Below are 40,797 nucleotides of genomic sequence, written 5' to 3'. Positions count from 1 at the left end.
CTGAACCTGAACCTGAACCTGAACCTGAACCTGAACCTGAACTTGAACCTGAACCTGAATCTGAATCTGAATCTGCTGCGCAAAATCTAAATAGTAATATGATGGTTTTTGATGTAAGTGCGGGGCAATTGGTTGAGTTAGACACTTCAGTAGAAGTAAGCAACGTTCAAGTTGAATTTATACACTTAGAAGAAGTTTTGATTTTTCCTGTTGAAGATAATATTCGGGAACACGTTGATATTCAGCAAAATGAACAGCGCGTTGATTTACTGTTAGATGTAGTTGAGGAGACACCTTTTTCAGTAGAATCTGTAGATATTAAACAACAGCAGTCAGTTACAAGTTTAGAAGAACAGCATAAAGCTGAATCGACTGATTTAATGCCACAAGATATTTTAAAATTGCGTGAACAAGTTTTAGAGGGGGAGTGGAATTTAGAGAAGTGGGAATATTGGTTTAGAACCAGTCAACTTTCGCCAGCAGTGCAAGAGTTAGCACAGCACGGTGTTATGCAAGGGCAAATTAATGGTTCTTCGATTTTTCAAATCCCACGGGAATATGAGGGCATGCTCTCTCAATTGCAGCATGGGTTAGAAGATGCCTTAAAAGTACAGTGGCCAAATACACAATTTAACGTTGAGTATGCTGAAGTAGACTCAAATACACCTTTGATGATGCAAAATGCGCGCAAGCAAAAAGCGTTTAATCGTGCGGTTGAGTTGTTACATAAAGAACCGACTATTAAAAGTCTAGTTGATACATTTGATGCTGAACTTCAAAATATTCAATTAAAATTATAGAAGGTATACAAGTCAGTATCTTTTTATATATTTCTTAATGATTTTTATAGAAAAATACTGACGATTATGCTAAAAATGATACGTTGATATGAGCAGAGAAATTTTAGAACTCTTGCTCTATAGGAACGTATTAATTGAGTTTATTCTAATCAAATTAATATTGTAGATACCCTAAAAATATCAAGTGAAATAATAAAACTGCATAAATTTTAATTGAACAATGGGGTATATCACTAATTTTAGTAGCAAAGTTAAAAGTGTTGATTTAAAAAACTGAAAACAATTTTCTTTCTATAAATAAAATTGCATCTGTTTTGGATAGAATGTTAGAAAATTGAAGTCATTAATTTATATATTCATGGAATAACAAACGTAATCATTTTTTTCTTTGCAAAGTCCAATTGTCATCGCGTTTATTTAATTTTAAAACTTTAGCTTTACATGTTTGAGTAATCTAATTATGCGTCGTTTGCCTGTTTATATTTTGTTGGATACGTCTGGGTCTATGCGAGGTGAGCCGATTCACTCAGTGAATGTCGGATTGCAGTCCATGTTGAGTGCACTGCGTCAAGATCCTTATGCATTAGAAAGTGTTTATTTAAGTATTATTACCTTTGATTTAGAACCAAAAATTTATTTACCTTTAACTCCTTTAGATCAAGTTCAATTCGCAGAAATTCAAGCACCCAGTGCAGGAGCAACCTTTATGGGTGCTGCCTTGGAGCTTCTTGCTGAATGCGTCAATCAACAGGTGCAAACAAATACAACGGATGAGAAAGGTGATTGGCGACCTTTATTATTCATTATGACTGACGGTTCACCCTCAGATATTTATGCTTATCAACAGGTTATTCCTGTGATTCAACAATTTAATTTTGCCAGTATTGTGGCTTGTGCTGCTGGACCAAAAGCGAAACAAGAGCACTTATTGCAACTCACGGATAAGGTCGTGGTATTGGATACCATGGATGCGGCTTCATTTGCTGGATTTTTTAAATGGGTCTCAGCCAGTGTGGTTGCTGGAAGTAGTAGTGCGGGTATTTCAGGTTCAATTTCATTGCCGCCACCGCCACCTGAAGTACAGTTAGTTTTGTAATTCGATCATCAATCATTAAGGACAAAAGATGCGCCGTTTACCTGTTTTTTTTGTACTGGATTGTTCTGAGTCTATGGCTGGGCAGAATATCCAACAGATGCAGCAAGGCATACAATTGATCATGCAACAATTGCGCAAAGATCCTTATGCTTTGGAAACGGTTTATGTTTCGGTGATTGCCTTTGCTGGTTTAGTTCGAACACTAGTTCCATTGGTTGAAGTCTTTGCCTATTATCCTGTGAAACTACCTTTAGGTGGTGGTACACATTTAGGCAAAGCATTAGAACATTTAATGAATGAATTTGATCGCCATTTAATTAAAACCACTGAGGACACTAAAGGTGATTGGAAACCTGTGGTGTATTTATTTACAGATGGTCGTCCAACAGATGAATGTAAAGATGCGATTTATCGTTGGCAGAAAAAATATGCTCGACGCTGCACTTTAATTGCTTTAGGTATGGGCAAAAATGTGGATTATCAAACCCTAAAGCAATTAACTGAGCATTGTATTGCCTTTGATGAATTGAATGAACATGATTTTAAAAAGTTTTTCCAATGGATCAGTGCTTCTGTATTAGCACAAAGTAAGAGTATTGGTGATGGACAGGAACATAATCATTTACCAAGCTTAGATGAAAGCTATATGCGATTGGTGAAAGATCTTCCAGCTAAAAATACATTGGTGGATGAAAATTGTGTCACCTTTGTTGGGCGTTGCGCGAAACTCAATCGTCCTTATCTGATGAAATATGAGCGAGAAATTCAGTACAAAGCGCCACAGGATTTAAATATCGAACTTAATTTGTATCATTTTCAATTAACTGAATGCTGCAAAATAGATGAAGACTATTTTACGTGGTCTGATCAGAGTCAGCATCAGCAACAAGTCAATACAACCTTGCTACAAGGTGCACCCGAATGTCCACATTGTTTGGCTGATACTGCATTTGCAATGTGTGGTTGTGGTCAATTGATGTGTTATGACGGATTTAGTGAAGAAGCAACATGTCCGTGGTGTCGCCGCCAAGTTCGCTTTGGTTATGGTGGAATTGATGGTTTCGATGTACAACGAGGGCGTGGCTAAAATAGCCATAAGGAATAAGCATGTCTCAAGTTTTACATCCAGAGATACAAAGCGCTTTCACTGATTTATTAACGCAATTATTACAAGATAAAACCCAATCACCTGACTTGAGCGAAAATGCAGAATGGATCAGTCAGTTGCTCAAAAACAAACGTATTTATAATGCTTATTATGATTTGGCTGAAGAGATTTATGATGCGAGTGCTTTTCAATGTGAGCAACTTCCATATTTTCACCAAACTCAGCTATACCATATTTTGCAACAAGGGCGACAAGCCATTTATTTACCTTGTCCAAATAACCTAAGTGAGTTTGAGCAACCAGTTGATTCTGAAATAGAAATTGAAAAAAATACAGTTCATACAGACGTAGAAACTAGGCAATCTGATTTCAATCAAAAGACTGAGTTGCTGAGCTTGGTGCTAGATTACCAATTAGAAAGTGCAGTATCTCATGAACAAAGTCTTGATCCCCAAATGCTGGCTACAAATCTTCAAGTCGTATTGAACTCAGCACCAAATAAGGATGCGCCAAATGTCTCCACTGATATTATAGAAACGGTGAAAAAAATGCCTTATTTTCAGATTCCAAATGCACGTGTTGGGCAGATTTATCAAGCCAAGATTCAAATGCAACATCCTATGCAACAACCAGTCTATATCTGTGCCGATCGTATTGAAATCTCAGATGACTTAGGTCTGTATTTTAATCAGGACATGCAGCAGTTACAAGGAACTCCGTTGCAGGCAGGTGAGTTCAAATTAAATTTCCAATATAAAATCAATCAAGAACAAGTCGATTGGCAGCAAGGTGAAGTCACGTTCATTGTAACGCCTGATCCACGAAGCTTATGGCAAATCAATGAGCCAGACGCGAATGAACCCTATCAGAAAAGTCACAGTGATTCCGAGTATATTCAAGCAGAGAATTTTAAGATTGCTGCTTCGAGTCAACGAGGGCGTTCACATGAACATGCAGGAAGCTTTCGTGATGATGATTTTCTGATTAGGCAAATAGACAACAGTGATTGGGCAATTTTAATCGTGGCGGATGGTGCGGGTAGCGCTGATTTTTCTAGGCGTGGTTCGCAACTGGCAGTGCAGTCTATGGGACAGATATTGCTTGACGATTTAAAGCAGCGACAAGCGCACTTAGATCAACTGATAGCAGGCTGGCAAGTTGCAGAAGTGGATCAACAATTGCAAGCTTTAGGTCAGCAGTTGCAGGATTTATTTTATCAAGCAGCATTGACTGCTGTTGAGGCGATTGAACATGAAGCACATGAGCAGCAAGTGGATGTAAAAAAATTCTCTACCACATTACTAGCTGCAATCGTGAAACAACAACCTGAACGAACACTGATCAGTAGTTTTTGGATTGGGGATGGTGCAATCGCCGTTTATAGCCCTGATAAAATACGATTGATGGGCAAACCTGATGGTGGAGAGTTTGCAGGTCAAACTCGATTTTTATCTCGGCAAGTAGTCAATCAATTTAGCGCACACGTGAATATTGGTTATTTTCAAGACTGCCAAGCGATATTGCTGATGACCGATGGTATTTCAGACCCACGTTTTGAAACAGATGCAGGTTTGAATAATCTGCAAAAATGGCAACAGCTATGGCAAGAGATCCAGCCAAAATTACAGCATGAAAAACCAGATCAAGCTTTATTGGAATGGTCAAAATTCTTTAGTGCAGGGCATCATGATGATCGTACTTTGGCGGTTTTATGGCAAGATTCATTGCAAAAAAAGGTTGATGAGAACGATGATCAAAAAAGTTCAGAACTGAATGTACATGATAAGCCGCTTAGAGGTTAAAGATGAATAAAATCATTCAATGTCAAACTCTAGATGGTCGGTCGATTGCATTTGTGGATGAAGTGGTTGGCTCAGGTGCGATGAAGGATGTGTATTTTTCACCTGATAAATCTTATGTCGTCTGTTTTTTTACGAAAGAGAAAAACAGTTTTTATCAATCACAAGCAGAATTAGAGCGTCAAAAAGATCGTTTAAAAGAAATTGTCAGCAATAAATGGCAAGGAATTTTTAATAGTGCAGGTGGTGACTATTGGAAGAATGTGTTTTGTTGGCCTGATGGTTTGGTGGAATATAATGGTTTGCTTGGAATCACAGCTCCTACCTATCAACAGCCATTCTTCTTTGAATTTGGTTCAAAGAATGATGATTTTTTGGGAATTAAAGGCAAAGAAAAAGAAGGCAAGTGGTTTGCAAGTGCCAATAACCAAAATCGCTTCCTTGACGAACGAGAAAAAGGTACATGGCTGAATTATTTAAAAATTTGTATTCTGATTGCCCGTGCAGTACGGCGTATGCATGCAGCAGGCTTAGCACATTCTGATTTATCGTATAAGAATATTCTAATCGATCCTGTGACGGGTCGTGCTTGTGTGATTGATGTAGATGGTTTGGTTGTCCCAGGTAAATATCCGCCTGATGTTGTGGGAACACCTGATTTTATTGCACCTGAAGTCATACAGACCAATCATTTGACAAAGGATGATCCAGCACGGCATTTGCCAAACATCATGACAGATCGGCATGCTTTAGCGGTGTTGATTTATATGTATCTGCTCTATCGACATCCACTACGTGGCGGTTTGGTGCATGATCTCAATGATCCTCAACGAGATGAAAATCTCGCAATGGGTGAACAAGCTTTATTTATTGAGCATCCAACGGATCATCGTAATCGAGTTAAAGTAAGTCAGGTGCGTCCGAGTGCCTTACCGTGGGCTGATCCAGAAAAAATTCCTTATGATGTGACAGGCCCTTATCTTAAAGATTTATTTTTAAAAAGTTTTGTGACAGGTTTACATCAACCACAACAGCGTCCCTCAGCAAATGACTGGGAAACTGCTTTGGTTAAAACTGTTGATTTAATTCAACCTTGTTTTAATACGGATTGCAGCCAAAAATGGTATGTTTTTGATAATACCACACAACCCATATGTCCTTTCTGCGGTACTAAATTTAAAGGACAATTACCTATTTTAAATTTATACTCAGCGCGTCAAGAAGGGAGTTTTAGACCAGACAATCATCGGCTAATGGTATGGACAGGGCAGTCAATTTATCAGTGGCATGCAAATAGTCTGATCGCCCCTAATGAGCGTCTGACTGCTGAGCAAACTAAACGTGTGGGTTATTTTATTTTTCATCAAGAGCAATGGTGGTTGGTCAATGAAAATTTACCTGATCTGATGGATGTGGCGACCAAGACAGTCGTGCCGATTGGTTCAAAAATTGAATTAACAGATGGCAAGCAAATTTTATTATCCCGTCAGGATGGCGGGCGTTTAGTGGTGGTTCAGATGGTAGTGTGTTCTTCATGATAAAGTTAAATTTAAATGTTCCACAAATTGATGAAACAAAGGTTATTTCTCCGCATTCAATTGGAATTTGGTTTACTCAAGCGCATTCTTGTCAACGAGATTTAGTTTTAGCTGCAAAGCAGTTGCGCTCAGATTTTCCGATTCACGTTATTGCATCACATCAAGATTTGCGCCCTGAAATTACATCTGTAGCCGATATTGCCTTACAAGAACCTGTTTTGTCAGAACGAGTAGAATGGGTGTTGGAGCAAGCACAGCGTTTACAGGTTAAATTGATTGTTGCTGGACGATTTGGACGTATTTACTTAGAGCAAAAGCATCGTTTTGATGCACTTGGTATTCGTTTAATGGCGGGTTGTGACACTGCTGAAAACGTAGGACAGCTACATGATAAATCAGCATTTACTCAAATTTGTACTGAACATGGTATTCCTGTAGTTCCTGCAACAACGGTTGAAACAGCGGATCAATTACAAGCTGCTTATGATAAATGGTCAGCCGAAGGTGCGGTATGTGTGAAGCCTGTGACAGGAGTGTTTGCTTCAGGATTCTGGCGTTTAGACCCAAACGCTACGCCGTTTGATATGTTTCACAACAGCCAAAATTTTAAAGCCCATCCGCAGACTTTTATAGAAAGTTATCGCCAGCTCCCACAAACGCCTGCCTATTTGGTGATGCCATTTTTATCTGGGCATGAATGTTCTGTCGATATGTTCTGCGTTCATGGTGAAGTGCGTTATGCCGTGGCTCGTTATAAACATCGTGGTGATTATCAAACCTTAACTTTAGATGATCCTGCGATTGATCTTGGGCGACGTGTAGCACGTTTATTTCATTGTGATGGTTTAGTGAATATGCAAGCGCGCTATAACCATGTCGGTGAAATCTATATTTTAGAAGTCAATCCACGACCTTCAGGTGGAATTAGTCACACCTTTCATAGTGGTGTTAATTTAGTTGTTGCTCTTATTTCAGAGTTTCTTGAGCATGAGTACCAAGCGGAAGTTATGCCTGGCAATATAACAGTTCGAAATATTAGTCAAAGCCTGCAAGTTTAACTTCCAGATTTGATCGCTAAATATACCTTTTTACTGATTTGAATGAAAAAGCTTTATGATTAAGATTGAATTGCAGCGCGGTACATTAACCTTACAACCTAGCAAAGATAATGTATGGCAATGGCAAGATTTATTAGGTTTTGCCGAACGTATTAACCCAAAACGTGCTTTTTTATTTGTATCAAAAGTATTGGGTCGGCATATTCCCGTGAGCCCTGTGATTATTCGCCAAGCCTTTACTGATTTAGCGCAACAAGTTCCTGCGAATTTACCTGAACCTGTTTTGGTGATTGGGATGGCAGAAACCGCCGTTGGTTTGGGAGCTGGTGTTCATCAGGTGTTACAACGACAATATCCTGATGCTTTGTATGTCACAACCACACGACATCCTGTGGCAGACGCGCCATTACTCGTTCGGTTTTTAGAAGAGCACAGTCATGCGCAAGATCAACTGTTATATAGCTCTGCTGATCCAGAAATTCATGCTCAGATATTAGCGAGTAAGAGTATTGTTCTCGTTGATGATGAAGCTTCGACAGGGAAAACCTTTATTAATCTCATCTCAGCTTTGCAGAATGCAGGTTTAAATGAGATTTCGCATGTGGTGACTGCAACTTTAGCGGATTGGTCATCAGGGATTCATATTTCAGGTCTAGAGTGTGAATCTGTGGCGTTGATGACTGGCACATGGCAATGGCAAGATGCTGAAAATCCAAAAAAAATTGAGATGCCAAAAGTCGATACGATTGCATTTGGTGAATTTGAAGCTTTAGCGCAACCGACATGGGGACGCTTACCAGTGAAGGATACGACTGCACATATTCGACTCTCTGCTCAAGCACAAGAACGAATCTTGGTTTTAGGCAGTGGTGAATATGTTTGGTCTTCTTTTTTATTGGCAGAACATTTACACCAACAAGGTGCTGATGTGAAATTCAGCGCAATTACACGTTCGCCAATCGCAGAAGGACATGCGATTCAATCGGCGTTGGCATTTTCGGATAACTATGGCCTCGGTATTCAAAACTTTGTCTACAATATCAAACCATTAGATTATGATCGTATCCTTATTACGGTTGAAACGACAAAAGACTCAGTGGCGACCGAATTATTAGCTGCATTGCCAAATGCTGAAGTGATTAGTGCTGTAGATTACCCTCACCATATTTCTTAATTGTATGTTTTTATGACTGATTTTTTATTAAGTTCAACTCCCGTTTTAGCTCCCATTATGTTGGTTGATTTGGATGATACTTTGTTCCAAACACATCGACGGATTACACCTCAACCTGACTTTAAAATGGCAACGACTGATAAAAATGGGCAGGCTTTGGCGTATATGAATCCTGTGCAACAACATTTTGTGCAGTGGTTATTACAAAGTACACATGTGATCCCTGTGACGGCGCGTAGTGCAGAAGCACTATCTCGCGTCCATTTGCCATTTCAGTACGGTGCTGTATGTTCTCATGGTGGAACTGTTTTAAATGCCGATCTGTCAATTAACCGAGATTGGCATTCACAAATGCAGCAGGTTCTACTGCCTTACAAAGCACGATTGCAAGCTTTGATGCAAGTTATCCAACAAGCAGTTGACTTTGGCTCAATTCGGACATGGATCGTTGAAGAACAAGGTTTGGGGCTGTATCTTGTTGCCAAGCAAAATACTGAAAATGACAATCCGTATGCGCCGAATTTTTTACCAGAACTATTGAATAGTTTGAGTGATGAATTATTAGATGGGTTTTATTTTCATTTGAATGGTAATAATTTGGCGTTTATCCCAAAACCTGTCAGTAAAGCTAATGCTGCAAAATTCTTATTACAGCAACTAGATGTGCCACAACGTAGTATTTTAGGTTTTGGTGATAGTTTATCTGATGTTGAATTTTTAAATTTATGCGATTGGTGGGGCATGCCGAATCATAGCCAATTGAATCGTTGGGTCAAACATAACTTGGCTCAACAATATGCACAAGAAGGGTATTATGGCGATTATCAATAAGCAACAAGCCAGTGAATTGATTTCAAAGCAAGGGTTTAGTGGTAGTTATTTACCTGAGCAAGTAATCTTCTTATTGCGTCGTACCCATATTCAAGCAACGGATACTGTAGAGAAAGAACATTTAATTCAGTCTGGGCAAAAACACTATTCTCAAATGATTAGTCAGGAAAATGCTCCTTCTGAACGTCATTTAGTACTGTATGAAAATGCTTTGCAACAAGGGCAGCAACGTTTGGCGGAGAATGTACAACAGTTGGCTCAAACTTTAGCAACGCAATTTGTTGAGCCAATTGTATTAGTCAGTTTTGTTCGTGCGGGCGTACCTTTAGGGGTGTTGCTTTATCATGCTTTACAAGATTTGGGTCGTCCTTGTATCCATTATGGGGTAAGTATTCTTCGTGATCGTGGGATTGATTTTGCAGCATTAGAAACCATTGTTGCCAAGCATGGGCATCAATCCATTGTGTTTGTAGATGGTTGGACAGGTAAAGGTGCAATTCGACAAGAATTACAGCGTAGCTTAGGAGATGATCCTCGTTTTGCCAATCGGCCACTGCCATTAGTTGTATTAGCTGATATTGGCGGCTGTGCATGGTTGGCTGCCAGTGGTGATGATTGGTTGATTCCATCTGGGGTGTTGGGTTCAACGATTTCAGGGCTAATTTCACGAACGATTTGTGAAGGTGAACCACTCAAAGCTGAAGAGATTAATGCGCAAAATATTGACCAATGGCATAGTTGTATTGAATATACTCAGCTAGAAAAGTTTGATCAATCACAACAATTTATTAAAAAAATTAATCAAATTCGCCGTCAATGTGCAGTTCAACCGAATGCCGTTTGGACAGAAACACAACGGCAAAAACAACAGCAACAAAGCCAGCAAGTGATTCAAGACTTGGCACAGCAATATCAGATCACTAATTTAAATCGAATTAAGCCGAGTATTGCAGAAGCAACACGTGCAATTTTACGCCGTGTGCCTGATCTGGTGCTATTGCGAGATGCCGATGATGCTGACACTGCTTTATTACGCCATCTTACGGATATTACCCAGACACCAACCAAAGTCGTTGGTGATCAAATTGCACCCTATCGTGCCATTACATTAATTCAAAAATTAGGGAAAAATTAATATGTTATCTGCATTGTCATTGGGGGCAACATTATACATGCCAGCCACGCGACCAGATTTATGGCAGGTGGTGAATGGTGAAAAATATCCTGAATTACGTTCAGTTGTATTATGTTTAGAAGATGCCGTTGTCGAGCATGATGTTGAATTTGCAAAAGAGAATTTAAAAAAATTATTGCAACATTTACAACAGAATCAAAGAAACTTACAGCATCCACAGTTATTTATTCGTCCTCGTCATTTAGAAATGGCAGAAGAATTGATGCAGTGGGCAGAGATTCAGTTATTAGATGGTATGGTCTTGCCTAAATTTGGCTTATCTAATTTGAATCAATGGCATGCTATTTTATCATCTGATTTAAAACTGATGCCGACCTTAGAAACGCCTGATACATTTGATATGGGAGCGATGAAGGAATTAAGGCAAGCTTTACAACAACAGTTTCATCCTGTATTGGTCTTGCGGATAGGCGGTAATGATTTATTAAATTGTTTGGCATTACGTCGCCCAAATGACATGACTTTATATCAAACACCAATTGGGACTTTAATTTCAAATTTAGCTGGTCAGTTTTTGCCACATGGATTTTCTTTAAGTGCGCCTGTATGTGAACACTTTAGCCAAGTTAAATTATTGCAAGATGAATTGTACTTAGATATTCAACATGGTTTATCTGGTAAAACCATTATTCATCCAGCACAGATTCCGATTGTGCATCAAGCTTTTCAAGTCAATGAAATTGAATTGAAACAAGCACAAGATATTTTAAATCAAGATGCACAGGCCGTTTTTGCATGTCATGGTTCTATGCTTGAACCTGCGACACATAAACATTGGGCAGAACGAATTTTGGAGCGAGCTAAAGTTTTTGGTTTAAAAATCTAGTATTCGTTGTGATATGAAAATAATTAAATTTCATTTAAAAGTAATTCAAATAAGATAAACGAGGGTATCGCAATGCAACAATTAATTACTGGGGCGAATTTAGCTTTAACACAGCCCGAGATTCAAATAAAAATAAAGACGGCGATGCCCGAACAAATAAGTTTGGATATGAGTGCATATATTCTTAATGCTCAAGCTAAGGTGCGCGGTGATGCGGATATGATTTTTTATGGACAAAAGCAAACGCCAAATCGTAGTGTGGAATTGCTAGAATCCACGCATAAGACGCCTTACTTAGCCCAATTTAATGTCAATACCCACTCATTAGAAGCTGAAATCAGCAAAGTTTCGTTTTGTGCTGCAATTGACGGTAACCTAACCATCAATGCAGTTCAGGATATTCAGATTGAGCTGTGGGAAAATGGTCAATTGTCTGCCACAGCAGATATTAAAAGTGCAGAAAAAACTGAAAAAGCCTTAATTTTGGCAGAAGTTTATCGCTATAAAGAATCTTGGAAATTCCGTTTTGTGAATCAGGGTTTTAATGGTGGATTAAAACCATTGTCAGAATACTTTGGTGTGGAGATTAGTGATGCACCACCTGCTGTACAAACTGCTCCAGTACCGCCAAAACCTGAGAAATTAAGTTTAAGTAAGATTAGTTTAGATAAACAAAACAATAGGATTAACTTAACAAAAAAAGATCAAACTTTCGGTGAAATTAAAATTAATCTAAATTGGAACCAAAAAACTGCTACAAAACAAAAAAGTTTCTTTGACAAAATGCTGAATCAAGGCAAAAACATTGATCTTGATTTAGGGTGTCTGTTTGAAATGCAAGATGGAACAAAATCTGTGGTTCAGGCACTCGGTGATTGTTTTGGGAAATTCCAAACATTTCCATATATTCAGTTATCTGATGATGATCGTACTGGAGCATTGCAAACAGGGGAATGGCTGCGAATAAATGGGAGAAATTGGGATCAAATTCATCGTGTTGTGATTTTCGCTTTTATATATCAAGGTGTTCCAAACTGGGCTGAAACGGATGCTGTTGTGACCATATATGTTCCAGAACAACCGCCTATTGAAATTCGTTTGACTGAAGGGCAACCATTAGGTATGTGTGGAATCGTTGAATTGATGAATCAAAAGGGAAATATAGAAGTACGAAGACATGTTCAATATGTGAAAGGTCATAAAGAGTTAGATCAAGCCTTTAATTTTGGATTACGTTGGGTTGCAGGTAGCAAATAAAATTAAAATTTAGCTTAATTTTATATTGAAAAATCCTTTAAAAATTAAGCTTATATTTTTTGTAGTGTAGAAACTAATTATAAACTTCAATCGAGGAGAATAGACAAAATGGCAATTAGTTTAAATAAAGGTGGAAATCTTTCCTTAAGTAAGACAGATCCAAACTTAGTTCGTATTTTAATTGGATTAGGCTGGGATGAGCGTGCCACTGACGGTGCCGCATTTGACTTGGATGCGAGTGCGTTTTTATTAACTGCAACTGGTAAAGTTCGCGGTGATCATGATTTTATTTTTTATAATCAACTTAAATCACAAGATCATTCAGTTGAACATACAGGTGATAACCGCTCTGGGCAAGGTGATGGTGATGATGAAACCTTATTGGTTGATTTATCTAAAGTGTCTCCTGAGATTGAAAAAGTTGCGATTACAGTCACTATTCATGATGCTCAAACACGTGGACAAAACTTCGGTCAAATTGCCAATGCATTTATTCGTGTCGTAAATAAAGATACAAATGTGGAAGTTGTCCGATTTGATCTTGCAGAAGATTATTCAACAGAAACAGCAATGGTTTTCGGTGAAGTTTATCGTCATAACGGTGAATGGAAATTTAAAGCGGTTGGACAAGGTTATTCTGGTGGACTTGCTGCAATGTGCCAGCAATATGGAATCCAAGTCGGTTAATTTTAAAAATCATGATGATAAGATTCTTATCTAAAGAGGCACAATGAAACATTTTCGTTTCTCAATTATTTTCACTGTAATCTGCTTGGCTTTATCTGCTTGGTGGGGTTTTAGCCATGGACCGCAAGCAGGGATTCAATCCATGCTTCGGGTGTTGTTGATTACTGCAATCTTAGCAGTGATGGAGGTTTCTCTATCTTTTGATAATGCCGTGGTAAATGCATCGATTTTACGCCATTGGGACGAGTTCTGGAAAAAGATATTTTTAACTGTTGGTATTCTTATCGCTGTTTTTGGGATGCGTTTAATTTTCCCAATTGTGATTGTTGCAATCACTGCTGATATTGGAATGGTCGAAGTTGTAAAAATGGCTTTGAATGATCCAGTTCTGTATTCAGAAAAACTTCTAGCTCATCATGCTGAAATTGCTGCATTTGGTGGGATGTTTTTATTACTCGTATTTTTAAATTTCTTGTTCGATGATGGTAAAGACACCCATTGGTTCCATTGGTTAGAATCTAGACTAGCGAATCTCGCTAATGTTCCTGCAATGTCTGTATTTGTTGCCATGATTGCACTGCTGATTATGGTGAGTTTAGTTAATGTAGAAACGAAACTCGTGGTGACTTTAGCTGGAATCTGGGGCATTGTTGTCTATGTAGGTGTTCAGGCGTTGGGGCATATACTTGAAAGCAGTCAAGCAGAAGAAACTGTAGACAATGAATCGAAAGCAACAGGCGCTTCAAGTACGATTGTAAAAGCTGGTATTGGTGGTTTTTTATATTTAGAAGTACTTGATGCTTCTTTCAGCTTTGATGGTGTAATTGGCGCATTTGCGATTACTACCGATGTTGTCATCATTATGCTTGGTTTGGCAATTGGAGCTATGTTTGTCCGTTCAATGACCATTTATTTAGTGGAAAAGGGTACCTTAGAAGCATTCATATATTTAGAACATGGTGCAATGTATGCTATTGGTATGCTTGCTGCAATCATGCTGTATACAGGTACAGGCGGTCACGTTCCTGAAGTTGTGACAGGATTAATTGGTGTTGCATTTATCATTTGGGCAGTTTTTTCATCGATTGCTTATGAAAAGCGACAATCAAAATCTTCATAAAATATATAGATATAGTAGATAAAATCTGTTATATCAAATAGCAAGTAATCATTTAATTCAATAGTAGAATAGGGAGTATATTTCATGGCAATTAGTCTAACCAAAGGTGGAAATGTTAGCTTAACTAAAGAAGCACCTGGAATCACCAAAACAACAGTTGGTTTGGGTTGGAATCCACGTGTAACTGATGGCCAAGCATTTGATTTGGATGCGATTGCATTTCTTGTCACTGAAAGCGGTAAAGTACGTGCTGACAATGATTTTATTTTCTTTAACAACTTAAAATCATCAGATGGTTCAGTTGTACATAACGGTGACAACCGTACTGGTGAAGGCGCTGGCGATGATGAGACACTAAGTGTTGATTTAACTAAAGTACCTGCTGATGTAGCAAAAATTATTTTTGCTGTAACGATTTATGATGGTCAAGGTCGTAATCAAAACTTTGGTCAAGTTGGCGATGCTTATATCCGCGTATTAAATGATGCAGGCGGTAGTGAAATTGCTCGTTATGATTTATCAGAAGACAGCAGTACAGAAACAGCGATGATCTTTGGTGAATTATATAAACATGGTAGCGAATGGAAATTCCGTGCTATTGGTCAAGGTTTTGCTGGTGGTTTAGGTCCTTTAGCAGCATCTTTTGGTGTGGCTGTATAATCATTAAATGATTTAGTGATAGATGATGGTACTCAAGTATCATCATCTTAAAATTTATATAAATATAAATGAAAAAATAGGCAATTTTAGAATATGCTGAGCTTAATTCGTGGGCAAAAAATTAAATTAGATGATCTTCTACAAGGACAAAATTCTTTTTATATTCACATTCAATATCAAGCCAATTTCACCTTAGATATCGCTAGTTTTGGCTTAGATCCACAATATAAATTAAGCGATGAGCGTTATATGACGTTCTATAATCAACCTAAAACACCATGCCAAGCGGTGCAACTGACAGACAATCAAGTCCAGTCTAGTCATTTTATGATTGATTTGGAAAAATTACCGCAAGTCATTCAACATTTGGTTATGACCGCAGCGATTGATGGTCAGGCAATAATGTCGCAAACACAACAGATCACAGTTCAAATCCTGAATTTACAGCAGCAGGTCGTGGCTGAGTTTAGGCTTGATGGTCATACGTTCGATCAGGAACGTGCAGCAATGCTGATCGAAATTTATCGCAAAGATAATATTTGGCGATTAGCTGCAAATGGACAGGGTTTTAGTGCGGGTTTAGACGCATTGATTCAATATTTTGGTGGTGAGGTAGCCGAAGAAGCTGCTCCACAAATATCATCAACACCACAGTCAAACATTAATTTAAAGAAAAAATTGTCTTTAGAAAAAGCAGAAAAAACAGGCAATGCTTCGATTATTGACCTGACCAAAAAATCAATGGTTCAGTTAGAAAAGAAAAATTTACTTGGCATAACAGCTCGTGTTGCTTTGGTTTTAGACGCATCTGGTTCAATGGATGGACAGTATCGCCGAGGTGATGTTCAGAAAGTGGTTAATCGCTTAATGCCTTTAGCGATTCACTTTGATGACGACGGCAGTTTCGAATCTTGGGCTTTCGCTGCAAAAACAACACAGCTAGATGAAGTCACAATAAGTAACGTGAACGATTTTATCAACACGACCCAACGAGGTTGGAAAAATTGGCAAGTTGGAGCTCGTTTTAATCAAGAGATTCCTGCGATTGAAGCGGTGATAGATTATTATCAAAAATTCAAAGATAAAATACCTACCTTTGTGCTCTTTATTTCGGATGGTGGCGTAGGTAGTCGAAGAGAGATGCAAAAAATATTAACCCAAGCTGCAAAGTTACCTATCTTTTGGCAGTTTGTGGGGATTGGTGGGCGAGATTATGGGGCTTTAGAAAAATTAGATGATTTAAAAGGTCGAATAGTTGATAACTGTAATTTTTTTAGTTTAGATCGAATTGATAGTGTTTCAGATGATCGTTTATATGAATTGCTTTTAGATGAATTTCCTGACTGGTTAAACGCTGCAAAGCAGCAACAAATTATTGAAAATTAAGGAGCAAATTATATGGCTCAATTTACTTTAGTTGGTTCACCTGAACCTTTTTTACATGTTTCAATGCGACGTGGCGATAAAATTTTTTGCGAAAGTAATGCAATGGTTATGCTTGAAGATTCTTTAGAGCTTAAAGGTCGTCTACAAGGGGGCTTGATGCAATCTTTATTACGTCGTTTTGCTAATGAAGAGTCCTTATTTCAACAGCATATTGAGGCTGTACGTGGAGATGGTGATTGCCTGCTTTCAGCTACGCTTGATGGTGATATGCAAATCTTAGATGTTGGTGCAACACAGTATTTGCTGAGTGATGGGGCATTTGTTGCGGCACATGATTCAGTTGAAGTTAAGGCGAGATTGAATAGTAGCTTAGGTGGGGCTTTTTTTGGAAATACAGGTGGTTTTCTCGTCATGGAAACCAGTGGACAGGGTCAAGTTGTTGTTTCAGGTTGTGGAACTCTATTTGAGTTGGAAGTTGAACCGAATAAAGATGTGATTATTGATAATGGTCATGTTGTATGTTGGGATTCACGTCTAAATTATAATTTATCTCTTTCGACATCTCAAAATAGTGGATTCTTAGGAAATATTGTTAATAGTGTCACCAGCGGAGAAGGGATGGTATTACGTTTCTCTGGTAAAGGAAAAGTCATTATTTGCTCTCGCAATCGAAATAATTTCCTTCAATGGCTAATGTCAAAGTTGGGTCGTAATAATACAAATTAATTAATCACTTTTATCATGTGTTATGGAGTATAAACAAAATGGCTATTAATTTAGAAAAAGGGCAAAAAATCAATTTGCAAAAAGCTGATGGTACTAGCTTACAGCAAATTTTCCTTGGTGTAGGTTGGGATGTTGCTAAAAGCAAAGGCTTTTTAGGTTTCGGTGGCGGTAGTGCAGATATTGATCTTGATGCCTCAGTTATAATGTTTGATGAGAATAAACAAGTTTTAGATGTTGTTTATTTTGGACAATTGCGTAGTAAGGATGGCAGTATTAACCATTCCGGCGATAATCTCACAGGAGCTGGTGATGGGGATGATGAAGTGATTCGCGTAAACCTAAATCAAGTGCCAAGCCAAGTGAAATCGTTAGTTTTTACAGTTAGCAGCTTTCGCGGTCAAACTTTCGAAAAAGTTGAAAATGCTTTCTGTCGTTTGGTTGATCAATCAACTAATCAACAAATTGCGAGTTATAAATTGTCTTCGCAAGGTGGGCATACAGGTCTAATTATTGCAAAGATCTATCGTCATAATGATGCTTGGAAAATGCATGCGATTGGTGAAAATGTTCACGGACGTACTTTCCAAGATATCGTACCTTATGTTTTACCTCATATTTAAATATTTAAATAATAAGACTCATGTTAATGCCTACAATTGTTAAAATATTGTAGGCATTTTTTTAATAACATTGAAATTGATATTGTTCTAAAATTTTCCTCATCTCATTAGGAATTGTAGTACTTTTTCGATTTTCACGATCTACAAAAACATGAACAAAATGTCCTTGTGCAGCGGCAGTTGCTTGCCCTTGCTTAAAAATAGCCAACTCATATTTCAGTGAAGAGTTTCCGATTTTACCAATCGCGACTCCAACCTCAATGACTTCAGGAAATGAAAGTTCTTGCAGAAAGCTACAAGCGGAATCGACGACTAAACCAATAATTTCACTTTGGTGAATATCAAAATTTGTCTTTTGGATCAGTAATGAATTTGCCGCTGTATCGAAATAACTATAATAAGTCACGTTGTTTACATGACCATAAATATCATTGTCAGCCCAACGAGTTTGAATTGGTAAAAAGAACTTAAATTGGTTACGGGTTTTTAAGGTTGGCTTACTCATGAATAAATCGCCTGATAAATCTGTAAAGCATCTTGTTCGGTTATTTCCCTTGGATTATTTTGCAACAAACGAGTTTGCAACATAGCATCACGGGCTAATTGAGGAAGTTTAGACTCAGCAATATCCAAATCCTTGAGTTTCAAAGTTAAACCACTTTGATCCAAATGATTTTGCATATGATCTATAAATAAATCACAGAGACCATCCGTACAGCCTGTACTTCTTGGATCTAATAACTGCATTAATTCTGCATAATATCGTTTTGCTTGAGGGGCGTTAAACTTTAATACTTCCACAAGAACCAAAGCGTTGGTATGTCCATGAGACAGATGGAAGTGACCACCTAATGGATAAGCTAAGGCATGCACAGCACCAACTGGAGCATTAGCAAAGGCTTGTCCTGCAAGCATGGAACCAACCAACATATTTTGCCGAGCTTCAAGATCAGAACCATTTTTCAAAACTTTTGATAAATTATTGTTCAATAATTTCAGAGCATTTTTAGCTAACATATCTGCATAAAAGTTCTTTTTTAAATTTGAGGTATAGGCTTCAATTGCATGTACCATTGCATCAATGCCTGTTGCAGCAGTAATATGTGCTGGTAATCCTTGAGTAAATGTTGCATCTAAAATGGCGACATCAGCATATAAAATTGGAGAAACAACTCCCATTTTAGTGGTAGCGCCAGTGGTTACAATCGAAATTGGCGTCACTTCTGATCCTGTACCTGAAGTGGTGGGAATAAGAATTAAAGCTAATCGAGGAGCTTTTGCCTGGTTTACACCATATATTTCACTTAAATTTTGTTGTTGTTTAGGATGTGCGAGCAAAGCAATAATTTTTGCAACATCCATCGAACTACCACCACCAAAACCGATAATCACATCAATCTTTTCTTGTTTGGCGAAATCGACCGCTTCTAAAACAATATGTTCAGGAGGGTCGGCTTGTATATCTGAATAAATAATAGATTCAAGACCAATTTGTTGAAAAATATCTAAGATGGGTTGATGTAATTGATGCTGAATCATCCCTGCATCAGTCACCAGTAGCGCTTTATGGTAGTTTTTTTCTGATAAAACGTTTTTAAGTTCTTGTATAGAACCTAACCCAGCAATAATGTTGGGAACGGTTTGAAATTGAAACGAGTTCATACATACTTCCTTATACTTTGTTTTGTGAGTGTATTACTTAGATAGATTACTAAATTTCTCAAACTCATTCTTTGTATTATCTAAAAATATTCTTTGTATTATTTGCAGATAAATGTAAACAAAACCTTATAAATACAACATTTTTATATCATGATGCTATAGGCTTGATGGCTTAAATAAATTAACATAAGGCGTTCTAAAATGTAGTTTTTGGGGTGTTTATGCCATCCAAGACGCCGTATAAGGTCTTGTGTGTATGTTTAGGAAATATTTGCCGTTCGCCAACGGCAGAGGCAATTCTGAGACATTATTGTGATGCGCATAACTTAAATGTGTTCGTAGATTCAGCTGGTACAAGTAACTATCATCCAAATAAAGCTCCAGATCCACGCAGCCAAAAACATGCAAGTAAACGTGGTTATGATTTATCTGAATTAAGAGCAAGACAAATCACCTTAGATGATTTTGTTCAGTTTGATTTGATTTTAGCGATGGATCATGAAAATTTTGATGATATTCAAGTGCTTTTATCCAAAGCAGCACAGCAATTTGGAGCGAGTCAAATTCGTGCAAAAATAGCTTTGATGAGTGAGCATGATTCTCGATTTAAGCAACAAGGCGTTCCAGATCCATATTATGGCGGAGCTGATGGTTTTGATCGTGTACTTGATCAATGCGAGTCGAGTAGCGAAGCTTGGGTTGAGATTTTAACAAAGCAAATAAAAGCAGATTTGTAGGATTTAATTTAATATGCACGTACAAACGCAGGTTCAACTGAAAAATTTAAATACGTTGAATCTTAGCGCCATTGCTTCACACTATGTCAAAATCAATCAACCGAGTGATGCCATTGAAGCTTTAGCTTTTGCTAAAAAAAATGATCTGAATGTTCTGATTCTATCGGGTGGTAGTAATTTATTATTACCCGAACATATTCATGCCTTAGTTATTCATTTAAATATTCAAGGTATTGATCGAATCGATGAAGATGAAAACACGGTTACCGTTAAAGTAGGCGCTGGTCAAGTTTGGCATGATTTTGTCTTATATAGCACGCAACAACATTGGTATGGTTTACAGAATCTTGCTCTTATCCCTGGTTTAGTGGGTGCTTCACCAGTACAAAATATTGGTGCTTATGGTGTTGAAGTAGGAGAGTTCATCGAATCAGTCCAAGTTTATGATCGTGAGCTTCAACAATTTAGTTCTATCCTGAGTCAAGATTGTAATTTTGCATACAGACACAGTCGTTTTAAAGAAGAACCAAACCGTTACATTATCTTAAGTGTTACATTCAAATTGCTTAAAAAAGCTGCTTTAAAGTTGAGTTATGGTGATCTCCAGCAGGCTATGGCAGATGAACTCACTGCTGAAAACCTGCAAAACAAAGTTATTCAGATTCGTCAAAGTAAACTGCCAAATCCAAAAGATTTTCCAAATGTTGGCAGCTTTTTCAAAAATCCAATTTTAACCCAAGCTGCATTTGACAAAATTTCTCAACAATTTCCTAACACTCCTCATTATCCTCAAGCAAATAGCGATGTTAAAGTGGCAGCAGGTTGGTTGATTGATCAAGCGGGTTGGAAAGGCAAGCAACTAGGCACGGTTGGAATGTTCCACAAACAAGCCTTAGTGTTAGTCAATTATGCTGATGCAACTTTGGCAGATGTCAAAAAGACATATCAAGCAGTACAATTTGATGTAAAACAAAAGTTTAGTATTCAGTTGGAACCTGAACCTGTGCTATACAGTGAACAGGGTTTAATTCAAGCTCATGGTGATTGAGGAGACTTATGGCTAAAGTGCATTGGATGGTCAGTTTAGTACGGGTAATAACGATATTATTCGTGCTGTTAGGCTGTTTTGTACTTTTTTTATATTCACCTTTTTATTCGCAAATGATTGTAAAAAGTTTAAACCATTTTGTTCCTGTCGATGTCAATGAGGTCGCGGCACAAAGTCAAAAACCTGCTGCGTTAAGTGAGCATGAAACTTTAGAACCTGGTTCAAATTTATGGATTGCTCGGCAAGCCTATCTGAAATTAATGGAAAAAACCTTTCAGTCTGAAAAGCCTGAAGATTTAAATTTGATCCAAGCACGATATAAATTACTGCAAGAGTTGATCGTTCAAGAGCAAGACCAAGAAAACGAAGATCAAGAAAAACAGCCAAGCATTCCTTTGAGGGTTGAAAATTCTGAACAAGAGCAAGAAAGTTCGGCTGTCGCTGTAAGTGAACCGATTGAGTTTCTCAAATGGAATACTGCTGATAATCAGGCATTAATAGATAAGTATGTGGTTTTTTTGGAAACATATCCTATCGATTTATCTATAAACCAAGACGAAAAAGATGAGACCAATAAAGATTTAGCGGAACTCAAAAAAAATAAAGATCAGCTCAGCGAGCTACAAAACTTTTCTCAGCCGAATGCCATTGTAGTGCTTGGTGGCGGATTGAAGTTAGGGGAAAATGGCAAAGATATTGTGGTAAATAACTACACCCGATTGCGTCTAGAGAAAACCCTTCAGGTTGAGAAAAAATATGATTTACCGATTGTATTAAGTGGTGTAGAAGCTCCATATATGCAAGCTTGGTTAAAAGAACGGGGGATTGAAGCAAAATTGCTTGAAAATAGAAGCATGAATACCTGTGAGAATTCCCGATTTAGTTCTTTGCTACTGCAAAAGAAAGGTGGCGCGCCTACGGTTATCTTGATTACAGATGAGTATCATATGCCTCGGACTCGCCGTTTATTTGCATTGAATGGGATAGAAACAGTACCCGTTGTTGCACCTATGCCAACGACTTTAACGACTTGGCGACCAAGTGAACAAAATTATGATCATAGTCGTCGTGCAAACTATGAAATGCTTGCTACTATTCGTGATATGTTGTTTGGCTCAAGTGATTGTCGAGAGATACCATAATGTCCAATATTCCATTTTTAAATCCGACAATTTTAAAACAATTAGATTTACCTATTCCTAATCGAGAAACGACACCACAAGTTTTAGAACCACTTGATTTATCTAAATTAATAACTGAACCATCGAAACCACTTCAGGCATATCGAAAACTGTATGGTTTGCATCTGCTAGAGTGCGAGCATTGGCAGGGATATGTGGAAATGGCTTTATTCCGTTTACATGTACAAGTTTTTCAGCCAAAACAAGAAAAAATTCAAGGAACTGTTTGTTTATTACATGGCTATTTAGAGCATAGTGGTATTTATCAGCCCATTATTAAAGAAATTCTAGATCAAGGCTTTAGCGTCATTACTTATGATCTTCCTGGGCATGGATTAAGTAATGGCTCTCCAGCAAGTATCCAAAATTTTGACCATTATCAACAAGTGTTGCATGCAGTTTATGATGCTGTTCATGAAGCGATACAATTACCAAAACCTTGGTTAGGTATAGGGCAAAGTACGGGTGGTGCGATTTGGATGCATCATTTGTTAGCGTTTGCCGAACGAAGAGAAGATCCAATTGTGGATCGAGTACTTCTTTTGTCTCCTTTAATACGCCCAGCAAAAACGGCTTGGTGGCATAACTCAGTTGGACTTGGCATTATCCGCAGAATTAAAAGTCAAGTACCGAGACATTTCCGTCGTAATAACCATAATCCAGAATTTCTAAGATTTATTCGTTTAACTGATCCGCTACAGCCTCGTATGATGGGAATGGACTGGATACTAGCGATGTCGAAATGGATGTTAGAGATGGAGCAACGACCAGCTTGTCGTATCCCTGTATGGCTAGCACAAGGTGCGCTCGATCAAACTGTTGATTGGCGCTATAACATTGAATATATTCGTCGTAAGTTTAGATTACAGACCTTGTTAATGTTAGAAGAGGGTTCTCACCAGCTCATTAATGAGCGTGCAGATATTCGCGCAGCATTAACAGGTTTAATTCCAGCTTTCTTACATGCAAAACCAAATCACCACTATTACTAGTGGTGATTTGGTATTTAATCATCAGAATTAGAACGTTTTAGCGTCTGCCAGTTTCCACATTCTGTAATAGAAGTTTTCTTCATCGTTTAATTCATTACTTAATAACTCATTTTCTTTTAAGAAAAAGTGAATTTGAGCATAGTTTTTGATTTCACGGTCATTCATACGTTGAGCTAAATGATGTGCTTTGATATCTGATGGATGCTTAAGACCTGCCGCCGCAATCATTTCAGACAAGGCATGTAAAGTATTCTTGTGAAAGTTAAAAACACGTTCCGCTTTACTAGGTACATTAATGGCTTTTTGGCGATCTTTATCTTGTGTTGCAACACCTACGGGACATTGGTTGGTATGACAGCTTTGTGCTTGAATACATCCAACGGCAAACATGAACCCACGTGCAGAATTGACCCAGTCTGCGCCTAATGCAAAGGTGCTGGCAATATCAAAGGCACTAATAATTTTGCCACTTGCTCCAATTTTAACTTGGCTACGTAAACCTGCACCGACTAAGGTATTGTGAACAAATCGTAATCCTTCTCGCAAGGGGGTGCCAATATAGTCGCTAAACTCAATTGGTGCTGCACCAGTGCCACCTTCAGAACCATCAATTACTACAAAGTCTGGAACAATTTTGGTTTCTAGCATGGCTTTTACAATACTCATAAATTGCCAAGGTTGACCAATACATAGTTTAAATCCAACTGGCTTACCTCCAGAAAGTTCTCTAAGCTTCTGAATAAAATGCATCATTTCAATAGGGGTATTAAAACTTGGATGCTTAGCAGGAGAAATACAATCATGGTCTCTTGAAACGCCACGGATTTGGGCGATTTCTTCGGTAATTTTGTGCTTTGGTAAGATTCCGCCATGTCCAGGTTTTGCCCCTTGAGACAGTTTAAGCTCAATCATTTTAATTTTTGGATTTTTAGCTTGTAGAGCGAATTTTTCAGGATCAAATAATCCTTCTGCTGTACGGCAGCCAAAGTAACCGCTCGCAATTTGCCAAACGATATCACCGCCATTTTCTAAGTGATAAGGGCTAAGACTTCCTTCACCAGTGTCATGATAAAAATTACCTAAATGAGCACCTTTATTTAAAGCTCGAATGGCATTAGCACTCAAACTTCCAAAGCTCATTGCTGAAATGTTCATAATCGATGCGCTATAAGGTTGGCTACATTGACTATTACCAATAAGCACTCGAAATGTACTTGAATCAGCAGGTGGACAAGGTGCAATAGAGTGAACGATGAAACGATAATTAGGCTCATAAACATCGACAATAGAACCAAAAGGTTTATCCGCATTTTCATTTTTAGCACGTTGATAGACCAAGCTGCGTTGCATGCGAGAGAATGGTAAAGCATCTTGATCTGATTCGATAAAATATTGCCTAATTTCTGGACGAACATCCTCGAAAATAAAGCGGAAATGTCCCAGAATTGGATAATTTCTTAGAATTGCATGCTTCTTTTGTAAGAGGTCGTGTAAACCAACCACACTGAGTAAACTGGTCACGAGCCACAATCCATTCAATAAAGTATCTGAAATAAAATAATAAATTGAATGTGGTGTATAAGTGAACTTAAACCAAGTAATAGTTAATGCGGTAAAAATACAAAGAAACCAAACAGAATGTCTTGAAAAGAAAGTATTAAGTAATTTATGTCTTATCGCTTGTGCTGGGCTAGCCATAGACAATTTTTTCCTATAATTAAGCAGTATCCAAACCATGCCAAGAACCAAACTGATCTACAAGTAACGAATTGTTAGACTTGAGAATTATTCTCTTCTTAAAGTAATAAAATATTGTCTTATTTATTTGCTATTACTCATTTTATCTTTTGTTGAATTTTGATATGGAATTTATCATTTTAAGACCTTATTCTAATGAAATATCAATTAAATTTAAGTCAGTATAAAATTTAATAATTACATAATGCATAATTAAATTATGTATTGCATAAATTAATTCTTTCTTGTAGCATGGGTATATGGTTGAGAGCCAATACAGAGAAAGGTATTTCTCAAAGCACTGTTGGCTCAGTTATGGAAAGAAAAAGTGTAACAAGGACGCTTTAGTAGATGTATAAAACGCCTTTTACCTTTTCTATTAAGCTGTGTTGTTATGATTTATGTTTGAGTTTAAATGCTTATGCATAAAACATTGGGCGCAGAATTAAAACGGATGAATTTATCTAAATAAGGGAAACTAGATGGACATTTTAGATAACCCATTAGAACTATGTGGTTTTGCTTTTATTGAATTTGTTTCGACGGAAAATGGATTAGATCAAATTTTTGAGACGATTGGTTTTTCCAAAGTTGCAAAACATAAATCTAAAAAAGTTTATTTATGGCGACAAGGTAACATCAATATTATCTTGAATTATCAGCCGGAATCTTATGCTTCATTCTTCTTCAAAGAACATGGTCCTTCGGCTTGTGCGATGGGTTTTAGAACTCGTGATGCAGCAAAAGCATTTAAAAATGCAATTGAACTTGGTGCAGAGCCAATGTACACGCAAGCGGGTCCAATGGAGTTAAATATTCCTGCAATTAAAGGAATTGGTGGTATGCCAATTTTCCTTGTAGATCGGGATATTTATGAAAATGATTTTATTTTCTTTGATGATGTAGATAAAAATCCAAAAGGTGCAGGTTTAAATGAAATTGATCATTTAACGCACAATGTATATAAAGGCCGTATGGATTATTGGGCAAATTTCTACGAGAAAATTTTTAATTTCCAAGAAATTCGCTATTTCGATATTAAAGGTGAATACACAGGTTTAACCTCTAAAGCACTTACAGCACCTGACGGTATGATTCGTATTCCATTGAATGAAGATTCAGATAAAGGGAATGGACAAATTGCAGAATTCTTAGCTGATTTTAATGGTGAAGGGATTCAGCATATTGCATTTATCACTGATGATTTAATTTCGACTTGGGATAAGTTAAAAGGCTTAGGTCTTCAGTTTATGACACCTCCGCCTGAAACATACTATGAAATGCTAAAAGAGCGTTTACCAGAGCATGGCGAGCCAACAGAAGAACTGCAAAAACGCGGTATCTTACTGGATGGAAATACCAAAGAAGGTGAGAAAAAATTGTTATTACAGATTTTCTCGCAAAACATGCTTGGACCAGTTTTCTTTGAGTTTATTCAACGGAAAGATGATGATGGTTTTGGTGAAGGTAACTTCAAAGCATTATTTGAATCTATAGAGCGCGATCAAATCCGTCGTGGTGTATTAGAAGCAAAATAATAAATAAAAGTTATCGAAAAAAAAAAGCCAAGATAAAATTCTTGGCTTTTTGTTTATCTCTAATCATTATCGAGTTTGAATATATTGATTGATCAGAGCTACTTCCTGTTTAAATAATTCCAGTTTTTCACTGCCTTTGTGAACAGGTAAAAACATTTCACTATCTAAAGCCACGATACAGAATTCCATCGAGCGATGTGCATTAAAAATGGGTAAGCCAACCGCATTTATCCCTACAAGTAAATCACCTTGAGCGATTGCCATACCGAGTTCTAAAGTATTTTCTTTTAACGCTAGAAAATCATCCCAGTTTTTAGGCTTAACTGAATACCCATTCTGAGACGCTTTATCCCACTCGTTTTGCATCATCGGCTTAATAACAGCTTCGGGAAGGTAAGACGCAAAAACACGACCTGCTGCTGAGTTGACCAAAGGCATGATTGAACCGACTTTAGTCACAATAGAAATAGGGTGATTAGATTCTATTGATTGCACAACCAAAGGACCTTGTGGCGACCATTTACTGATTTGAATGCCACAACCAATTTTGCTTTGCAGGTCATAAATTAAATGTTGAACGAGCTGTAGCACATCAGTATGTTGAATACAGCTTAAACCTAAGCGCCAAGCTTGATCACCTAAGGCATATTGACCAGCTTCAAGTTGTTTTGCATAGTTCATTCTGATGAGACTAACCAAATAGCGGTGCACTTTAGCTGGGTGCATATCTAGCTTGCTCGATAAATCTTTAAGAATAATCGGCTTATTATGTTCTAAAAGCGCATTGAGTACAGCTAAACCCACCTCAAGAGATTGAACTCCACCAGATAACTTTTCTTCAATCATTCAATAACCCTTAGTTTGCTATTTTCAAGCCGTATACATTTACTATCAGTAGATCGATCCATTTCGATCACATCATGCCTGAGTGATCAGTAAAATAGAAATCATCTTTTTGAATGATATAAATAGGTGAATTGTATAAGCATATCGCTATTCATCTATTTAGTTTTATCACATAAAAAATAGAATGTTTAAATTAAAACAATAAAAATCGGTATTGATGTCAGGGGACTTCAATACCGATTCAATAAGACATCGACTAATGAGCTTAGAGTTATGCTCCTAGCTCATCCTCATGTAAGAAATGTGTGTGGTGTGGTGCGCGTTTGGTACGACTCCATTCATCTAACATTTCAAGTTTCATTTCTTCGGTAATACGCGCAATTTTTGCATCGGCATGACGATCGTTATAGGTCAATTCTAAACGATGTCCATTTGGATCAAAGAAGTAAATTGAGTGGAAGATACCATGATTGGTGACACCCAAAACTTTCACGCCTTGAGATTCAAGATGTTCCTTAGCAATCATCAAAGTTGCTTGATCTTCCACTTCAAAGGCAATATGTTGTACCCATTGCGGAGTATTTTCATCACGACCCATTTCAGGTTGAGTAGGAAGCTCGAAAAATGCCAAGACATTTCCTTGACCAGCATCAAGAAACAAATGCATATAAGGATCAAATGCTTTAGTTGAAGGTACGTGATCTTCTGCAAACGCCAAAATGAAATCCATGTTTAGCATTTGTTTATACCATTCTACGGTTTCCTTCGCATCTTTACAGCGATATGCTACATGATGAATTTTTTTAATTGCAAAGCTCATAGAAAACTCCTTTTATCTTATTCCCAATCTGGTTGTTGTTCTGGAACAGCATGTAAAAATGCAGGAATGGTTAAACAGTGTTGATAGATAGATTCAATTTTGGGAAAAGGACTCAAATCAACTTTAAAACGTTTCGCGTTATAGACTTGAGGGATTAAACAACAATCTGCAAAAGTGGGTTGCGTTCCAAAGCAAAACTGCCCATTTGAATGTTCTAATTGTGCTTCGAGACTTTTAAAGCCTTCGACAATCCAGTGTTGATACCAATATTTCTTTTGTTCATCATTTAACGAAAGATCGTTTTGTAAATATTTCAAAACTCTTAAGTTGTTTATTGGATGAATATCACAGGCAATCGATTGAGCAAAAGCACGAACTTTGGCGCGTTCTATAACGTCTTTTGGTAGTAAAGGTTGAGTTGGATATTGCTCTTCCAAATATTCCAAAATACTGATGGATTGTGAAAATGTATGAGCATCATCAATAAGTACAGGTACCAGTTGACTTGGATTGATCGCTTTGTAACTTTCGAGCAACTGTTCATTTTTTACTAAATGAACAGGTTCGGTTTCATAGCTCAATTTTTTAAGATTTAATGCGATTCGGACGCGGTACGCAGCAGAGCTACGAAAGTAACTATACAGTTTCATACTGTTCAACCTCAGTTTCATTGAAGTCAAATGTATGTGCAGAAAGAATGGTATTTTCAACTTGCCCGAAACCAATACGGATACCATCTTTTTCACAATAGCCTTTCATGATGACGCGATCACCATCTTCTAAAAAGCCACGTTTTTCACCGTTTGAAAGTGTGAGCGGTTTTGTCGTATTCCATGTTAATTCAAGTAGGCTACCGTAAGAATTTTCAGCAGAACCAGAAATTGTGCCTGAACCCATTAGATCGCCAACTTGTACATTACAACCAGCAATAGTGTGATGTGTAAGTTGTTGAGCCATAGACCAATACATATATTTGAAATTGGTTTCACAAATGACATCTGTTTGTTCTGAATCAGGTGTTTGCACTTCGACACTCAGATGAATGTCATAACTATTAGTAGCAATATTTTCTTGTAAATAATGAAGAGGTTTTGGATGTTGTTCAGGCCCTTTAACTTTGAAAGGCTCTAGTGCATCCATTGTCACTACCCATGGAGAAATCGCGCTCGCAAAGGTTTTTGCATTAAAAGGACCTAATGGAACATATTCCCACTGTTGAATATCACGTGCAGACCAGTCGTTGAGTAAAACCATTCCGAAAATATGATCCCAAGCATTATTAATTGAAATTGGTTGACCTAGCTGAGTTGGTTTTCCAATAATAAATGCTGTTTCTAATTCAAAATCGAGCTTACGTGTTGCTGAAAATACAGGGCGCTCATTATTTGGAAGTTTAATTTGACCTGATGGGCGAACAATATCAGTTCCGCTTACAATCACCGAACTTGCACGACCATTGTAGCCAACAGGTAGCTCACTCCAGTTTGGCAATAATGCATTTTTAGGATCTCTAAACATGGTACCAACATTGGTTGCATGCTCTTTAGATGAATAGAAATCGGTATAGCCCGACACTTGAATTGGTAGGTGTAAAGTTACGGTATTTTTTGAGAATAAAACACGATTACGCAAATCACTATTTTCTTGAAGAATAGGATTATCTACTGAAAGTAAACTCTGAATTGTTTTGCGAACATGTTGCCAATTCTGTTTACCAGATTCGATAAATTGATTCAGTGTTGGTTGATTGAAATAGTTTATATTTCCTTCAAGATTCAAAAGACCTTCAGACTCTAACAGGGCAAGATCAAGTACCCATTCACCGATTGCAATGCCAACTTTCTTGGTGCTTTTAGGTTCTTCGCTAAAAATGCCATATGGCAAATTATGTATTGTGAAATCTGATTGCGGATCAATTTCAAGAAAAGATGTTAATTGATTTGCCATGATTTGCTTTCCTTGTCTCTAATTTTTTAAAAACCGATCTAAATAATTTTTCTCAACTGTTTAATTTGTTGAAAGTCCTAAATATAATTTTATTTAAGACTTTGAGACATACAGTGAGCAGTGAAAAAATGATGCTTTATGATTTATATCATACTTAAATAATTTAATTATGCAATACGTAATTAAATTACATTATTCATAATAATTGTTATTTATTGAATTTTCTGTTTATATGCGCGGTTACGAGAAAAGTAAATTAATTATTTTTCTTTCAACGCTAGATATTCTTGATTAATTTATGATATACGTAATTTAATACAAAAAAATTACGTGACAAGGATGAGAATAATCATATGTCAAAACAACAGCAAGGAAACCTGCAACACGGTTTAAGCAATCGGCACATCCAGCTTATCGCGCTAGGTGGTGCGATTGGTACAGGACTATTTCTTGGTATTTCGCAATCAATCAAACTTGCGGGACCGTCCGTTATTTTAGGATATGCAATTGCCGGATTAATTGCGTTTCTAATGATGCGGCAGTTAGGTGAAATGGTAGTACAAGAGCCTGTCAGTGGTTCTTTTAGTCATTTTGCCTATAAATACTGGGGGGCATTTGCGGGCTTCATGTCAGGCTGGAATTATTGGGTACTCAATATTTTAGTCTGTATGGCAGAATTGAGTGCAATTGGACTCTATATTCAGTATTGGTGGCCCGAAATACCAACATGGGCTTCAGCCTTGGCTTTCTTTTTATTGATAAACGGTATCAACTTATTACATGTAAAGCTTTTTGGTGAAATGGAATTTTGGTTCTCTATCATCAAAATTTTAGCAATCTTGGCAATGATTGGGTTTGGTTCATATCTACTTGCAACAGGCACTGCTGGGCCACAAGCCAGTATTAGTAACCTTTGGGCATTAGGTGGATTCTTTCCATTTGGTGTAGAAGGTCTCGTTATGGCAATGGCCGTGATTATTTTCGCTTTTGGCGGGATTGAACTATTTGGTATTACGGCTGCTGAAGCGCGTGATCCTGACAAAACTTTACCTAAAGCTGTTAACCAAATTATTTATCGTATTTTGATTTTCTATATCGCAACATTATTTATTTTATTTGCTTTATTTCCTTGGAATCAAATGGCAAATGGCGGTAGTCCTTTTGTTATGGTATTTGCTTCACTCGATAGCCATGGTGTGGCAACGATGTTGAACTTCGTTATTTTGACTGCTGCTGTTTCAGTTTATAACGGGACAAGTTATTGCAGTAGCCGCATGTTATTAGGTTTGGCACAACAAGGCAATGCACCTAAATTTCTTGAAAAAATCAATAAAAATGGTATTCCTACCAATGCGGTTTTAGTGTCGGCATTCGTGACCGTTTTGTGTGTGTTGTTAAATTATGCATTTCCAGAAAAAGCATTTGGTTTACTGATGATGTTGGTTGTTGGAGCAATTGTAATTAACTGGATCGTTATTTCTTGGACTCATTTAAAGTTCAGAAAAGCAATGCAGACACAAGGGCAGAGCACTAAATTCCCAAGTATCGCTTATCCATTTAGCAATTATCTTTGCATCATTTTTATGCTTGGTATTCTCGTTGTGATGTCACTCACTCCAGATATGCGTATCGCCGTGATGATGATTCCAGCATGGATTCTTTGTTTAATGCTGGCATATTACTTAAAGCAGCGTAGGTTGAGAAACGCACAACCAAGTGTCGCATATAATGCCGATGTGTAAATTTTAAATAAATATTGTAGTAGATGAATAGGGGCTGAATTTTCAGCCCTTTTTTTATAACCAAAACAAGCAGCCATTTCAAAAACAAAGTATAAATAGCAAATTAAAGTGTTAAATCAGTTAAAATTAAACACGAACAACAAGGCAGATCATTTGTTGTTAATTTTATTTTTTTAATAGGCTTGAGACTTGTTTAAACATTTAAGTATCCAAACACGATTGGGTGGTTTTTACCTATTTTATTATTCAATCGTTGGAACATTCATGCCTTATTGGAACTTGTATCTACAAGATCAGGGCTTCAATTATGAGGAAATCGGCATTCTTTCTTCGATTGCCATTATCACACGTTTTTTTGCACCACTAATTTGGGGCTGGATTGCCGATAAATCTGGCAAACGCATGCTCTTAGTAAGAATTGCGACATGGATGGAAGCCTGTATTTGGTTTGCAATATTTATCATTCCAAATAGCTTTCAAGCAGTGGCTTTGCTGATGTTAATTTTTAGCTTTTTCCAAAATGCAATTTTAGCTCAATTTGAGGGCGTGACGTTATTTTGGTTGGGTGAAAAACGAGCAGAACTGTATGGTAAAGTTCGTAAATGGGGTTCAGTGGGTTTTATTTTGGGTGTGTTTTTGATTGGAGCACTATTAGAAATTATCCCAATTTCTATGCTTCCAGTATTGCTATTAGCAATTTCATTCCTCGCATTTTTATGGTCTTTTACGATTAAAGAACCTGAACATGCTCCAAGTTCACAGAAAAAATTAGAATCATTAATCCCTGTTTTAAAAAAACCTATTGTTGCTGCATTTTTTATTATTGAGTTTATCTTACTTTTTTCCCTAGCGCCTTTTTATAGCTTTTATAGCAATTTTTTAAAAGAAATAGGATTTAGTACGACCCAAATCGGTAGCTTGTGGGCGATGGGAGTCATCGCTGAAATTGTAATGTTTGCTGTGGCACAAAGAGTATTTTTTACACGCTTTTCATGGCGGAATTTGGTCATCGTTTGTCTGCTATTAACCAGTCTACGATGGTACTTGGTCTCAATTTTAGAGAGCAATTATATTGGACAATTGCTCACTCAATGCCTACATGCATTTAGTTTTGGGCTATTCCATTTGATCGCAATGAAAGTGATTTTTCAGAATTTTTCGGCAGAGCAACAAGGTCGTGGACAAGCTTTGTATAGCACGATGTGGGGCTTGGGTGTTGCATCTGGAAGTTTATTGGCAGGGCATTATTGGCAAATACTTTCTGGTGAAACGATTTTCTTAATTGCAAGTTTAGTCGTACTTTTAGGCTTGCTCTTGGTGATATGGCTGCCGAATCGAATTGAAACAGCAGCCTAAGGTGAGTTAAATTTGAATATTTTTATACTGATGCAACCAAGATTGAGCTTGTTCAAGCTGTGCAGCCAGTTGAAGTAACCGATCTTCACGACCAAATGGTGCAATAAACTGGCTACCTAAAGGTAGTCCTTGTTTGTTCCAGTAAAGCGGTACAGACATAGCAGGCAAACCAGTGACATTTGCCAACTGTGTAAATGGTACCCAACTTAAATTGTTCTGCACCATCTTTTCCACCAATTTTCCTTGTGCCAAATAATGGGCTTTCCCAAGTTTGAGCAATCCTTTCAAAATTGGTTTTTGCCAAGCAGGGGTTGCCACTTCACCATTTTTTGGCGCGACAGATGCTGTGCTAGGTGTCAAATAAAGATCATATTTTTCAAAGAATAGATTCATTTGAGTGCTATAAAGTCCCCAATTGTTGAGTGTATTAATATATTCGGTGGCTGTTGTTTTTGCTCCAAAAGCAGCTAAAGCAATCGAGTCCAATTCAAAATCACGATCAGTTGCACCCGACATTTGTTTAATCTGTGCTTGCATATAGGTAAATTGACTAAACCACGTTGTAATAAAGTCTTTTGCTAATTCTAAACCATTTATGAGTGGGGTATCCTCAACCACAGTATGCCCCAAAGATTCTAATAATTTCGCTGTTTGCTGAACTGCTTGAATTGCATCTTTTGAAACTTTGGTGCCGATTGGCGATTTTGTGCTAAATGCAATTCGGAGTTTTTTGGGTGTTTGTTGAATGACCTCAAGATATTTTTGTTGAGGTGTTTCTATTCTAAATAGCGAAGTTTGTTCAGGTCCTTGTACAACATCAAGCATCGCAGCACTGTCACGAACTGTTTTGCATAAAACATGTTGCATCGCTGCACCATGCATCGCTTCGCTATATTGTGGTCCCCATGGTGTACGACCTCGACTGGGTTTCAATCCAAACAAACCACAATATGAAGCAGGAATACGAATCGAGCCACCGCCATCACCAGCACCCGCAATTGGAACTATACCTGCTGCTACAGCAGACGCTGAACCTCCAGAAGATCCACCACTATTGTGTTTTAAGTTCCAAGGATTATGACATGAACCCCATGCATCAGGTTCAGTAATTCCTTTAATACCAAACTCAGGTGTGTTGGTTCGACCAAACGTAATGATCCCGGTTTGTTCCCAACGATTTACGATTTCTGCATTAAAGTCAGGCGTATAATTGATCTTTTTTAGCGAATGGCTTCCATATGATGTAGGAATACCTTTGTATTCTTGAAATAGATCTTTGACTAAAAATGGAACGCCAGCAAACGCACCAGAAAGTGTTTGTTTAGAGCGTTGTTTTGCATGCTCATACATTGGAATAATAATGGCATTAAGTTTAGGATTCACTTTGTCACTTCGCTCTAGTGCGATTTTTAACAATTCAGAAGGATGAATTTCTTTATTTTTAATTAACTGGGCTAATCCTAGACCATCATATTGTACGTATTCGGCAAAATTCATGGCTTTTATCCCTAAAGCTATTTTATTGGTAAAATCAAATTAATGAAGCGTTGAAAAACAGAATACCTGAAAAAAATTGCAGAACAATCAAATAAATTAGATGATAAAAATATTGTGTCTATATGGTTATGAATGCATGTTTTTCTCAAAAAATATGCTAATTTAACCCAATGCACCGTTTAGATGACGACTTAATTAAATCTATGAAAAATATTTATATTATTGGATTATTATGGGCTTGCTCAACATGGACTATGGCAGAGACGGTAGTAAATGATAAAGAAGTAGCGGCACAACAAATTGCTAAGGCAAATGCGATTCGTGTTACCACTCGACCAGAGATCATGGGGCTTTGGGGGATGGAAATTCCGAATAATAAAAAATGTGTTGAATATTACAACTTTCGCGGTTCAAATGAAGTGGTAATTAAAAGCGGTCAAGAATGGTCTTACGGCTTATATGATTATCAGCCTTCGGAAGACCACAAAGAGCGTTTACCTGCTCTAGTTCTTCAAATTAAATACGATAACAATCTGATGGATTGTTCAGGGCAGCAACAAGATCAGACTGGCGAGGTATCACAGTACTTTGTGAAATGGTCAAATGATCACACGATTGATTTTTGTGCTAATGAAAAAGGCGAGAAATGCTTTGCAACACTACGTCGTGTATTGCCTTAAATTCTAAAGATATAAAAAAAGCCTCTTAGATATTAAGAGGCTTTTTTTTATGCTTTTTCAGCTTTAGGTTCAAGCTGCTTTAGTAAATGTTTTTCTAAATAATGAATATCCATTGCTTGTTCACAGAAATTCTTATCTTTTAAGATCAGATCTTTGTGCAAAGGAATATTGGTTTTGATACCCGTCAAAATCATTTCATCAAGTGCTTGACGCATACGAGCTAAACAAGTTTCACGGTCTTTGCCATGTGAAATCAATTTTGCAATCATAGAGTCATAGTATGGAGGAATACTATAGCCTTGATAAATATGAGAATCTAAACGAATGCCTGCGCCACCAGGAGCATAGAAACTTTCGATTTTTCCTGGAGAAGGCAAGAACGTCGTTGGGTCTTCAGCATTAATACGGCATTCAATTGCATGACCTTTGACTTCGATTTGACTTTGTTCAAGCTCTAAGCCTAAACCAGCAGCAATTCGAAGTTGTTGTTCAATAATATCAACACCTGTTACCATTTCAGTCACAGGATGTTCAACTTGGACACGTGTATTCATTTCAATGAAGAAGAATTCGCCATCTTCGAACAAAAATTCAAATGTACCAGCACCACGATATTGCATTAACTTACAGGCATTCACACATGCTTCTAAAATATCAGCACGTGCTTGCTCAGGTAAGTTTGGAGCAGGGGCTTCTTCTAAAACTTTTTGATGACGACGTTGTAAAGAACAGTCACGATCATATAAGTGAATCGCATGACCATTGCCATCACCAAGAATCTGAACTTCGACATGACGAGGTTTCTGTAAGAAACGTTCCATGTAAACCGTATCATCGCCAAACCACATTTCTGCATCGCGTTGTGCGGCTTGAACTGATTCAAGTAATGTATCTACACGTTCTACAATTCGCATCCCACGACCGCCACCACCTGAAGCAGCTTTAACAATCAAAGGGAAGCCAATTTCTTTTGCTTCGGCAAGTGCATTATTTGGCGTAACAGCGTGAGCAGAACCAGGAACTGTAGGAACACCTGATTTTTTCATTGCCATAATTGCGGAAACTTTGTTCCCCATGAGACGGATATGTTCAGGGCGAGGGCCAATAAAAATGAAACCAGAACTTTCTACAATTTCAGCAAACTCTGCATTTTCTGATAAGAAACCATAACCAGGGTGAATCGCATCAGCGCCTGTAATTTCTGCGGCAGTAATAATTGCAGGAATATTCAAATAGCTTTCGCTACTTGCACCTGGTCCAATACACACCGCTTCATCTACAAAACGTAGATGCATTAGATCCTTATCTGCATCTGAGTAAATGCCGACTGTTTTAATACCAAGCGTTTTACAAGCCCGCGTGATTCGCAAAGCGATTTCACCACGGTTTGCAATCAGTACTTTTTGCAACATAGAAATCCCCAAGCTCATTAAGCGCGGTAGCGGAAAAGCGGTTGACCAAATTGGATGACTTCACCATTTTTCACTAAAATTTCTTCAATTACGCCGCTCTTGGTTGCTTCAATTGGGTTCATGATTTTCATTGCTTCAATGATACCCAAGGTTTCACCAGCAGAAATGGTTTGACCAACGTTCACAAACGGTGCTTCGCCAGGGCTAGGAGCAGAATAAAACACACCAACCATAGGCGATGTTTCTACTGCGCCGCGTGGGGTCTTAGCTGCTGGAGCTGCTGGAGTAGAGCTTGTTGGTGCTGCCGCAATTGGAGCCGCTGCAAAAACTGGAGTTGGACGAGTCAATGAAATGGATTGATCACCTTCCTTAACTTCAATCGCCTGCAAGTCAGATTCAATCATCAAGTCGATGAGCTTCTTGATTTTACGGATATCCATGAGTGAGCATTCCTAAATGTTTGGATTAATTAGAAGATTGAATTTTTTCAATTGCGTAATCGAGTGCAAAGCTATAACCCTTAGCACCTAAGCCACAAATCACGCCAATGGCTTTATCTGATAAATACGAGTGGTGACGAAATGCTTCACGAGTGTGAACATTTGACAAGTGAACTTCAATATATGGTATTGCGACACCTAACAGGGCATCACGAAGAGCTACAGATGTATGGGTAAGTGCAGCTGGATTAATAATAATAAATTTGACGCCATCGATTTGTGCTTGATGGATACGATCAACAATTGCACCTTCCCAATTACTTTGGAAAGTTTCTAATGTTAAGGATACATTTTTAGCTTGAGCGATGAGTTGCTGGTTAATATCATCTAAGGTGAGATAACCATAAACTTCTGGTTCGCGCTTTCCTAGCAAGTTCAAATTCGGTCCGTGAATCACCAAAATGGTTGAGCTCATTCAGCCTGCTCCAATTCTATAACTGCAAATGTTTTTTGCAAGATGTCTGCAAAGTTTGCTTATTATGGCATATAATTCTGCATTTTTTATATAAATTGTTTTTATCAACGAAGAAAACTGCATACCAAGCATGGTGCATATAATGAAAACTTTGCAAGGAAATGGCAATGTTAAAATATGACAAATTTTAATAAGTTTTATTTTTTATTATAATAAACTGAAATCGCTTATTTCGTGGATGTAATTTGTGTAACTCAGAAGTCACGTGTTTACATAATTGTTGATTAAACAAAAAAAATGACATGAAAGCCGACTGTAGTATTAAGTTGTATATTGCCAATTATGAGTAAATAATAATCTTGTAATTTTGATTTAAATATATGTTTTTAAAAATTTTAAATTTATATTTTGGAGTTGGCGGAGGTTTATGTCTGAAAATTAAATGGGTTGTTAAAAAAAGATGTTAGGGATGATTGATTAATCTACAAGGTGTAGGCATAAGCAAAAGGCTATATTCAGTTCAATCTAGAGAGCTATTCTCAATAGTTACAAGCATCATCACATATGCTTATTGGCAAAAAACATGAATTGTGAAGTTTTGTATGGTTGCAAATGATATGAAATTGTCTGAAAAAGATAAGTCGTTCCAATTAAGCTATGTTTACTTAAGAGAATATTTTGATTGGTATATTCTCTTAATGGTCTTTCAAGGCTGCCTTTTAAAAGGCAGCTTTTTTTTATTCAGCGGCAAGAGCATAGGTTTCTGGTAGTAAACAACCCAACGCCTCACTTGTATATGAAGCTGACTTTAATGATAAATTATTCCATTTCTTCATTTGTACAAATAGCCATTCGAAATCATCGACTTTAGGAATTGCACTATCCTGAATAAAGTTTCGAATGATGTTTTGAATCGCAAAATATTTTTCAACATGAACTTCGGCTGAGCAATCAAATTGTACAACTTCAAAATTAACTAAAAGTTGCCAAACAGGATCGAAGTCTTTTAACTCACGAAGTTCTTGCTGTGCTTTTAAAATCGCTTTAGTTAAATGAATTAATGTATTGGGATTTTGTTGCGCCCATTCTTTAGTTACAGCTAAAACTTTATCTGCGACATTTGGAATGATGTGCTGACTTGAGCAAATAATATGGCTCAAGCCTTGTATCTCAGATTGAGTGTTCCAAGGTTCTCCTACACAGAAACCATCAATTAAATGATTGCTCAGCGCTTCAACCATATACGGTGGAGGAAGTGTTTTAACTTGAATTGAATGAGCTAGCTTTTCATCTGCTAGAGCCAACCATTCTCTCAAACAATAATGATGAATTGAATGCTGAAACACATGGGCTAAAGAGACAGAATTGTTTTCTTGAATAAAACTGACCAATTTTTGTGCCGAAATTTCAGCGCTATCTTCAGTATGAATCGCTAACTCATAGCATAATTTTTGACTTAAACTAATAAATGCGCGATTTTCGCTTAACACTAACGGTGTTTGTAGTGCTATACCGATTTGATCTGCACCAACAGCAGCAGCAGGAAGCATTGCAGATAAACAATGTGCAGCATCTAACAATCCAAATGCCAGTCGGTCTCTCAGACTTGCCCAAGATGCTTCTTTCACTAAGGTAACATTCAAACCAAATTCAGCAAAAAAGCCTCTTTCTTTTGCCCAAAGTAAAGCAACACAATCAAGTAAAGGAATATAACCAAGTTGCAATTCGGTTTTTTCTAAACTGCTCATTTATTCATCCTTTGTATGATTGTTTAAAAGCTGTTGTGCATCAAGTAATCGCCGTGCCATTTCACCAATGGTCATTCGATGACTCATTGCATTTTTTCTAAGTAGTTGAAAGGCTGTATCTTCAGTTAGATCATGCAATTTCATTAACAATACTTTTGCCTTATCAACGTCTTTTCTATCCGCTAGTTTGGTTTTTGCATCTTTTAAATCGCCTTCTAATTTTTTATGTTTCTTATATTGTTCAATTGATATATCTAAAATAGTGTGTAGGCGTGAAGGGTCAAGACCATCGACGATATAAGCTGTAATACCAGCATCAATGGCTTGTTTAATCGTATCTTTATCGGTGTTTTTGGTAAATAAAACAGTCGGTAGATCAAAATTACTGACACAGCTTTCGATCACATCTCGATGTGGATGATCCATATCTAGCAGAATAATGTCTGCTTGAAGATGCTCTAATTTAAAAATATTGAGATGATCTAGGGTAAAGCATGCAACGACTTCAAAGCCATGTTCAATTAAACTGGTCTTGATATAGTCAGCCCGAGCCTGATCATCGTCAATGAGTGCAATTTTCATATTAACCTATTGAATTATAAGGGTGATTGAAAATTTCATTTTATTGTTACCCGTATAGTTACCCGTTTAATCTGATTGCCTATACAATGCAAAAATAATGCCCGCTATTTGCGGGCTACTACATCAGATTACTTTTTTATGCTCTTCTACCTTTTTCTTGACGTAGGAAGCATACCAAAAAACATCTTTTGGGCTTAATCTAATCGGATTTTCTATTTCACCACACTTAATCATGCCATAAAACTTATCTTTCTCAATAGAAAGTAATTTCATAAATTCATTAGCGCGCACACGTCGATCAATAACAGTGCTTTGTTTAGAAAGCTCATCAAGTTTATGCACCATTTTCTCTATGGTTGATGCATCTACAGTAGTTATCTGCACCATCTTAAAGCACCTCCATATATATTGCTGTTAATTAGGTCGCTTAATAATTTGAATTGAAAGTTATCAATTTCATCTTTGATACTAGACAT

The 40,797-nt window shown here is 37.4% G+C and carries 38 protein-coding genes and 1 pseudogene; 25 read left to right on the top strand and 14 right to left on the bottom strand.

Annotation, left to right across the window (positions count from 1 at the left end; translation table 11 throughout):
- The 17 genes and pseudogenes from F933_RS17265 to F933_RS13255 form a co-directional block, all read left to right on the top strand.
- A pseudogene (locus F933_RS17265) lies at positions 1 to 800 on the top strand (DNA polymerase III subunit gamma/tau C-terminal domain-containing protein); the annotation flags it as partial.
- Positions 801 to 1,260: 460 nt separating this feature from the next.
- Positions 1,261 to 1,896, top strand: a complete 636-nt coding sequence (locus F933_RS13330) for a vWA domain-containing protein (RefSeq protein ID WP_005062015.1) — start codon at positions 1,261 to 1,263, stop codon at positions 1,894 to 1,896.
- A 28-nt stretch (positions 1,897 to 1,924) separates the two neighbouring features.
- The gene (locus F933_RS13325; protein WP_005054295.1) at positions 1,925 to 2,983 is read left to right on the top strand and encodes a TerY-C metal binding domain-containing protein; all 1,059 of its coding nucleotides are present in this window, start codon (positions 1,925 to 1,927) and stop codon (positions 2,981 to 2,983) included.
- Between the two features lie 20 nt (positions 2,984 to 3,003).
- Positions 3,004 to 4,806, top strand: a complete 1,803-nt coding sequence (locus F933_RS13320; RefSeq protein WP_005062013.1) for a PP2C family serine/threonine-protein phosphatase — start codon at positions 3,004 to 3,006, stop codon at positions 4,804 to 4,806.
- 2 nt (positions 4,807 to 4,808) lie between these two features.
- Complete coding sequence (locus F933_RS13315; RefSeq protein ID WP_005062009.1) at positions 4,809 to 6,341, top strand: helix-hairpin-helix domain-containing protein; 1,533 nt, start codon at positions 4,809 to 4,811, stop codon at positions 6,339 to 6,341.
- Positions 6,338 to 7,399, top strand: a complete 1,062-nt coding sequence (locus F933_RS13310) for an ATP-grasp domain-containing protein (protein ID WP_005062006.1) — start codon at positions 6,338 to 6,340, stop codon at positions 7,397 to 7,399. The genes F933_RS13315 and F933_RS13310 overlap by 4 nt, the downstream gene beginning before the upstream one ends.
- A gap of 55 nt (positions 7,400 to 7,454) precedes the next feature.
- On the top strand, positions 7,455 to 8,573 hold the full coding sequence (locus tag F933_RS13305; protein ID WP_005062005.1) for a phosphoribosyltransferase domain-containing protein: 1,119 nt from the start codon (positions 7,455 to 7,457) through the stop codon (positions 8,571 to 8,573).
- Between the two features lie 12 nt (positions 8,574 to 8,585).
- Positions 8,586 to 9,404 carry an HAD hydrolase family protein gene (locus F933_RS13300; protein WP_005062002.1) on the top strand — a complete coding sequence of 273 codons (819 nt, stop codon included), beginning with the start codon at positions 8,586 to 8,588 and terminating at the stop codon, positions 9,402 to 9,404.
- On the top strand, positions 9,388 to 10,539 hold the full coding sequence (gene stiP, locus F933_RS13295) for a cysteine protease StiP (RefSeq protein WP_005062001.1): 1,152 nt from the start codon (positions 9,388 to 9,390) through the stop codon (positions 10,537 to 10,539). The genes F933_RS13300 and stiP overlap by 17 nt, the downstream gene beginning before the upstream one ends.
- Position 10,540: 1 nt before the next feature.
- A complete protein-coding gene (locus F933_RS13290; RefSeq protein ID WP_005054286.1) occupies positions 10,541 to 11,425 on the top strand; it encodes an HpcH/HpaI aldolase/citrate lyase family protein in 885 nt (294 codons plus the stop codon).
- Between the two features lie 72 nt (positions 11,426 to 11,497).
- Positions 11,498 to 12,682 carry a TerD family protein gene (locus F933_RS13285; RefSeq protein ID WP_005061998.1) on the top strand — a complete coding sequence of 395 codons (1,185 nt, stop codon included), beginning with the start codon at positions 11,498 to 11,500 and terminating at the stop codon, positions 12,680 to 12,682.
- 108 nt (positions 12,683 to 12,790) lie between these two features.
- Positions 12,791 to 13,369, top strand: coding sequence for a TerD family protein (locus tag F933_RS13280; RefSeq protein WP_005054284.1), 579 nt, complete (start codon positions 12,791 to 12,793; stop codon positions 13,367 to 13,369).
- Positions 13,370 to 13,412: 43 nt separating this feature from the next.
- Positions 13,413 to 14,489, top strand: coding sequence for a DUF475 domain-containing protein (locus F933_RS13275; protein ID WP_005061989.1), 1,077 nt, complete (start codon positions 13,413 to 13,415; stop codon positions 14,487 to 14,489).
- An 84-nt stretch (positions 14,490 to 14,573) separates the two neighbouring features.
- Positions 14,574 to 15,149, top strand: a complete 576-nt coding sequence (locus F933_RS13270) for a TerD family protein (protein ID WP_005054281.1) — start codon at positions 14,574 to 14,576, stop codon at positions 15,147 to 15,149.
- Positions 15,150 to 15,242: 93 nt separating this feature from the next.
- Positions 15,243 to 16,535, top strand: coding sequence for a VWA domain-containing protein (locus F933_RS13265; protein ID WP_005061987.1), 1,293 nt, complete (start codon positions 15,243 to 15,245; stop codon positions 16,533 to 16,535).
- Positions 16,536 to 16,547: 12 nt separating this feature from the next.
- Entirely contained in the window at positions 16,548 to 17,261 is a 714-nt protein-coding gene (locus F933_RS13260; RefSeq protein ID WP_005061979.1) for a TIGR00266 family protein, read from the top strand.
- A 38-nt stretch (positions 17,262 to 17,299) separates the two neighbouring features.
- Complete coding sequence (locus tag F933_RS13255) at positions 17,300 to 17,881, top strand: TerD family protein (RefSeq protein ID WP_005061978.1); 582 nt, start codon at positions 17,300 to 17,302, stop codon at positions 17,879 to 17,881.
- A gap of 61 nt (positions 17,882 to 17,942) precedes the next feature.
- On the opposite strand, the gene F933_RS13250 is transcribed toward F933_RS13255, so the two are convergent.
- Both F933_RS13250 and F933_RS13245 read right to left on the bottom strand, forming a co-directional pair.
- The gene (locus F933_RS13250; RefSeq protein WP_005061976.1) at positions 17,943 to 18,386 is read right to left on the bottom strand and encodes an acyl-CoA thioesterase; all 444 of its coding nucleotides are present in this window, start codon (positions 18,384 to 18,386) and stop codon (positions 17,943 to 17,945) included.
- The gene (locus F933_RS13245; protein ID WP_005061975.1) at positions 18,383 to 19,543 is read right to left on the bottom strand and encodes an iron-containing alcohol dehydrogenase; all 1,161 of its coding nucleotides are present in this window, start codon (positions 19,541 to 19,543) and stop codon (positions 18,383 to 18,385) included. The genes F933_RS13250 and F933_RS13245 overlap by 4 nt, the downstream gene beginning before the upstream one ends.
- A 221-nt stretch (positions 19,544 to 19,764) precedes the next feature.
- Here F933_RS13245 and F933_RS13240 point away from each other — a divergent pair, with 221 nt between their 5' ends.
- The 4 genes from F933_RS13240 to F933_RS13225 are packed head-to-tail and all read left to right on the top strand — an operon-like array spanning position 19,765 to position 23,501.
- Positions 19,765 to 20,280, top strand: a complete 516-nt coding sequence (locus F933_RS13240; protein ID WP_005061969.1) for a low molecular weight protein-tyrosine-phosphatase — start codon at positions 19,765 to 19,767, stop codon at positions 20,278 to 20,280.
- A 13-nt stretch (positions 20,281 to 20,293) separates the two neighbouring features.
- Entirely contained in the window at positions 20,294 to 21,328 is a 1,035-nt protein-coding gene (gene murB, locus F933_RS13235; RefSeq protein ID WP_005061967.1) for a UDP-N-acetylmuramate dehydrogenase, read from the top strand.
- 8 nt (positions 21,329 to 21,336) lie between these two features.
- Complete coding sequence (locus F933_RS13230) at positions 21,337 to 22,470, top strand: YdcF family protein (protein WP_005061966.1); 1,134 nt, start codon at positions 21,337 to 21,339, stop codon at positions 22,468 to 22,470.
- Positions 22,470 to 23,501: an alpha/beta hydrolase gene (locus F933_RS13225; RefSeq protein WP_005061964.1), complete on the top strand. Its 1,032-nt coding sequence runs from the start codon at positions 22,470 to 22,472 to the stop codon at positions 23,499 to 23,501. The genes F933_RS13230 and F933_RS13225 overlap by 1 nt, the downstream gene beginning before the upstream one ends.
- Before the next feature lie 27 nt (positions 23,502 to 23,528).
- Here the strand turns inward: F933_RS13225 and F933_RS13220 are convergent, their stop codons facing one another.
- Positions 23,529 to 25,199 (bottom strand): FMN-binding glutamate synthase family protein, encoded by a 1,671-nt coding sequence (locus F933_RS13220; protein ID WP_005061962.1) that lies wholly within the window; start codon positions 25,197 to 25,199, stop codon positions 23,529 to 23,531.
- 521 nt (positions 25,200 to 25,720) lie between these two features.
- On the opposite strand from F933_RS13220, the gene hppD reads away from it, so the two are divergent.
- Positions 25,721 to 26,776, top strand: a complete 1,056-nt coding sequence (hppD, locus tag F933_RS13215) for a 4-hydroxyphenylpyruvate dioxygenase (RefSeq protein WP_005061961.1) — start codon at positions 25,721 to 25,723, stop codon at positions 26,774 to 26,776.
- A 66-nt stretch (positions 26,777 to 26,842) separates the two neighbouring features.
- Here the strand turns inward: hppD and F933_RS13210 are convergent, their stop codons facing one another.
- The 4 genes from F933_RS13210 to fahA form a co-directional block, all read right to left on the bottom strand.
- Positions 26,843 to 27,622 (bottom strand): IclR family transcriptional regulator, encoded by a 780-nt coding sequence (locus F933_RS13210; protein ID WP_005061959.1) that lies wholly within the window; start codon positions 27,620 to 27,622, stop codon positions 26,843 to 26,845.
- A 271-nt stretch (positions 27,623 to 27,893) separates the two neighbouring features.
- Positions 27,894 to 28,442 carry a VOC family protein gene (locus F933_RS13205; protein ID WP_005061957.1) on the bottom strand — a complete coding sequence of 183 codons (549 nt, stop codon included), beginning with the start codon at positions 28,440 to 28,442 and terminating at the stop codon, positions 27,894 to 27,896.
- Between the two features lie 17 nt (positions 28,443 to 28,459).
- On the bottom strand, positions 28,460 to 29,092 hold the full coding sequence (maiA, locus tag F933_RS13200) for a maleylacetoacetate isomerase (protein WP_005061955.1): 633 nt from the start codon (positions 29,090 to 29,092) through the stop codon (positions 28,460 to 28,462).
- Positions 29,079 to 30,389 carry a fumarylacetoacetase gene (gene fahA / locus F933_RS13195; RefSeq protein ID WP_005061953.1) on the bottom strand — a complete coding sequence of 437 codons (1,311 nt, stop codon included), beginning with the start codon at positions 30,387 to 30,389 and terminating at the stop codon, positions 29,079 to 29,081. Before fahA ends, maiA begins: the two co-directional genes overlap by 14 nt.
- A gap of 353 nt (positions 30,390 to 30,742) precedes the next feature.
- On the opposite strand from fahA, the gene F933_RS13190 reads away from it, so the two are divergent.
- The gene (locus F933_RS13190) at positions 30,743 to 32,131 is read left to right on the top strand and encodes an amino acid permease (RefSeq protein WP_005061951.1); all 1,389 of its coding nucleotides are present in this window, start codon (positions 30,743 to 30,745) and stop codon (positions 32,129 to 32,131) included.
- A 189-nt stretch (positions 32,132 to 32,320) separates the two neighbouring features.
- A complete protein-coding gene (locus F933_RS13185) occupies positions 32,321 to 33,487 on the top strand; it encodes an MFS transporter (RefSeq protein WP_212749954.1) in 1,167 nt (388 codons plus the stop codon).
- Positions 33,488 to 33,493: 6 nt separating this feature from the next.
- Here F933_RS13185 and F933_RS13180 read toward each other — a convergent pair whose 3' ends face one another.
- On the bottom strand, positions 33,494 to 34,984 hold the full coding sequence (locus F933_RS13180) for an amidase (protein ID WP_005061947.1): 1,491 nt from the start codon (positions 34,982 to 34,984) through the stop codon (positions 33,494 to 33,496).
- Between the two features lie 203 nt (positions 34,985 to 35,187).
- Between F933_RS13180 and F933_RS13175 the strand changes: the two genes are divergently transcribed.
- Entirely contained in the window at positions 35,188 to 35,664 is a 477-nt protein-coding gene (locus F933_RS13175; RefSeq protein ID WP_034711195.1) for a hypothetical protein, read from the top strand.
- A 47-nt stretch (positions 35,665 to 35,711) separates the two neighbouring features.
- On the opposite strand, the gene accC is transcribed toward F933_RS13175, so the two are convergent.
- The 6 genes from accC to F933_RS13145 form a co-directional block, all read right to left on the bottom strand.
- A complete protein-coding gene (accC, locus tag F933_RS13170) occupies positions 35,712 to 37,076 on the bottom strand; it encodes an acetyl-CoA carboxylase biotin carboxylase subunit (protein WP_034711088.1) in 1,365 nt (454 codons plus the stop codon).
- A 17-nt stretch (positions 37,077 to 37,093) separates the two neighbouring features.
- Positions 37,094 to 37,516: an acetyl-CoA carboxylase biotin carboxyl carrier protein gene (accB, locus tag F933_RS13165; RefSeq protein WP_005061941.1), complete on the bottom strand. Its 423-nt coding sequence runs from the start codon at positions 37,514 to 37,516 to the stop codon at positions 37,094 to 37,096.
- A 25-nt stretch (positions 37,517 to 37,541) separates the two neighbouring features.
- Positions 37,542 to 37,991 carry a type II 3-dehydroquinate dehydratase gene (gene aroQ, locus F933_RS13160; RefSeq protein ID WP_005061939.1) on the bottom strand — a complete coding sequence of 150 codons (450 nt, stop codon included), beginning with the start codon at positions 37,989 to 37,991 and terminating at the stop codon, positions 37,542 to 37,544.
- A 737-nt stretch (positions 37,992 to 38,728) separates the two neighbouring features.
- Positions 38,729 to 39,739 (bottom strand): ABC transporter substrate-binding protein, encoded by a 1,011-nt coding sequence (locus tag F933_RS13155; RefSeq protein ID WP_005061937.1) that lies wholly within the window; start codon positions 39,737 to 39,739, stop codon positions 38,729 to 38,731.
- Positions 39,740 to 40,321, bottom strand: a complete 582-nt coding sequence (locus F933_RS13150; RefSeq protein WP_005054253.1) for an ANTAR domain-containing response regulator — start codon at positions 40,319 to 40,321, stop codon at positions 39,740 to 39,742.
- 123 nt (positions 40,322 to 40,444) lie between these two features.
- A complete protein-coding gene (locus tag F933_RS13145; RefSeq protein WP_005061936.1) occupies positions 40,445 to 40,708 on the bottom strand; it encodes a helix-turn-helix transcriptional regulator in 264 nt (87 codons plus the stop codon).
- Positions 40,709 to 40,797 lie beyond the last annotated feature (89 nt).

The sequence above is a fragment of the Acinetobacter beijerinckii CIP 110307 genome, assembly GCF_000369005.1.
GTDB classification, from domain to species: Bacteria; Pseudomonadota; Gammaproteobacteria; order Pseudomonadales; family Moraxellaceae; genus Acinetobacter; species Acinetobacter beijerinckii.
The sequence above is the reverse complement of the archived record's forward strand: the minus strand, read 5'-3'. Positions and strand labels throughout refer to the sequence as shown.

Coding starts and splice junctions, on each gene's coding strand:
- F933_RS13330 (WP_005062015.1), top strand. CDS start 1,261: ATGCGTCGTTTGCCTGTTTATATTTTGTTGGATACGTCTGGGTCTATG.
- F933_RS13325 (WP_005054295.1), top strand. CDS start 1,925: ATGCGCCGTTTACCTGTTTTTTTTGTACTGGATTGTTCTGAGTCTATG.
- F933_RS13320 (WP_005062013.1), top strand. CDS start 3,004: ATGTCTCAAGTTTTACATCCAGAGATACAAAGCGCTTTCACTGATTTA.
- F933_RS13315 (WP_005062009.1), top strand. CDS start 4,809: ATGAATAAAATCATTCAATGTCAAACTCTAGATGGTCGGTCGATTGCA.
- F933_RS13310 (WP_005062006.1), top strand. CDS start 6,338: ATGATAAAGTTAAATTTAAATGTTCCACAAATTGATGAAACAAAGGTT.
- F933_RS13305 (WP_005062005.1), top strand. CDS start 7,455: ATGATTAAGATTGAATTGCAGCGCGGTACATTAACCTTACAACCTAGC.
- F933_RS13300 (WP_005062002.1), top strand. CDS start 8,586: ATGACTGATTTTTTATTAAGTTCAACTCCCGTTTTAGCTCCCATTATG.
- stiP (WP_005062001.1), top strand. CDS start 9,388: ATGGCGATTATCAATAAGCAACAAGCCAGTGAATTGATTTCAAAGCAA.
- F933_RS13290 (WP_005054286.1), top strand. CDS start 10,541: ATGTTATCTGCATTGTCATTGGGGGCAACATTATACATGCCAGCCACG.
- F933_RS13285 (WP_005061998.1), top strand. CDS start 11,498: ATGCAACAATTAATTACTGGGGCGAATTTAGCTTTAACACAGCCCGAG.
- F933_RS13280 (WP_005054284.1), top strand. CDS start 12,791: ATGGCAATTAGTTTAAATAAAGGTGGAAATCTTTCCTTAAGTAAGACA.
- F933_RS13275 (WP_005061989.1), top strand. CDS start 13,413: ATGAAACATTTTCGTTTCTCAATTATTTTCACTGTAATCTGCTTGGCT.
- F933_RS13270 (WP_005054281.1), top strand. CDS start 14,574: ATGGCAATTAGTCTAACCAAAGGTGGAAATGTTAGCTTAACTAAAGAA.
- F933_RS13265 (WP_005061987.1), top strand. CDS start 15,243: ATGCTGAGCTTAATTCGTGGGCAAAAAATTAAATTAGATGATCTTCTA.
- F933_RS13260 (WP_005061979.1), top strand. CDS start 16,548: ATGGCTCAATTTACTTTAGTTGGTTCACCTGAACCTTTTTTACATGTT.
- F933_RS13255 (WP_005061978.1), top strand. CDS start 17,300: ATGGCTATTAATTTAGAAAAAGGGCAAAAAATCAATTTGCAAAAAGCT.
- F933_RS13250 (WP_005061976.1), bottom strand. CDS start 18,386: ATGAGTAAGCCAACCTTAAAAACCCGTAACCAATTTAAGTTCTTTTTA.
- F933_RS13245 (WP_005061975.1), bottom strand. CDS start 19,543: ATGAACTCGTTTCAATTTCAAACCGTTCCCAACATTATTGCTGGGTTA.
- F933_RS13240 (WP_005061969.1), top strand. CDS start 19,765: ATGCCATCCAAGACGCCGTATAAGGTCTTGTGTGTATGTTTAGGAAAT.
- murB (WP_005061967.1), top strand. CDS start 20,294: ATGCACGTACAAACGCAGGTTCAACTGAAAAATTTAAATACGTTGAAT.
- F933_RS13230 (WP_005061966.1), top strand. CDS start 21,337: ATGGCTAAAGTGCATTGGATGGTCAGTTTAGTACGGGTAATAACGATA.
- F933_RS13225 (WP_005061964.1), top strand. CDS start 22,470: ATGTCCAATATTCCATTTTTAAATCCGACAATTTTAAAACAATTAGAT.
- F933_RS13220 (WP_005061962.1), bottom strand. CDS start 25,199: ATGGCTAGCCCAGCACAAGCGATAAGACATAAATTACTTAATACTTTC.
- hppD (WP_005061961.1), top strand. CDS start 25,721: ATGGACATTTTAGATAACCCATTAGAACTATGTGGTTTTGCTTTTATT.
- F933_RS13210 (WP_005061959.1), bottom strand. CDS start 27,622: ATGATTGAAGAAAAGTTATCTGGTGGAGTTCAATCTCTTGAGGTGGGT.
- F933_RS13205 (WP_005061957.1), bottom strand. CDS start 28,442: ATGAGCTTTGCAATTAAAAAAATTCATCATGTAGCATATCGCTGTAAA.
- maiA (WP_005061955.1), bottom strand. CDS start 29,092: ATGAAACTGTATAGTTACTTTCGTAGCTCTGCTGCGTACCGCGTCCGA.
- fahA (WP_005061953.1), bottom strand. CDS start 30,389: ATGGCAAATCAATTAACATCTTTTCTTGAAATTGATCCGCAATCAGAT.
- F933_RS13190 (WP_005061951.1), top strand. CDS start 30,743: ATGTCAAAACAACAGCAAGGAAACCTGCAACACGGTTTAAGCAATCGG.
- F933_RS13180 (WP_005061947.1), bottom strand. CDS start 34,984: ATGAATTTTGCCGAATACGTACAATATGATGGTCTAGGATTAGCCCAG.
- F933_RS13175 (WP_034711195.1), top strand. CDS start 35,188: ATGAAAAATATTTATATTATTGGATTATTATGGGCTTGCTCAACATGG.
- accC (WP_034711088.1), bottom strand. CDS start 37,076: ATGTTGCAAAAAGTACTGATTGCAAACCGTGGTGAAATCGCTTTGCGA.
- accB (WP_005061941.1), bottom strand. CDS start 37,516: ATGGATATCCGTAAAATCAAGAAGCTCATCGACTTGATGATTGAATCT.
- aroQ (WP_005061939.1), bottom strand. CDS start 37,991: ATGAGCTCAACCATTTTGGTGATTCACGGACCGAATTTGAACTTGCTA.
- F933_RS13155 (WP_005061937.1), bottom strand. CDS start 39,739: ATGAGCAGTTTAGAAAAAACCGAATTGCAACTTGGTTATATTCCTTTA.
- F933_RS13150 (WP_005054253.1), bottom strand. CDS start 40,321: ATGAAAATTGCACTCATTGACGATGATCAGGCTCGGGCTGACTATATC.
- F933_RS13145 (WP_005061936.1), bottom strand. CDS start 40,708: ATGGTGCAGATAACTACTGTAGATGCATCAACCATAGAGAAAATGGTG.